This window comes from Priestia sp. SB1 (assembly GCF_038898415.1).
Window position 1 is genome coordinate 345,858 of the sequence record NZ_JBBJSS010000002.1, and the last position, 57,671, is coordinate 403,528.

Genomic DNA, 57,671 nt, shown 5'->3' on the forward strand with positions numbered 1-57,671 from the left:
AATTAGTTGTTTTTATAGTCCTATTTTAATAAAAGTTTTTATAAAGTCAATTGTTGAAAATGTGCAATTATTTAAAAAGCATCAAAAACATAAAAGGTATTACAAATAATTCCCATTTTTATTTGTATTTAGAGTGTAAGTGACACAAATGTTTGTTTGCTGTGATAAAAAGCGTCAAATAAGCGTTAAACAAGCCAAAAAAAATTGAAAAAGAGCTAAATATTTAAGTAGATATTTGAAGGGAAAGTGTAGTAAATAAATTTTTTTAATTTATTTTTAAAAATATTGTTTAAAGGGTTGAATCTGAAAATTATAAAAGAACATAATGTAGCACGTTACAAAAGAAATTCTTTAAAAAGATACAGTAATTCTTACTACATACATAAAGAACTAATGGTTCCAGTGTTTATATAAGGGGAGAAACTATCTTATGAAAATGTCTATTCATCGTGCTCTAGCAGAATTAAAAACTCTTAACAAGAGAATCGAACGAGCTACAAGTGGTAAATTTGTTGCTATGCAAATTGGAGAAGAGCCTCCTCGTTCTTACAAAACAGTAGCGGAATTTAATACAGAAGCCGGAGCTTTTTATAGTTCTGCAAAAGATTTAATTTCTAGACGTAATGAAATTAAAGCAAAGGTTATTGCCTCTAATGCCGTAACGAAGGTTAAGGTAGGTAAAGAAGAAATGACAGTAGCAGAAGCTATTGATCGTAAAGATAATGGAGTTAAATACGATAAAGAGCTTTTAAATTCATTGCGCAATCAATTAATTCAAGTAGAACGCCAAATGGAAGTTGAAAGACAACAAATGGAACTAAGACTTGAAAAGCGTATTGAAGCGGATTTAGGTAGTAAAGACCGTAAAGCAAATGCAGCTGAGGTAGAAACTATTACTGAATCGTTCTTAAAACGTTACAAACCAAAAATGGTCGATCCTATTGAAATTAAAAAAAAAATTAAAGAGTTAACAGAGCGTATTGAAGAGTTTGAAATGGAAGTGGATTTCATTTTATCTGAATCAAACACTTCAACATTAATTGAAGTGTTAGGTTAATACATATAGAGAGGGTTTTTGTTAAAGAATAACCCTCTGAAAATTTCTATTGCCGCTTATTCGAAAATCTTTAAATCAAATGCGTTCTTATACTGACGATATAGTATAACTTTACTTACAACTTACATCCTTCAAACAGGAGAAAAAGTATGAGTTGATAACACAACTACTATATTTGGTGTTAAAAGCTTAACTAGTAAAGATCAACGCACATAAGTTTAAGTCTCAAAGTTTTTTAACGTAAAGGCTTAGGTTATAAAGAGGTGAGGGGTCAACATACTATAAATAACGAACATATTATCGTTTATAGTGTGTTGATTTGTCCCAATAAAGTTCGATAAAATCCAAGGTTTAAGGTTTTGTGAGCATTCATTTGCTAGCTCCATTGATTACCTCTTGGCTGAATAGGTGGCAATAATAAATAATATTTGGACCTTTAGCTCAGCTGGTTAGAGCAGACGGCTCATAACCGTCCGGTCACAGGTTCGAATCCTGTAAGGTCCACCAATTACTAAAAAAATTTGAATACAACATAAATGATTTTGTTTAATTACTTGCTGCTTATTCGAAAATCTTTAAACCAAATGCGTCTTATACTAACGACAAAGTATAACCTTACCAATTCATATTTGAATTTTTCAGAAGAAAAATCCGAAAATATGTAGGACATATACCTATATCAAACTGGGTTAAAAGTTGAAATAAAAAAGGTAAGCGATAAAAGAAAAGGGTTTAAAGTTTTTATTAGAAATTAAAGTATAAGTGAAAAAGAAGGAAGATAAACAGTACATATTCGTTTGTATTAACAACAAACCAAACCCCATTTAGATATAGTTGTTTGCTTCCGTAAAGCTTTATCAAATCCAAGGTTTAAGGTCTTGTAAGTGCTCATTTGTGGACTTTATTGATTACCTCTTGGCTGAATAGGCAGCATACCTTTTAAAAGTTTATTAAAAAAATATTTTTAACCTTTTTAAAAAAAAGGGTTGAAAATATAAAAGAGTAAAGTATATAATCCATAAGGTAAAAGTTTTACGATAATGTTTTTTACATACGGACCCTTAGCTCAGCTGGTTAGAGCAGACGGCTCATAACCGTCCGGTCGCAGGTTCGAATCCTGCAGGGTCCACCATATAATACCCAATAGTTCAATAATAAGAACATCTTTTGGATAGTGCGCATACGCCATTAGAAGGGTTGGTTTAATTCCGACAATGGGTGCCAATAATACATTTTAATTTTATGGAGGAATACCCAAGTCTGGCTGAAGGGATCGGTCTTGAAAACCGACAGGGGTGTTAAAGCCCGCGGGGGTTCGAATCCCTCTTCCTCCGTTACAACATATATGTCTGTCAAAGTGAAGTTTAGAAAGCATTGCTTGTCGAAAACCGCTCCTTTGAGGACATTTCTAAACAATATCTTCAATCGTAATTCTTGCAGGATCGTATATTTTTAAAGACTCGAGATTGACACTTTTATATGTATAACGTTCTATATAATGATGTTATCTATATGCATATTAAAAAGAATTCTCTTTCAATAAAATTTTATACCTGTTGTTTGAAGTGTTTAGTGTCCTGGGAAGTGAATAACCTGAACTTTTACGACTCAGGGGGATAAGTGAGACGAGGGTAGTTTAGCCATAGTAGGCATCTACATTCCAAATGAAGTATACAATTCAGGTTTTGTTACTTACTAAGCTCACTTAAATCGGTTGGTGGGAACTGATTTCAACAACAAAGAAATAAACAACATTACTATTCTATACTATGGAGAAGTACTCAAGTGGCTGAAGAGGCGCCCCTGCTAAGGGTGTAGGTCGTGTAAGCGGCGCGAGGGTTCAAATCCCTCCTTCTCCGCCATTATCTATACATATATCTACTCGTACCTTTGAAGGTAGAGATAATTATTTTGCCAATAGTTATATTGCAGGTGCAATTCCTGTCGAGTGGCAAAGTTTGTTAATAACTCTATGAAATCAAGCTATACATTTGACAAAACTAACTGACAACAGGAGAAAAGGAATTCAGCAGCCTTTTCTCCACTCCTAAAAAAGTTGTATTCATCAGGGAATGGTTGTTATATACCATCCAAAAACATTACAAACTCCAACTTGTATGTTCCATCTAGTAATTAGTTTTTCTATACAGAAGACGAGATTTTAGATAAGGTATAGGTCGAGGCATCGCGACCTTTGCCTGATGAATATAAGAAACGTTGTAAGTGATTTGTGGTCAAGCATAGTTGGCTTCTAGTTATTAAAAATTAAATTTATTCCGCAGTAGCTCAGTGGTAGAGCTATCGGCTGTTAACCGATCGGTCGTAGGTTCGAGTCCTACCTGCGGAGCCATTTCTTATTATAGCGAAGCAATAAGTGGTAGTACATTAAGTAATACTATTTAATGGGGTTAAGGTTCAATTCCTTACTTCGCTTAAAACTAAACCGTCTACACCTCCTGCACTGAGGTAGAAAAACGTAGAAGAAAAATAACAACATTTTTAGAAGTAGAGAACGTGCAGATTCTTAGAAAATAAAAATGTTGTATCACTTATATTTAATCCCTCTTTATAGTAATGAGTACATTACACACCGCTATAAAGTGAAATGAGGATGCCGGTTTTTATTAAGTGATTCGTTTCTTATAGAACTCGACACGTAAAAATCTGTGAGAGTTTATAGATTAGTTGTTTATCAATTATAGCTATATGCTCTCTAGGTAGTTACGTATTACAAATAGTAGAAGTTTTAAATTTAATAAAGTTTATTTAAAAAAAGTAATCTTTTAAAGTTTAAAAAGAACGTACATAGATGTAAAAGTTATTACTACCTTAAAAAGAGTTCTTAATTATTAGGAGCTCTTTTTATATGCGTTAAATAATGTATTTAGGTGTTACAAGTGATGTCACGGAGGAAGTAGAAAATGAAAGAAAAAATGTATCAGTCTTTAATTGAATTAACTAACTCATTACCCTTATCAAAATTGTTAATGAAGTTTTCTAGGTCGAAAATTAGTCGTTTTGCAATTCCTTCTTATGTAAAGCACTATGAAATAAACACAGAAGAAATAGAAGGGGATCTTAAGAGTTTTACTTCCTTACATCACTTCTTTACTAGAAGGTTAAAGCCGGAAGCGCGTCATTTTGAATCAGATGAAAAAACTATTATAAGTCCAGTTGATGGAGCTATTGAACAGTTAGGTGACATTAGTCTACAAAACAATATAGTAGTAAAAAACCAAACATATTCAATTAAAGGAATGATCGGGAATGAAAGAACCTTTAATAAATATATTGGTGGGAAATTTATTGTTCTTTATTTGAGCCCAAGTGATTATCATCGCATTCATAGTCCTATAAAAGGTAAGATAGTCAATCAGTATTCTTTAGGGACTGCTTCTTACCCAGTAAATGAGGCTGGACTTTCATTCGGAAAAACACCTTTAACAACAAATCATCGAGTAGTGAGTGAAATGAAGCATACAGAAGGTGGCCACATCGCTATAGTAAAGGTAGGGGCTATGTTTGTTAATTCAATTGAAATTACTCAAGCTTCTAAATTTCTTAGTAAAGGTGAAGAGCTCGCTTACTTTTCATTCGGTTCTACAGTTGTATTATTATTTGAAAAGAATAGCATAGTTTTTCCTGAAGAGTTATACGATAAGCATAAAATAAAAGCAGGGGAAGTACTAGCTTTAAAGAAATAACATAATTTCTGAGAGCCGCTGCTTAATATTTTTTAAGTAGCGGTAGTAATGTTAATTTTAAATTTCAAACAGGGTTTTCAAAACATTTTAAGTAATAACATTATAGAAATGTTTTATAGGTAAATGGAGAGATGAAAATGCCTAAATTAAAGTATTTATTTATACTAGGCTTTATGTTGGCTCTGTTTATGACATTTATATTTAGCGGGATTTATTTAATAGATACTGGCAATGTAATTGGATACTTAATTTTAATTACAGGAACGCTTATTTTTGGGTTCGTAGTTAGAAAAGTAGCCAATTTCAACTAAAAAAAGTTCTAAAAATAATAAAAAACCTCTTAAAAGGGTTGAAGATGAAAAGAGAAACAAAATATAATATTTTTACAAAGGTGAAATGAATTACTTTATAACTTGCGGCTGTAGCTCAGCAGGATAGAGCAACGGCCTTCTAAGCCGTTTGTCGGGGGTTCGAATCCCTCCAGCCGCGTACCCAATTTATATATAAATTTAGAGGAATAATTTCTTTATTTTGTGGTAAGTATAATAATATCGTTCCACAGTAGCTCAGTGGTAGAGCAATCGGCTGTTAACCGATCGGTCGTAGGTTCGAGTCCTACCTGTGGAGCCATTCTATAATAATGATAATTATGTAACGTCGTATAAAAAAGAAGCTTCAAAAAAGAAGCTTCTTTTATTTATGGAAAAAAGCCTGTCCTTAAAAAGGATGGCTCTTTAATTTTTATAGATCGATACCTGATACACTTGTAAGTGGTACTCGTATGTTTGTTACTTTGTCTTGAGTAGAGTTAGAGTTATCAATTGAAGCATAATTTTCGTTGTACTCCTCTTGCTTACTCTCTACATCGCATCCAGGATCTAGATTAAATAGTGAATGCTCATCTTCAATAGCTGTATTCGGTGCTGATTCTGCAGGATTCTCTCCATATACAGTTTCAGAATTTACTTGTGTTACAAACTGTGTATTTGTGACCTGTCCCTCTTCTTTTTGCTTATTAGCCGATTCTTTAAGTGGTTCTTGATTTGGTTTAAGAACTGGCTTTATATTTTCTTTCGCTTCGCCTTGTGGAGAAGGTTGTTCTTGTATTTCCTCTTGCTTTTTCTCTTCATTCTCTATAACAGGAGCAGTTACCTTTTTACGTTGCTGTACCTGAGATTCATCTCTTTTATTAGAAATGTTTTCATCAATAGGTTGCTGCGTATAAGGTCTAGCCTGTTTATTAGGAGTTGAAGCTTCTTTTAAGTGTTCTCCTTGGGATTGCTGAGATTTATTTTGTTGTTGAGGCTGTCTATTCCTGCTTGGATTTAAACTTTTTTTATTATTGTCCTGAACCTTTTTTGCCTCTTTAAATGCGAGTTTAATAGGATCAGTAATTTCCTTAAACTCATCTTCGTCAACGTCTAGCTCAACTTTCAAATTCTTAATTGCATCTATTACTTTTAAGTAATACTCATAGTATTCAACAAGTTTATGTAATTCTTTTTGTCTATTTTTAAGTCGTATTTCCTCTTTTAGTAACTCTCTGTTATAACATATATTACAGTATTTTTTGTTTTCAATAACTCCCCATTTTCCATTTGGTTTGTCGTTAGTACAATCTTGGTTAGAGCAGCTTACGCTCTCCAAAGTTTTCATTAAAAAGTCAATTTGCTCATCTTTGCTTAAATTTTGAAGTTCCTTTACGTTATAAGACATAGTATCTTCATCCTTCCGAATTCGTTTTATTGCCAATATTATAAAAAGAAAAATCGTGTTGGAAGAAAAAAGAGAAAAAAAGTAATCTAAGAAGAGGTAACTTGCTTTAAAAAGAAAGTGTCAACATTTTCTTAGAATTATAAGAGAGAGATCGTAATAATGTCCTTAGTAGTATAAATTGACAGACTAACTTGTGTAGCAATACTGTTTGTGTTTTTATTGTAAAAGCAATGGCTAAATTACTTTTCTAATTATCATCCTAATTAGAAAATGAAAAATTGTTGAAGTCTTAATGTTTTTTAATAAAAGAAGGGAAATTGGTAAATTTATGTTAAAGTGTTAATATAACCAAAATCTTTAAAAGGTGAAAGGGAGTGCAAAAGTGAAGAAAAACAAAATCTTTATCGTGGCATCTTTATCTGTACTTGTATTGGGCGGGGGGCTAACTTACGGTATTTTATCAACCAGTGCTGCTTCAAAAGAAAAACAGTTAGAATCTAATGATATATTAAAGACTAACAATAATTCTTTGAAGTCAAATAAGTTATCTGTTGAACATACAGCTAACTCTAACAACAGCAATAATAGCCCTTTAAATACTAACAACTTGAGTATAAACGATAAGAAGAACAAAGATAATCTAGGTCAGTATACTTCTGAGCAAATTGAATACGCAAGAGTTTGGTCGCAACTTGGACCGAATCAAGCTATAGATGAGTTAAATGTCCAGCATATTAAGGCTGGCACACCGCTAAATTCTAATGATGAAACCAGTGCTTTATATCCAGAAGATGTTATTCAATTATCAGGTTCTCGGTTGGTAGATGGAGTAGTGACTTACAGTGGCAATGGAAATGGAACAATTAATGTATACAACGTTCCTTTGCGTTGGGATGGCAGTTATCCCGCTGGGGAAAAATTTTACACAGATATAATTGAAAATACAAAGTTAGTATCCGTTAACACTGGTGAAGATGAGAAAGTTATAAAATTAATTAAACTACTGAATGTTTATTATTAAGTTAATCAATCATAAAAAAACGCCCAGCTTATCCTGAGCGTTTTTTTGTTAACTCTCTAATTTAACTTTTCGTTTGGACAATAAGTATCCTATGCCAAGTGAAAGAACGGTAATAGCGGTTGGAATTAAGAAATGGAAATCGTTTAACATAACTTTTTCAAGTGCTGGTTCCTCGACAATCATTCCTCCAGCAGTCCAAGCTAAAATTCCTGATCCTATGTAAACAATAATAGGGAACTTTTCCATACCCTTTAGAATTAGTTGACTAGCAAATACAATGATAGGAATACTTACTAATACTCCAATAAATATTGCAAAGAAGCTACCGTGGGCTGCGTCTGCTAATGCTAAAACATTATCTAAAGACATTACAGCGTCGGCAATTATAATAGTCTTAACAGCAGACCAAACCGTTGTCCCGCCTTCTTTATGGCTCTCTTCGCCACCAGATAACAATTTAATAGCAATATAAATAAGAAGAAGACCGCCTGCAAGGGTTAAGTAAGGAATGTTTAATACGTGTACAATAACAGCTGCAAAGATTAAGCGTAAAGCTACTGCACCAAATGTTCCCCAAAAGATAGCTTTCTTTTGATTCACTTTAGGTACATTACGAGCGGCCATAGCAATTACAACCGCATTGTCTCCGCTTAAAACAATGTCAATAAGAATAAGTTTTAATAAAACGATTATAGATAGACCAAATAACTCCAATAAATTCACCTCGAATATGTAAATAGTTCTAACAATATGTCTTTTAAAAGTTTGAAGAGAAGCAAAGCGTTTAATAATAAAATTTTAAAAACACATATTTAAAAAGAGATATAAAATCTCTTTTTAATACTCTTCGTTGTTTCTAATTACAAACAGACAAATTACAGAATAAATAGGAATAATTATAGAGAATACTGTGTGTAGAACAGGCTTGTTGGAGTATTTTTCATATAGCCAATAAAGTACTAAAATAGAGAAAATACCGTAGGCCATTCCAGCGATAGCATTTACAATTGGAATCCAACAAACAAGAATATAGATTAAAGTAATAATGATGTATTTAAAGCCTCCATTACCACGTAATCTATCACTTACAAGTTCACCCACAATCCAAACATTTGCTACAGGGATCCAAGCTAACCAGGGTTTAGATATACCCGCGTTTTTAGCCATAGTAGATAATGCAACAGCGTTAAGAATATAGCCCACCAAACCAATTGCAATGATAATTAACCATATCGGAAGAAATATCATAGGATCAATGTTAGTTTCAACGTTTTCTATAGTAAGCACCTCCTTCTTTTAAAAGTTACTAACTTATTATTTTTATTTTAGTTTTTACCTTTTTTAAAAAAGAAAAGAGCTATATAGACAAAATAGTATTTCTACAAGTATAAAAATATAATTTTTTCCCAAAGATGATAATAGAAGAAGTTAAGGAGGAGATAAAAAATGGAATTAGCAAAATTAAAAGATACAGCAGAGTTATTTAAAAGAGTAAGGGATGAAAATGACCTCTCTAAAGCGGAACTAGCTAAGAGAATTAAATCTTCAGGGCCGTATGTATCTAGTATTGAGTCAAAAAAGAAAGTCCCTGGTGAAAAACTATTAACTAGATTAGCGGAGGAATTCTCCATAGATTTAAATGAGTGCTTAGCTTTAATTAAGCCATCTAAAGAATCAATTGGAATGAAGAACTCTAAAAGAGGTCGCAAAAAAAAGCTTGAGGAAACAGGTAGCAAAAAAGTAATTGAATTGCATAAAGAAAAAGAAGAGGTAGTCTTAAGCAAGATTAAAAACGCAGCTACTTTATTTCGGACTGTCAGAAAAGCAAACAATCTGACTCTTAATAAAATGAGAGATAAGATATCCTCACCAGCTTCATATCTTTCTTCAATAGAAAATGGAAATAAAATTCCTGGCAAGCGCTTAGTGACTAAATTAGCAGAAACGTTTAAATTACCACTTGATCAATGCTTAAAAATAGCTGGTTTTTCAAGCGATGCTGCAAATAAGGGCGAAAAGCAACAGAAGGTTAACGAAGTAAAAGTGGCACTAAATAACGAAACAGATCTTTTAACAGACTCTAAAGTATTAGTTGTTAATGAAACTAAGACAGATGTAAAAGAAATTACGTTAAAAGAAACTTTAGTAGAAGATACACAAAAAGAGAAAAAAATTAACGGAAGTAAACAGCCAAGCAGAAAGAAAGACGATTCTGCTATTGAAGCCGTTAACTTAACGGATTTAAACTATTCTAAAGTAGCAAAAGGTGAATTCGATTTATCGAGTGGTAAATCATTTGTTGCTGATTTAAATTTATTAATGAATAATACAGACGGCGAGCTAAATTCTTATGAATTTACTTTTATTGTTGATGTTGAAACAGAGCAAGCAGTTCAAGTAAAGATATCTCAAGGTATAGTAACAGTCGAAACAGGCAAGAAAAAGCAGTGGATCTTGCAATAAGATAAGGCTATTCTGGTCCACAATTTTTATAATGGAAACTTTCAACAAAAATAATTTCCTGTATTTAATAAAACCAATGATTGAAGCAGACCTAACGTAGCGGTTAACAGGTTTGCTTTATTTTTTTATGTATATTCCCAAATATAAATATAAGCGTTTAATATGTTTAAAACATTAGAAAAGGATGACTAGAAAATGGGAAAGAAAATAAAGATCATTGTTTCAACCGCTATTATATTGTTTTTAGTAGGATTAGCTTCGCACAACGAAATCACTAAAGGCTCTACTAAGAAAGAAAGTGTAGAAAATAAGGCTATTCACCAATTGCATAAGTAACTATTGTAAAGACAAAAACTACTTACATACATAAGGGGAAGAATTTAAGCAGCGCTTTCTAAAGTTAATAATAACGAAAAAGCAATTAGTTATTTTAATAATTAATTGCTTTTTATATTGAATTAAAATCTAAAATGTCCTCAATTGGCAGATACTTATAATGATATTAGATACTTAAGTTACCCTATTTGTAGAAAGCTTAATGATAAATAGGGATTAGTAAGAGACAAAAAGAAATAGCTACTAGTTAAAGTGGCCATTTCTTTTTTGTATTATCGAATTACGCGAACCGCTTTAACCATACGTGGTTCCCAATAAGAATTTCCTTTTAGGTTAGTATAAGAGACACCTTTAGAAGTTGCCGCATTAATCATAGTGTTATTTCCAGCATAGATACCAACGTGGTTAATTGTTCCGTTATGATCAGTATCAAAGAATACAAGGTCACCTTTTTGTAAAGCGTTTAGAGATACAGGTGTTCCCACTTGTGCTTGTGATGCTGAAGTACGAGGTAACGAAATACCTGCTGCTTTAAATGCTCTTAAAGTAAAGGAAGAACAATCGAAAGCATCTGTACGAGACGTGCTTGCACCATAAACATACTTAGCTCCTAAGTACTTAGCACCTTCGGCAAACACTTTATCTGCTACAGCGGCATTAGTAGGGGCTGCTGTTTGAACTTGAGCTGGTTTTGTCTCTACTGGCTTTGCTTGAGTAGTTTGAGCCGGTTTTGTTTCAGCAGGTTTAGCAGGTGTTGTCGTAGCCGGTTTTGTTTCAGCGGGTTTAACTTGTTCTGTTTGAGTTGGCGCTGTCACAACAGGTTTAGCAGGCGTTGTTGGCGCTGGCTTTGTTTCAACAGGCTTAGCCGGTGTTACAGAAACTTCTTTCTGTGTCTCTTTAACAGTAGTTTGGGTTGTTGCGCTTGGTTTTTGGACATTGACAACTGTTCCTGCAACTTTTAATGTTTGGCCAACACGAATCTTATTAGCGTTAGAGATTTCAGGATTTAAAGCAAGCAAGAAATCTACCGTTTTATTATTAGCTTTAGCAATACTAGATAAAGTATCACCTAATTTAACTGTGTGCATTCCGTTTGTAGAAGGAGCAACTGTATATGGAGCTTTTGAGCTTGTGCTGTTGTTTGTGCTTGTAACAGTACTAGTAGCAACTTGTCCATCTACAAGAATGTTTTGACCAACGATAATAAGATTCGGGTTGGAGATTTGTGGGTTTAATTTAATTAATGTGTTTACAGTAGTATGGTATTTTGTAGCAATTTTCTTTAAAGAATCGCCAGCTTTAACTACGTATTTTTCTTCTTTGTTATCAACTTTAAGGATTTGCCCAGGGATAATTAAATTAGAAGTTAATTTGTTAGTGTTTTTTAAATCTTGAACACTAGTAGTATATTTTTTTGAAAGATCCCAAAGTGTATCTCCTTTTTCTACTGTATGAGTGCTTGCGAAAGCCGAAGAAGTTGCTAAAAGTGAGCTTAAAATTGTACCTGTAACGATAAATGTCTTTTTCATATTTTGTTTCCTCCAGTGATGTATATGTTTATTCTGCTTTATGTTTTTCGTTATTTATATTTTTTAGGTGTTTTTCTATGACACCAACCATTATATTGAGAAAAAAAGCGAGAATTCCACTGGTATTTCAATAAGAAACAGTTACAAATATTACAGTATTATTACAACAAATAATATAAGTAGACATATATGTATGATGATGGAAATTTTCAATGGGCTATAATTAAAATTAAGAACTTAACGAAAAAAATAAATTAAGCAATAACAGAAGAATAAAAGTATACCAGATTAAAACAAGTTTATTATAAAACAAAGTGTATAAAGGAAATATTTGTGAGCAAAAAAAGAGAAAAACAGGCGGTTAACCGCCTGTTTTAAGTGTTGTTTGACCTTGAGACTAGTCTACGCACTTCATCAAAGTCTTCTTTTAAACTATTGTATTCCTCTTGTAATGCAGTATGTTCATCTTTTAATTGACTATATTTATCATCAGCTTTTTTCTTATTTTTTAAAAAAGAGATGACATCATCGTAAGTAATCCCGCCATCTTCTTTAAATGGATCATCTATGGTCGTTAACGAAGGGGTAGGGGCATTAGTTGACTTATTTTTCTTAGTAGAATCTTGGATAGAAGAAGGTGCATTTTTTGTTTTTTTATTTTTAGCTTCTTCTTTAGCTTTTTTTAATTCTTCAGAATATCGTTGTCTTAATGTGCTGTTCCATCTAAAACCAACGGATCCTGCAGAGCGGCCAGTTTGCTCAGCAACTTCTTCAAATGCAATTAATTGAGTTTTTCCATTTCTTACATTTTCTAAAATGCAGTCTTTTAATAAAGTATCTTCTGCATTAGACCAGCTTTTATTCTTCTGTTGTTCAGTTTTTGGCATAATTAGACCTCCTTTTTTTCTACTAATACAATATTTATTCCATATAAAAAAATATATGCTTGTTTCTAAAGGTGAAAAGAGTTGTTTTCCTTAGAACTTATTCTTTTCAGTGTTATGTTTTGTGTTTTTTTAATCTCATTCCTTCGCGAACTTTTAAATACTATCGTGTGATTTACTTGTTAAAAGAAAAAGACATCTATATAGCAATATAGATGTCTTTGTAATTTTAAATGGTATATTTATTGTTTTTTTCTTTTAAGTTCCGAAAAATGTAAATTGCTTGGTAACCTGTATCTGTTGTCTTCTGCAATTGGCTTAATTTCTTTTGGTTCATTTTTTGCGACGTTGTAATAATGGACAGTGGAACCGTTCTGAAAGGACTTTTGAACCCTAGGCCCACTTATTTTTCTGTTAACGGAAATTTTTCTTGTCTTCCTTACCCTTTTCGTTGTGTTATAAACCATAAACCCTATTAAAGAAACAAAAAAAACAGCCACAAGAATTAAAGTGATTTTTTCTAAAGGTAAATGCATTTAAATCTACTCCTTTTAATTATTTTTTAAAGAGTACTATGAATTTAAATGTTTTGGGGTAAATACTTATTTTTTTGAAGCGAAGTGCTTTGTTGCCACTGAACATAACTTTCTTCTAATCTGTTAAAACCTTTTAACAATTCGTCGTTGTCGCAATATGAGTAACAAAGGCGGAATTTTGTGTTTGTTTGATCGTCTAAAGCAAAAGCTTTACCAGGGATAAATACAACGCCGCTTTGAGAAGAGTACTTTAACCATTCAGTTACATCTCCAGCGTGGGTATCTACCCAATAAAATATGCCACCGGCCGGTTCGTTGCTAGTCCATCCGTATTTTTTGTTCATTCTGTGTAAGAAGGTTTTAGTCAAATCTTTTTTTATCTCATAGAAAGTTCTTTGCTTTTCTAGTGAATCGTTCCACGCATCAGATTTAATCATTTCATTAACTACCATTTGGTTTAAAGGAGAGGTGCAGGAATCCGTTGTTTGTTTAAATTGTTCTAACTTCTTAATATAGAAAGGGTGTGCCAAAATGAAACCAGTGCGTAGGGTAGGTGCAATGGTTTTTGAAAAACTGTATAAATATATAACTTTTTCTTTAAGAGAATCTAATTCAAATAAAGAGGGTAATCGTTTATCAAAAATTAAATCTCTATAAGGGTCATCCTCAATAATTAAAAAATTATATTCATAAGCAAGCTCTACCAATTTTTTACGCTTATTTAACGATAAAGTAGTGCCTGTAGGGTTGTTTGCATTGGGGATAATATACAAGGCTTTAATTGGAGCTTTTTCGAGTTCTTGTTCCAGGTATTCAATGTTCATTCCATCTGCTTCTACAGGTATTTCTAAGGCGTTTAGATTGTATTGGTGAGTCAGGGAATGAGCAATAGCGTATGTGTATGATTCAAAAGCAATTGTGTCTTCTGGATTAAGTACAAGGCGAGCGCATAACTCAACTCCTTGTGTGTTTCCTGTACTAATCATTATATAGTCTTGAGATATATTTTCTCTTTTTGAAATAGTTGATAAAAGCGGTGATATACCTTTTGAACCGCCGTAGTTAAAATAAGAGTCAGTTCCAGACTCAAATATAGAATTATAAATCTCTTGGAGTTTCTTTTTAGCTAATAGCTCTCTATTTGGTAAACCAATACTAAAGTATACTGGATCTGTTACAGAAGTCTTTGCATTATCCATCAGAGAATCAATAGCAGTTTGTCTTGTGTTTAAGCTTAAGTTAGATAAAAAATGTTTCAATTTAAAAGCCTCACTTTCTTAAATAATTATTTAATAGAAAAAAATAAAATCCCTAATTCACTAAAAAATAAAAAAAGAACCTTATTTTAAGATTCTTTTTTTAAAGATTGCTTCACAATATTAAATTCTTTATACGTATTAATGTGAAAGTCTGCTTCAACTGCAGGGTTTTGAAAAGCACAGGTAGGGATGCCTAACTTTCTTGCTGGGATAAAGTCTAATTCCCGATCACCCACAACAAGGTCTATGTTGTATTTATTATGTAAGTACTTGTATGAGTCTGGCTCTGGTTTTCTTGGAAAGTTGTCATCTTCAAGACAAAGTACTTCAGTAAAGTAATGATCCAGCTTCCAGTATCTCAATAATACTTCAACAGATTTTTTATCCTTATGAGTAACGATAACATTTATGTTACTTTCAGTTAAAACCTTCTCTATGTCCGGAAAAGGCTTTTTTTCTCCAGGGTGTATGTTTCTTTCTATCTCTTTAAAGTAAGGTCTAATGCTGTTATCCAAGCCGAAATATTTAAATGCAACATAAGAGTTGATTTTTAGTAAAGAAAACAGCTTTTGTTCATCTAAATCTTTTCCAGAGGCTTTTTGAAGTCCGAAAACGATAGAGGGTAAAGAGTTTATCAACGTACCATCTAAGTCCCACAATATGTTCAAGAACATCACCTACTTTCTCATAAAAAAGTTGTGTTCTTAATAATTATTTTATATAGAAAATAATTGAGCGGAAAAAATAATTGATTTAGAAATTAGTCTCAACAATTAGCAAAAGCAACATCTTTAAAAGAAGTTGCTTTTTAAAGTGCATATTTATTAAAGGTTAACTCTTCACTCTTCATTCCATTTTTCTTCTGAATTCATCCACTTTTTGTTTACTAAGTCATAACAGTTTTCATAGTCGTGCAATCCAACATAGGAGGGAAGACCAATTGAGCTGCCATTTGCTTTACTCCAACAATTCGCAAACCACTCCGCTAATATGATTTGTTCTCTTTTATTTAGTTCTTCCTCACTAGCTTCGTAGAATTCCCAGAATGTATCTTCCTCGTCTTCTGAGACTGAAAAATATGTAGTTTCGCCAAGAAGCTGGATATTTCCATAAAAAATATCTTTCTCAATATCTGGATCAAACATATACTGCGTAGCATATCTATCCATACCATCAACAACAATGTGTAAAGATAATAGATCTGTAAATACAGTGAAATCCAATAACTCAATTTCTTCTTTGTACTTTAATAAAGTAATCGACTTTATATTTTTTGTTAGTTCTGCTGAGTGCTTCTCTAAATTGCTCTTATAATCACTTAAGTATTTTTCTTTAGTAAACATTTTAATTCCCCGCTGACATTCTTTATTTGCGCTTGATTAGTACATTTATCAATATGTGTAATATGATTATACTTGTTATTAGTTAAAAGGGGGAGACAATTTGTTCAAAGTATGGATACAAGAGGAAAAGGTAAGCTCTGGTTTTTTGAGAGACACGGGGCATCACTTAGCAATAGATGGTTATATAAAAAAAGTATACAATATTAATGCTCAAAAGGGAGAAGATCAAGTAGACGACAACAAAGAGTATTTACAGGAGTTTTTAATTCAACAAAATAAGTATCCGCTGTACTTTACGATTGTAGGTTATGAAGAATACGATGAGTTAGAGGAGATACTAAAAAGAGGTAGTCTTCAATACAAGCTAAATCTTTTGGAGGAATCTCGTCCATACTGGACCAATGGTAAGAATTTAAAATATCATCCTCCTTGTTTTACTGTAGAAGTTATCAATGAAGAAGCGTTAGTTTACATACTTAAAGAAACGTATTGGTTGCCTACTCAAAACGAATTTTATGCAATTTCTACTTCTGAAAATCTGTATTTTAATTTAGAGGAAGTTATGGAGTGGGGAAAAAAGAAAAAACGATCAGCACCACACTTTAAAAGTGAAGAAAATTCTACTTTTATTACAATATTTCACGATGGTTATGGGTTTTATTTGTTTTCCAATGAAGAAAAGTATTCTTCCATAAAAAAATTGTGCACTAACCTTCCTTCTAATACAGATATAAGACAGATTAATGATGATCTGGTAAACGGTGGATGGGACTAAACCAACTCTAACACCAATATAATTATTTGCTAAAGAACTTACTTTGCTAGTAAGTTCTTTTTTGCTGTGTCATTTTTAAAGTAGCGTTTTAATTGTTATGAAAATAATTCTGAAGTTAAATCTCCTTTCTGCTAGCAGTTTATCTTTTGGCGTACTTCAAGCATAGAAAAAAAAAGACTTTTTTCTAAAAAAATATAAATCGAAGCTACAATATTTAAAATGCGAAGGGAGTTTTAAGTGTGATTCATTCAAAAACAATAAAAGTACATAACACACCAGAAGAATTAAAACGAAAAACAAAGGAGATTAAAGATTTGTATAGTGAGTTTGCAGGGGGATTACTTAATAAACTTTCTTACTTAGATAAAAATCATTTTAGAGCATACACATTTTTAGAAGAAAAAATTTATAGCAAACTAGAACTTGGGAACGGGCGTATAACTGTTAGCGGGTTAATTAGTATCTTCAAGTGGTATATAGGTCGTATGAAGGTAAGAACAATATGTGGTTTTAATAACCAGGAGTTTCAATTAGAGTATAGAGACCTAAGGAAAAGTGGTATGCATTTAGACGTTTGCTTTAATATTAAAAGCGAAGTAGGAATACAAGACGAGTTTGGGCTCAGATTTAACGTTTCAAAAGGGTATGTAGAAAATCAAATGTTTAAAAAGTTTAAGGAAATGGAGAAAAATGCGGTTAATCTATTAGGATACAAAAGAAGCCAATGGATGTTGCAAGAAATTTTTGTAGAAGGTGATGATCAGGATCATTTCCTTTTAAGAGGGCAAGCGCTAGAGAAATTCTTAAAAGATGAATACAAGAACTTTTTAGATAGATGGAAAGGTTTAATTTTGGAAAAACGAGAAGAAGTAAAAGAGATATACAAATCAGTCCTTACAGGAGATAGCCAGTGGGCTAAAACGTGAAAATTATGATTGGTTATTGTAAAAATAGAAAGATTGAATTGCTGAAAATTTATTAAACGACAAAAAGCGGCTATAAGTGTATACTTGTGGCTGCTTTTTAACGCCCAAGTTAAAGTAACAAAGAAAAAAGCACTCTTATACAAGTGCTTTTTTCTTTGAACTATTGTATGCGTCCCAAATAAGAAGAAATCCACAAATTATGTGTAAGAGCATACCTAAAATAGGTATCCAACCCAATAAAGAAGTTACAATTCCAAAGATACTACCAAAGTATCTAGAATTTTCTTTTGAAGAAAAAATAAGAGTAACTATGTGGAGCACTAACATAGCAATTAAAGGGGACCACCCTAACGATAAAATAAATAAGCCACCGTACAGGGGGATACCTAAAAAGGCTTCGCTAATACCTGAAACCCATTTTAAAAATGAAGAAATCATAGATAATTCACTCCCATCTGTAACTATTCTAATGAAAGGGAGTAGTAATTCAAATATTTAGGAGAGTTCTTCTGCAAATGTAATATTTAAAAGAGGATAGTTTTGTAAAAAGAGCTCTTTATGTATGCTATAATTTTACAAAAAGGAGATTTATATGAAGAGAATCCTTGGGTATACATCTGTAGTGTTTTTTGTATTATCGGCTACTTTATGGTTACTTTGGTTTAACGATAGCGGTACGGTATTTTCGAATGAAATTGATTTTGTAGTAGCTATTTCTTTTGGTATTCTAGGAATGATTACAGCGTTCTTTGCGAAAAACAATGCTTTGGCTGTAGTTTCTTTTATGGGCAGCTTTGCTATCATTTTTATGGCTGTTATTTTCCCGTATTTGATGTCTATAATATGGAAACCTATACCTTAAAATTAGAAAAAGACCTGAGTATAAAGAATATAGAAGGTTTAAAATTATTTACTACCCATTAAAAACTAGCAATTGAATATTTTTTGGTCTTAAATTTGTTATTAGCAAGTATATATTAGTAGATTACTAAAAAGGCTCTAATCAATTATGATTAAGAAGCCTTTTATTTTGTTTGTAAAAAAGCATACAATGACAAAAATCTACTAAGAGGTGAATAGTTTGGCTGCATTAGGCTGGTTAATAGCAATTTCAATGCTTTTAGGAACTATAACATTAAAAAGCTTAAAAAGTGCTATAGAGGATGAAGAGGGAGATCGAAACTTATCTGATGAAGAGAAGGAAGAGCTATCTACGTTTTTAAATGCTTACCATATGAATAGCTTTCCACAAAAAATTATACTAATTATAGGAGTGGGTGGATCCGCTATTTCTATGATGGTCGATAAATTAATTAACTTGCCATTTTATAAAAGATAAATGAGTTTCTTAACCAATCTATCTGTGCATCAAATAGTTGAGAAATATGTATACAAAATTGTGGCTGTTATAGAAGATTTAAACGGATTCTACCTAGAAGATAAAGATAATATAGTAACATTGCTAATACATAACATAATGTCTTTTCTGCAGGGTTCTTCGTTTAATTGTTATTTAGAAGAAGAGATTAAAGAAACAATAATGCCTTTTACTTATTCTGAAGCGTTTATAAGAAGTTTTTTAAAAGAGGACTTGTTTGTTACAGAGATAAGTGATGATGTAATTAAAAGTTTTCGTAAATGTTGTCGTATATACTTTTTTAATGAAAACAAGTATAAGTTTAATCAAAAAAGTAAAAAGTACCCTTCTATGGTTTATCTACCACCTGGAGAGAAGGGGAGTTCTTTAAATGAAATTCTCAAAAAATCAGCACATAAAGAAATAAAGAAGATATACCTTGTTAGCGTATTTTCAGATGAAACAAGTCAACTAAAAGACTTGGTCCTTTTTATAAAAAAAGAGCTAGATCCAACGGCCAAGCCGCTACTGTTACGGTTGCAAATTGAACTTAACTCTTTGATTTCTAAATTTGAAGAAGAATTGAGAAAAATCATTAAAGAAATAGCAGAGTACAGAACCCTATAGCGGTTCTTTTTTTATAAAGTAAATGTTCTATAATAGTATTATGTAAACTAAAGTCTTGGGAATTATGCAATCCGTTCATTTGACATTCTTATTTATAAATTTATATCTCTTACAAACCATTTTAGGAGTAAGGGAGAGAAAAAATAATGAATTGGATTTCCAAGACAAGAGGAATTGCCATATTAGCGGTGCTAATGATACACGTTAATACTCCGCTGCTGTATGAAAGTCAAAGTTCAGTATGGTGGTTAGGTCATATCTTTGATAGCTTATCTAGATTAGCTGTACCTCTGTTTTTAATGATTTCTGGAGCGCTTCTGCTTCATAAAGAAGAACCCGTTGGCTTTTATATTGAGAAAAGGGCGGCAAAGATTCTTATTCCTTTTATTGTATGGAGCGTCATCTATTTTATTTGTAAATTAAGCGGGGAGTTTAATGTAAAGCTATTCATTCAGCAATTCTTAAGCGGTAAAATATATTATCATTTGTGGTATTTTTATATTTTAATTCCGCTATATATTTTTATCCCTTTTTTACGGCGATTCGTTAGATATATTCCTTCAAGCTACATAATAATTTATGCCCTCATTTCCTCGGGTGTTTCTACAATTAACGATGTTATAGGGATTTACGGTTTAAATATGCAAGTATTTTCAAATCCATTCTCTGTAGGTGTATCGTATCTATTATTAGGTTACATCATTGCCCGTAGAGAATACGAATTAAAGTATTATCAATTATATGGTGCAGTATCCTTCTTAATTATTTTGTTGGGAACTTATTTAATTACTGCTTGGAGAGGTACACTAAGCCAAGTCTTTTACGATGCTCTTGGCTTACCCGTGTTAATGTATGCAGTAATGGTTTTCTATTTGTGTAAAAAGTGTTTAAATGGCAGTACACCTACTTATAAGGGTCAATTTTTAGAATACATAGGTAAGTACAGTTTTGGAATTTATCTAATTCATCCATTGTTGTTAACTTTAATGACGAAGTTTCCTACCTTCTCTATAAGTGCTTCAACAGGAAGCCCTTATATAATGATGCCTGTCACTTTTGTTGTAGTCCTGTCCTGTAGTCTATTGTTTATAATACCATTGTCCAAAATACCTATATTAAAACGAATAACATAATTTGAAACCACCTACTGTTTGTAGATGGTTTTTTGTATACAACTTAATGAAATTTTTCTTATCGTAAAAGCATTATAAGTTAGTACGAAAAGAATTTGCTGTATGTTTTAAGGGAATTTGTAGAAAATGTTCTACTTCTTATACAGAGGTGATGGGATTGAATAGGGGCTTCGGAGAAGAAGAACTAAAGCTATATTTTAAACCTTGTACTCAACTATATAAAAATACAAAGGGAGTAGTAGAAGAAATGAAAGTACTACTTATGGATATAGATTTACCCAATAGCGAAAAGAGCGAGCTTGTTGAATTAGCTTATCTACATAAAATAGGGTTTTCTAAAAAAGTTGTTCGCACAGGTTTTGAGCCGCTCGATGGAGCACTATATTGTAAAAATAAAAACTATTCTTTCGATTTGGTTACAGCTGTAATGTTTTCTTTTGGCGCTTTTGAGATAGTAGAGCGCAACTTTCCAGATTTGCTAAATGTATACATTGAACATAAATATTATAAAACGGCCAAAACTGAATTGTTTATTGATCTACTAACATATTGTGATTTACATCGCTCTGCTAACGGAGAAAAAATTGGTTGCAAGGAAAGACTGATGGATATTTACACTACCTTTGGTGAAACGCATAATTACAGTAATACTATAAAAAGTTTAGAAAATCAGTTTAGAGAAAACATAAATCGCGTAGAAAAGATGCGAACACATTTTACGATTGCTAACAAAACTTAATACATAAAAGGAATTCAAATAAGAAAAAAGAGACTCACTGAGTCTCTTTTTTCTTATTTACAGAACCTATGTACTTTCTAAAGCTATCATTGTTAACTATTTTGACTATATCCTTGTGTTGGGAAGGTTTCTGTAAGGCAGCGATCATCTCATCACCAACAGCTGGATAGTAGTGGAACCAATCAAAGTAATTATTCATATCCGTGGTAATTGGAGTGTGTCCTTGGAAGCTGTAAACTTCACCAAATACTTCAACCATATCTTTAAACCATCTTTCATAGGCTTGTCTTTGTTCCTGATTACTTAGAATTAAATCAAATCTTTTAGAAGGTATTGGATCTGTAAACACAACAAACTTTGTGTTAGGAAATGCTTTTTCTAAAGCTAATAACTTTTGTTTATACTTGTCATCATAAATAAAAGGTCGGGTAGTTGTGTCTTCAAAAGCGGCTTTGAATCGTTCCCATAGGGGCTGCAAGCGGTCATTTGAATAAGTTGTTTCCCCTACGTTATCACGGGTATAACTTCTAGGGCCTATATAGTAATTTGCTTTAGAAATTTTATAGTTATTAACTGCGGAATCAAAAGTACTTTTGGAAAACAGGGAAGTAATTCTATAGAAAGGCTCTTCTGATTTTTGGAAATAAGTAGACGGATCGCGGTTTGTGTTAATAGTTGAGGCGTCATACGAATTTACGTACAGCTCCATAAAAATGGTGTCAAAGTCTTTCCCATTTTTGTTTGTTGCGTATTCAATGTATGGGAGATACTCATCTATATGTAGAGAACTTAGGGAGTAATTAAAAACTTTTTCATTTTTAAATTGATGTTCATTCATATAAGTTACGCGGCTGGTTCCAATCATTAAATCATCGTAACTAAAATTTTTTCTACTGTTAATATAGTTTGTTTTTTGTTGCCTCTCATCAAAACCTATTTGATAATCATTGTATTTGTTTTTATGATCAAAATTCCAAAGGGGGTCAATGTAATAGGTAAATCCTATTACAATGGAAGCCGGTAAAACAACAACAATCAATGATGTGAGAAACAAACGTTTTATCCACTGTTTTGAATTCAACGTCATCCCTCCAGATTAAAAGTTAAAGTATAAAAAGATACTATTTTTTTGCATATAGAAAATAGTGACTAGAACAAGAATTAGCATAACCTGGCAAGCTACAATGTTAAACCATTTATATCTGAATTCTTCTAAGCGCTGAATTGAATTTTTAGTTAAAAATGCAAATAGAAGTAGGATGAAAAGTGTCAGAACAATAAGTTTAGGATTATCTAATGAGAATGTTCCAATTTTGTATGTCATTGCTTGTGGAAAATGCCTTACTGGATGAAATAGAAACTCTTTAAACTCTGCCCAGTGAGGTGTAAACATTTTAGTAATCATAACATTTGCTTGATCTACGGTAGCCGCTCTAAAGTAAACCCAGGCTAGATTTACAAATTGAAAAGTGAGGAACCAAGATAACCAATAAGGTAAATGGATTTTTGTTTTCCCCCATAATCTAACGACTATTGAAGCTAACCCGTGAAGGGTACCCCAAATAATGAATGTCCACCCTGCTCCGTGCCAAAAGCCACTAATGAAAAAGATAATAAAAACATTAAAATAAGTACGAGCAGCACCTTTGCGGTTTCCGCCAAAAGGAATATAAATATACTGCGTTAAAAAACGGCCAAGAGTCATATGCCATCTTTTCCAAAAATCTTGAATGTTTCTTGATTTATAGGGTGACTGAAAGTTAGTTGGCAGCTTAATGTTAAACAATAATGCTAATCCAATTGCCATATCACAGTAACCACTAAAGTCAAAATAAAGTTGAATGGTGTATGAAAATGAAGTAATCCAAGACTCTAGAAACGTCAGGTGGAGATAATTTTGAAAACCGTCATTAGCCCATATAGCTACGGTATCAGCAATTACAACTTTTTTTGTTAACCCAATAAGAAAAATAAATATACCTTTAGATATATTATCAAGAGAGATACGTTTGTTTTTTTCTTCTTCGAATTGAGGTATAACCTCTTTGTGGTGAACAATAGGACCAGCTATTAATTGAGGGAAAAAGGTAGCAAATAAGACAAAAGTGGAGAATTTATATTCTTTTGTTTCGCCACGATATGTATCAACTAAATAAGCGATCTTTTGGAAAGTAATGAAACTTAACCCCAGAGGAAGAATTAAGTGCAAAAGGTTAAAGTTTGTCCCAATTACAGTGTTTACGTTTGAAACAAAAAAGTCTGCGTACTTATAATAGCCTAATAAAGACACGTTGAATAAGACGCCAATTGCTAAAAGTATTCTTTTTTTACCTCGTTCTTCGCTTCTATTCATTAAACTACCGAGTATGTAGTTAGTACAAATAGAAATGGAAATTAGAATTAGATATTTCGGTTCAAAATAACCATAGAAGAAAAGAGAACCTAAAGCTAACCAATAAATAGACAATTGGTATTTCTTAAAGCGGTTTAAAAGAAAGTAACCACTAAAAACAATAGGAAGAAATAAGAAAATAAATATAAACGAGTTAAATAACATCCTATCCCTCTCTTTGTTAAATGATTTCCATTTCATCATATTAAACTTAAAGTTTTTATTTCCATTGTCTAAAGATACTTTTTTAATTTCCGTTAAAGTATCTGGGCTTTTTTGTTTCTGATTGTTTAAATGAAAAGTGTTAATAGGTGAGTAAATAACGTGAATCAACATTTGACTTTATAAGGTAGGTAGGTGGAGGTGTAAAATGAGGAGAAATATTGCTAATGTAAATAAAAAATAAGAGGATTAAAATAACATATAATAGGGAAGATTCTCCTTATTTAACACAAGATATATGCAATAATATGTAATTTAATAATAATATTGTCATAATATAATGAATAAATTGTCGAACGCCAGAAATATACGGATAATCACCCAAAATATTGTTGTAAATGGTAGAAAAAGAGTTTAATATGAAATTGTTAGCAAATCTGACAATCAAATATGGGGGTTAATAAAGATGAAAAAAGTAACATTTGCTTTGGCAGCAGCATTAACATTTGGGGGAATTGGTACTGTAGCAACTACAGCATCAGCAGAATCAAACGGATTAGATAAAGACTGTTCAGATTTCTCATCATATGATGAAGTAGTAAACTACTGGAATTCAAAAGGTTATTCTGCAACAAATGATCCTGAACGTTTAGATGGATGGGGTAACAAAGTAGACGATGGAATTCCTTGTGAAGCGCCAGATGGCTACGACACTTCTAAGATTAATGGTATTGGTAAGAAAGAAGAAGCAACAAAAGAAGAAACTACTACTAATGATTCAACAAAAGAAGAGTCAACTACTGAAGAGCAACCTGCAAAAGAAGAAACTGCTACTGACGATTCAACAAAAGAAGAGTCAACTACAGATGAATCTACAAAAGAAACAACTGTTACTAAAGAAGACAACTCTTCTTCAGAAAAAGCTGAAACTTCTGATAAAAAAGAAGGCGAAGAGCTTCCTGAAACAGCAAGCAACAATCCACTTGGTGTAGCTGCTGGTGTAGCTGTTGCGGCTGCGGGTGCGGTGCTATTTACTCGTCGCAAAAATTCAAAAGCATAATATAATAGATATATTAAATATAAGGGGCGGGATTATTCCTGTCTCTTTTCTATAGAGGTGGTTATGTGAGAGTTTTTGGCATAGTTTTGTTTGTTATAGGAATTTCGTTGGCCGGTTACTCCTTCTTTGAATGGAATATAGGAAGGTCATCGTCAGAAGCTTTAACACAAAAGGAAATTAAGCATTATGAAACTAAAGAAAAAGAAGATGTAAATCAGCAAAACACTGACAAAAATAAAGTAGATCTAAATAAAGATGTAAATTTAGAGCAGATTGATACAAAATCGCCGGAGAAAATGGAAGACTATAATTACAATAAGGGTCAAAAGGTAGCCAACTTAGTTATTCCTAAGCTTGAGTTAAAATACTCAGTGTATTGGGGAACAGATGCTGATACGTTAAAAAGAGGTGTAGGAATGTTCGTTAGTGATTTAACTACTGCACCAAGCGGAAAAGGGCATACGGTTTTAAGTGGCCATCGGGACACTGTATTTACAAGGTTAGGTGAACTTAAAACAGGGGATAAACTTCTTGTTGAGTTCGATAACACGCTTTACAAATACCAAATTAAAAAGATTTGGATTACACATAAAGAAGATCGAAGGGTTATTGTTTCTAAGGATAGACCTACTTTAACACTAACGACTTGCTATCCATTTAGTATGATAGGGAAAGCGCCTGATCGTTACATAATTCAGGCTGAAATGATAGACGAATAAAAGCGACGTATCAACTAACGGTATGTCGCTTTTTATATTGTCTAAATGTTTTTTCCACTATTAAAAATGTGCTTGATATAATTATTTTTTCTCCTAAAAATAATATAATCATCTCGGAATTTAACGAAAGGAGAGATACTATGTCAAATACATTAGTAGTGCTTAAGGGTTTACCAGGAGCGGGTAAAACACATTTCCTTAAAACCAAAGGTCTTGACGTGTACTCCATTTCACCTGATCAAGTAAGAAATTTAATTGCAGCTCCTTTGCAAGTAGAAAATGGAGAGTACAAAATTAACCATTACTTTGAAAAACAAGTAAGAAAACTAGTAATAGAGTTAGTGGAAAACAGATTGCAAAGAGGCGAACTAACAATTATTGATGCGACTCACTCAAAGTTAACTTACTGGAATGAGTATCGGCAATTAGCGGGAAAATATAAAGCAAAACTATATTGCTTAGATTTTTCGCATATTAATATTGAAACTGCAAAGAAACAGAATGTTTTACGTGAAGAATATAAACAAGTTGACGATTTAATTATAGAGAAAATAAACACTCAGTTAGAAAAATGGGATCTTCCAGAGGATATTGAAGTAATTAAACCGGACGAATGGGATAGTAAATTTAAATGGAAATTAATTAATTTATCTCACTATAAGAGAATCCATCACTTTGGCGACATCCACGGATGTTACGAACCTCTACAAGAGTATTTGAAAGATGGTTTAAAAGATGATGAACTGTATATTTTCGTCGGTGATTATGTAGATCGTGGAGTTCAAAATGCAAAAGTGTTGAACTATTTGTTTTCTATTATGAATTTGCAAAATGTAGTTTTTTTGGAGGGGAATCACGAGTCCCACTTAATTAACTGGGCAAATAACTTACAAGCTAGATCTAAGGAGTTTGAGCGCCATACAAAGACCGAATTAGAAAAGGAATCTCTTAGTAGAAAAACCACTCGTCACTTCTGCAGAAAACTAAAAAAGGCGGTTTATTACCAGTACGATAATAAGGAAGTTCTGGTTACTCACGGAGGAATTTCTAGAATACCTGATAACCTATTGACGCTTTCAACTGAACAAATGGTTAGAGGTGTAGGGAATTACAGTACAAATATAGATGAGCTGTTCACTAAAAACAACCCTAGCCATACATATCAAGTACACGGGCATCGCAATACGTTTGAATTTCCCATTAAAGCCGCTGAGAGATCGTTTAACCTTGAAGGTGGAATTGAAAGAGGAGGCCATTTACGTGTGGTGGTACTTGATAAACAGGGTTTCCATCCTATTAAAGTAAGAAATGCTACTGTATCAGCAAGATATGAAAAAGTAGAAGAGAAAATTTTTGAGAACGATACATTGTTAGAAGGGTTAAAAGGAAATAGGTACATAAAAGAGTTACCTCAACAACACTACCAAAACATTTCATCTTTTAATTTTAAAGAGAAAGTCTTTAAAAAGGGATTATGGGATAAGCAAACTACAAAGGCAAGAGGATTGTTTATAAATACAGAGTCTACGGAAATTGTTAGCCGTAGTTATAACAAGTTTTTTAACCTTAACGAAAGAGAAGAAACTACAATTGAAAAACTAAAAGAAGCGCTGGTGTTTCCAGTTAGCTTATATGTAAAGGAGAATGGATTCTTAGGTATAATGGGATATGACAGTTATTACAAAAATATTATATATTCCACTAAAAATTACATTCAAAGTCAACACGCGGATTTATTTAGAGAAAATTTCTTCAAAAGAGTCTCATTGGAAAAAGAAGAGGCAATAATGAGAGCTCTGCGTGATGAAAATTTAAGCTTAGTATTTGAAGTAGTTGATCCTATAAATGACCCTCACATAATTGAGTATAAAAACTCCAAATTAGTTCTTTTAGATGCTATCTTTCGTGAAGAAGAGTTTAGAAAGTTAACATATGAGCAACTAGCTAAATTGGGAAATGAGCTAGGAATGGAAATAAAAGAGAAAGCTTTTACTTTCAACACTTGGGAAGAGCTTGAAGAATGGCACAAAAAAGCGGAAAAAGACTTTCTAAACCAGTTAGAAGGATATGTTATAGAAGACAGAAAAGGCTTTATGACTAAGATTAAGTTGCCTTATTATCGTTTCTGGAAATGGATGAGAAGCGAAGTAGATAAAATAGATAAGGGTCTAGAACCAAGCAAGGAAGCAATGGATAACAGTAGAGGGAAAGCATTCTTAAATTGGTATAAGGGGTTAAAAATCAACAAAATAAATTCGGATATAATCACACTAAGAAATGGATTTTACAATGATAGAATTTAAGATGTTTCCTACCAATAAATAAAAAGAACTTGCTCTTACAAGAGCAAGTTCTTTTTTCGTAATTATATGGTAAAAATAATCTAATAATGTAAAAAAAGTAGTACAATAGATTAATAGATAAAAGGAGAGAGGGTTATGATTGAACTATTATTGTTATACAAGTGGTGGATTATAGGTATTTGTGAAGCTACAGCTTGGATTGCAACATATTTTATGTTTCGTGCAAAAATCGTTTTGAAATCTAACACTAAGTTTAGACTATTTGGTGCTATTGCTGGAATCACAGGATATGGACCTCATTTCGGTTTAGGAATCTATAATTATTTTGAAACGAAAAAAATTGACTTATTCCTAATAGTAATAGCAGTTATTTTAGTAATTGGAGTTATATTTTGGAGTCAAATTGAAGGGTTAATAGAAGCCTTAGTTAACAAAATGCACAATAAGAAGCTCAAAAAAAATCTTTATCTAAAAAAGAAATAAAGAAAAAACATAAATAAAAAATACATAAGAATTAAGGTGTTAAGTATGTTTAGCAAAGTAGATAGTATAGATGAAAATAAGATGTATTTAGAAGTATTTGGGGATGCGTGGGAGTTTAATGACACAGATTATGAGAATGACCGAACAGACAGATATATTATGTTTACAGAAGATGGTGAAGTATTTGGTGCGTTTGCCTATACTCTATACGATCAAGGGATAGGAAGCACTATTGAAAACTTATATAGTTTTAAAGAAAATGTAAAAGAAATAAATAATGAAGATAAAATAACCATTGAAATTACTGCTTTCGCAGTAAAAAAGAAATTTCAGAGCCCTAAATATTTTATGCAAAGCTTCTTTTATATGACGCAGGAGCTTATAAATTTAAAAGCTAATTATTGTATTGGTCTAACAGAACCTAAGTTATCAAGCCTGTTAAAAAGAGTTTATAAGAAAAATTTAAGTGTGCTTAAAAAGCAGATTATAGCAAAAGAGGATGGTACAGAGTGGGTTTCTATGATATTAAATTTAGAGCCGGTCTTTACGAATATAAATGAATATCCAATATTAAGGTATGGAGCTTTTAATGTTGTACCCCTTACATAAAAAAACAAAAACTTACCTGGATTTTAAATAAGGTAATTTTTCTTAATTATACATATTAATTTAATTAGTGATTTAGAATTTTAAACCGAATTTCTATAGCATTGCCTAGAAGGTCTTTAAGTTTAAAAATGATAATTAATAATTGGGAATTCTCAAAGCGTTTAGGCCTTCAATATACTTGCAATGCCCAGATGTATCTGGTAAATTTGAATAGAATTATTTTTGTTCGGCAAGAAGTGATAAGCTAACACCTTTCGTCTTTAAGATTGAGCAAGAATAGTAATATAATGTGTGTAAAGCGCACGAGGAGGCAACAACTATGGAACAAGGTAAAGTAAAATGGTTTAACGCAGAAAAAGGTTTTGGATTTATCGAACGCGAAAATGGCGATGATGTATTCGTACATTTCTCAGCTATTCAAAGCGAAGGATTCAAATCTTTAGACGAAGGTCAAGCTGTTACATTTGAAGTAGAGCAAGGTCAACGTGGCCCTCAAGCTACTAACGTTCAAAAAGCATAATAGCATTAATTACATAAAAAAAGCAGACTCTAACGGAGTCTGCTTTTTTTGCTTGTAAAGAAATTAAAAAACCCCGCTTATAAGTAAGCAGGGGGTATTAAAGCAAAGATAACTACAAGTAAAGAAAATGGTAACCCAAGTATACCATAAGAAGTTACTAGCCGCTAATTCCATATTTGATTACTCTATTTTTTGAGTATAAGGGTTGGTGTATCTCTACTGGCGAGATAAGAGAGAGTTGTATGTGACGCTTTATTGACTTTTCTGTTATCCAGTATATTATTCTGTTTCACTTGGTAAACTTTTTTTATTATTTTTCCTATATGTAAGAATTTGGTATATAAAGTAACAGGAAAATACATTAATGAAAAGAGGAAATTAAAAATGACAAACAGAATGGAATTACACAGAGCAGCAAGAGAAAAGGGATTAATTGGATTATCTAAAAAGGTTGAAAAGGGTGTTGCAACAGGTGCTTTAGCGGTTGTTATTAGTGCAGCAGCTACAACTGGAGCATTTGCAGCTGAAACTCAACCAAATCAGGTTAATTCGACTACTAACGCAGTATATGAGGTAAAAGCAGGAGATACGTTCTACCATATTGCGGTTACACACAATATGAATCAAGCGCAATTGAAAGCTCTAAACCCTCAAGTTACAGATATGGCCAAACTTAAGATAGGACAAAAAATTAATTTAAGTAAGGTTAGCGTACAAGAAAGTTCTTCTCAAACAACTGTGAAACAAAGTGCTAGCAAATCTACAGCCTCTACAACAGAAACTTATACTGTCAAGCAAGGAGATAATATGTATCGAATTGCTATTAATCACGGTATCAGCTTAAAACATTTACAGCTTTTAAATCCCCAAGTAACAGGTAACAACATTATGGTGGGACAAGTTTTAAAAGTAAGTGGAACTCCTTTTGCTGTTAAACCTGTTGAAAAACCTCAACAAAAAGTTGTTCAAACTGAACAATATAGAGAAGTTGAGTGTGAAGTAATTGGTGTTAATGATGAAAATAGTTTATATGTTTATGTAGATGGAGAACGCTGGGTATTCTATGCTGGCGGTGATCCTGAAATTCAAAAAGAAATAGCTTCGTATAAAGAAGGGGATTTCTTAGATATTAGATTCTTTATGACGGAACATAATCAATTCCAGATTAAAGATATTGTATACAAAGGTAACCGACAAGTAGATCGCACAGTAGATTTTGATGGTGCGTTTGTAAGTATCGATTCTAATTCTAAAAGAGTATCTGTTAAAAATAGCAATGGAAATGTAGTTTCTTATAAAATTTCTAATTATTTAGCAAGTGAAAATTTATATTTCAAAGCAGGGTCTAATGTTCGTTTAGTAGGTGAAAAAACTACAAACGGGGATATTGTTATTGAAAATATTTCTTTGTAAATCCAAAAAGAAGTTAAGAATTTATTCTTAACTTCTTTTTTATTTTTATGGCGTTATTAATTAACAAACACTCCTATTTTATTTGTACTTTTTTACCACATTGAAGATTTAGTAAGTATAAAAAGTGTAAAGAAAATTAATGGAGGTCATTATAATGCATATGACAAGAAGTGAATGGAAAAGAAAGCAAGTAGTTTTAAACAGAAAAAATTTTATAAAGAAACACGGTAAGGGAATAGCTTTGGGAACAGCGACTGTACTTGTGGTCGCAAGCGTAGGATATTCTTCAGCTTTACCCAAGGACAAACCTGCTGCTGCTCAAAACGAAATTGAAATTTCTAGTAATTACAATGAAATACCAGAAAGCGTTAAGGACGCTTTTGTTGAGCAAGAAAACACTACGGAAGGACAAGGTTCGGTTTGCACTAATGAACTGGCTAAAGTGATTTCTAAAGGTAGTGGAGTGCTTTCAAAGATAGAACAAGCTAAAAAAGACGTTATAGAAGAAAAGAGTGTAAAGTCAAATTTACCTTCTTCAAATTCTATTGCATTCAGCAAACAAATAATGCCTGAAAAACATTTGTTGGTAAATAGCGAAAAAACGTCATTTACAACAAATACTAGCCGTATGACTACATCTGTGAAAGTAGGAAATACAATTCTATCAAATAATTTAAGTAGTTCTGTAAGTACTAGTAAACAAGCAAAAGTTGCATCAAAAACATCTAAGAAGGAAGAGGAGTTATTAAAAATGAATTCAGATTACAATGCTAATGAAGTGACAAATGAACTTAAAACAATGGAAGGCGCAAAAGATATTGAAGCTTCCAAAGTACAAGATGAAAATCTTAATAAAAAGGAAACAGTAGCTGTAAGTGAAGACACTTTAGAAACTGCAGGAACTTTTACGGGACGTTTTGGTGACAACACAATTATTCTTGATATGGATGGAGAAGAAGGTTCTTTTTATACAAATGAAAGTAGTATGAAAGATAAATTGAAAAATTATAATGTCGGTTCATATTTAGATGTCCGTTATTCTAAGGATACCAATAATTACAACCGAATTAATGATGTTTTTCTAATTCATAATGGTGCTACAAACAATTCAAGAGAATTTGAAGCTTTGTATATGGGGAAACATCAAAATGTTGTTTCTTTAAAAGAAGCCAACTCTCAACCTAAAGAATATGAAATGTCTAATTACTTTGCAAAAGAGAATAAAAACTTTATACCAGGTTCACAGGTTTGGGTTGTAGGAGCTAATGACAACAAAGGTTTCAAGGTTGAAAACATTGTTGCCTTAGAAAATCCAAAACCTAAAACAATGTTACTTACATCTAGACCGGCAACAGCTGAAAAGAGAGAAGTAAAACCTTCTGTTAAGACAACTGAAGTTCAAATCTCTAAACCAGATGTTATTAAAGAAAATAAAAGTGAGGTTCAACCGACGGTTAACCCTAAGCAAGAAGAAGTTGTTCAAAACACTGTAGATGTTAAGACAGATATAACTGCTACGGTAGATCAACAGTCAAATAACAATGCTAATTCTGCGGTGGAAACAACTGAGGTAACACCGGTTTCTACAAATGAGGAAGCACCAGTAGAGCTTTCAGTAACTTCAGAGCAAACAGTTAATGCTGTGGAAAAAGAAGAAAAGGCTGAAACTACTAATTCTTCAGAAGAAAAAACAGCTAATAGTTCAGCTGATCAATTAGAAGAAGAAGTAACTACTGATTCTTCAGAAGAAGTTGCAGCTAATAACTTAGTTGTGCAACCAGAAGAAGAAAAAACAAATTAAACGTAAAAGTCGAGATAATTAATAATCTCGACTTTTTTCTATCTTTAAAACAATTATTTTTGTTAGGAGGTTTTACTTTTTAAGCAGTTAACTAAAACAATAATGATTCAAAGCAATTTAATAGTGGTTATTTTTAAGGGTGGTGTTAATTTTTATAATGAGTGATCAAATTTATAAACTTAGCAAAAGAATACGTAAAATTGAAGAAGAGCTAATTGAATTAAAAAGAGAATTAAGGAAAACAAAAATTAAAGGCGAGACTGTAGATGCTAGTAATAAGGAACAAATATTAGATGATATAGTTAAATATCAACGTTCTCCTAATCAAAAAGATAGAAAAGGTTTAGAACAAATAGCGGGAGAATGGCTTCCAAGAGTTTTTATATTTGTATTCATATTAGGGGTAATTTGGGCATTTATGGCCGCTAGTGAGAGGGGTTGGATAAATCCAGCTATTAGGGTAGCTATAGGATTTGTATTATCCGGTATTTTGTACTGGATCGGGAAGCGACAATATAGTAAAACCAAAAATAATTTAAGTATTGTGCTTATGGGCGGAGGAATAGTGCTTTACATTGTCTCGGTATTTGCGGGTAATGTACTATATGATCTAATACCGTATGTCTTTACAATGTTTCTACTAGCATTAGGGATTGCTGGTGGCGTGTGGGTGTCTAGAAAATACAAATCTCAAAGCTTATTAGCTATTGTAGGGATAGGAGCGTACTTTTATCCGTTCTTATTTGCCGGAAAACATAGCAACGAAAATGTATTTTACATTTATCAAATGCTTGTATTCGTTGGTTTAGCATTTGAGGCCTTAAAAAGAAAGTTTGTCGCCGTTTGGAATATAGCTGTGTACTCGTTATTATTTACAATACTATTATTCCTAACTATAGGTGATGGTGAACTAAGTATATTAACTTTGCTAGTAATTCTAATACAACAAATCTTTATTATTAGTTGTACCTTTAGAGCGGGTAGTTTATTAACAAAAGGAGTTTATATATCTGCTATTACAGCGGGAGCATTCTCTATTTTCTTGGTAGGTAATTGTTTATATGAATCGCATAGTTTAGCTATGTACATATTCTTATTATTAATGACGGTTATTTATCTACTTTTAAGTACTATAAAAAGGAATGTACACATTGAACTTAAAAATATTTTCTTTGTCTTTTCAATGTTTTATCTCTCGCTTTTTGTTATTGAGTTGGTTAGTAAAGGATCTGTAATAGCAATTATATTAACGTTACAAGCATCTGTGATGTATTATGTTTCTCAGAAGAGAAAAAGCTTAATAGGTACTATTGGAAGCTTCTTAATTCTGTTTTCTATTATTTTAAGTTTACTTATTGTCCATTCAGAGCATTTATCTTTAGAATTAATCATTGCTTGGATACTAAGCATTAGTTTTTTCTTAGTAATATACGCAAGGAAAGAAAAATCAGTAATGCTACCTAAACAATTAATTAATGCTGTATTTCCTTATATAGCTTCATTACTGTTATTAGTGTTTTTAAGTAAATGCTCAGGGTATATAACTATTAGTAAAAGCTACGTGATTACTAATACAGGATTATCAGTTTCTTGGATAGTCTTTGTGGCATTAATGTATGGAGCATATACTTACTTTAAAGACGGTGTTTGGAAATCTATAGGGCTTGTACTATTAATTGTGACATTAGCAAAAGCCATTTTAATAGATTTAGCTATCTTTGATATAGCGTGGAGAGCAATGTTATTTATTATTCTCGGTATAGTTGGGCTGCTTATTTCAAAAGTTTTCTACAATAAAAAAGGCAAATAGGTTATTACCTGTTTGTCTTTTTCTATAAATATTGTTAAGTTTAAAATATAGCCTTTGTCCAAAAACATCCATATATGTTATAAATAGTTTAAAAGGGGATGGAGTAATGGAAAACAAAAACAGGTCTGATAAACACTCTGGCAAGAAGAAGATTAAAAATGTTGTTAAGGTAAACTTTAATAGAGAAAAGAACGTAGACGCCACTGGAGCAAGGAGACTAAAGACAATAAAAAATGATACTGATATTGTTCCCGGAAAGGTTAACAAACTATATAGTCTAATTAAACGTGACAAAAACTTGCCAACAATCAAAACAGATAAGCAATTTGCCGCTTTCATAAAAGACATTTGCAAGGGAAAGAAGATAACAGAAAATATAGCTGAAGTAGTTGGAACTATGACAAGCTTTAACAGTTTTGCTCAATCATATCTTAAAACAATAGAAACAGCAGTTAGCACTAGTAGTAAGGTGGACATTGAAACAATACAAAGCTATAAAGAAATAAGCAAAGGACTGCTAAAGCATTTAACTGAAAATGCAGAAGTTATAACTGTTGAAGAGAGAGTGGCCATTACTCAACAATTAGCGGAAATAACAAATAACATAGCAGCAGTAAATGCAAAGAATAAGAAAACTACAGAAATAGCTTTAAAAGTTGTTGAAAAAGCATTGTTAGTTGCAGGCGCAGCATTGCTACTTTTTATCCAAAATCAAATGAGTAATGATAAAGATAATAATACAATTGATATGGACGATCATAACTAAAAAAGAAGCTAAGATATTTACATCTTAGCTTCTTTTTTTACTTTTCTTTGCGTGAGAAATCATTTTGTACATATCAGCGAAAGTTTTTTCGTGACCTGCCTCTTTCGGGAAGTAAAATTGTGTTCCTATTAACTCATTTGGGAGGTACTGCTGCTCAACCCAAGCCCCTATTCTCGATGCTTGAAAGTCGTGAGCGTACTTATATCCTTTTACATTAAGTCTGCTAGCTCCGGCGTAATGGTTATCTTTAAGGTGATTAGGAGGTTCATACGAGTGTCCTTCCTTAATAAGTGCTATAGCGGCGTCTAAAGCTTTATATGAAGCATTAGTCTTAGGAGATAGACATAATTCTATAACGGCTTTGGCGAGCGGTATACGCGCTTCAGGAAGACCCACTCTTTCTGATATTTGCACGGCAGTCAAAACGTGAGTAGAAACATTAACATTACCAAGGCTTATATCCTCATCAGAAATTACGAGTAATCTTCTGTGAATACTAGGTAAATCTCCGCTTTCTAATAACAGAGCTAGATAATACAAGCTTGCATCTACATCACTCCCACGGACGGATTTTTGTAGTGATGAGAGCAAATTATATTTAGTTGACTCGCCGTTGTAGGATAAATGTTTTTTCTCCGTAAACCTTTCAACCATTTCTGTTGTTAGAATTAGCCTATCATCGTTTAAGTTAGAAATAACGACAGCTTCCAATGTGTTTAAAGCGAATCGCATATCTCCTGTAGTTGTTTCGGCTAGAAACATCAGAACATCTTCTGAGTATTCTAAGTCATAGATTCCTAAACCGTTCGTTTTATCTGCCAAGGCTCTTTTTAACCCAATAACAACCTCAGAATTAGATAACGGTTTTAGTTCAAACACGAAGCATCTGCTTAATATGGCGCTAGGAAGAGAGTGGAAAACGCTGTTTGTGGTAGAACCAATTATGACTATATCACCTGCTTCCATAGCTGGAAGGAGTGCTTCAAGAGTAGATTTTGTAAAGCGATGGATCTCGTCAATGAATAGCAAAATAGATGAATCACTACTAACAGCTTCTTTTATTATGGCATCTAAATCTTTTTTAGTTGCTGTGACAGCATTAAGACTTCTAAAAGGTATATCTATATCTCTGGCAATGGATTGGGCTATTGTAGTTTTCCCAATTCCCGGAGGTCCAAATAACAAAAGAGAAGTAAGTTGTTTGTTTTCTACCATTTTGCGTATTGGTTTATTTGGTCCAAGCAAATGAGCCTGTCCAATTACATCATCAATTTTTGAAGGACGCATTCTATAAGCAAGAGGTCTAATTTTAGTCAATGTAATCACTCCAGTGTATTTAAAATTTTAAATATTATAGTTAGAAAAATGAAGTTAATAATGATTTACTTCAAATAAAAACTTAGAAAAAGAAAGAACAGAGAATTAACTATTAAAGGATAAACGTTAAAATCCTAGAGGAAAGATTAAGAGGTGAAAGAAAGAGAAGTTAGAAAGGAGGAGTGAGTGTGAATTACATTATGACTCCGCAAATTATAAACTTTCTTATAGTGACTGTAGTGTGCATTTTTATTTACTTAGGTGTAAACAGACACATTGAATCTATAAGCAGGAAGCTAAATGGAGATAACAAAAACCTTGTCGAAGGAAAATTAAAAGCGCTAAATCAGCTGATTGTATTTATTATTTACTTCTTTTACATATTAGATTTCTTTGTTGACGTAAAAGTGTGTGCGGCTATCTTAGTTGTACTGGTCGTTGCTACTCTAATTACTTTTAAAAATCAAATAAACTCGCAAGCAAAGGGTTATTTCACAATTGTGAATAATGATATAGCGGTAAATGATGAAGTTATAATAAACAATAAATATAAAGGGCGAGTTCAAAGTATTACGCTAAGTTCAGTTGAGGTGTTAGATATTAGTGGTGAAAAATTAATAATCTCGCATTCGGAGATTAATTTGATACAGAGATTCCCAAAGGAATACAGAAACGTTACTGTCAGTGTTGTATTAAGTACTGATGAAAACCCTGAAAAGGTAGAAGACATATTTATTAAATTAATGGAAAAGTTAAATGAGAAATTTAAGGATTATTTGTTTCAGGGGCCAGAAAGATTAGAAACAGCTACTTTTATTTATGAAGGTATAACTAATCTGAATACAAATAACCAAGGAACAGAATACTGTATTTCTGGAAAAGTTAAACCATTTAAAGTTGAAGAGATACAAAAGAAGTTAAATAGAGAAATAGCGGTATGCTGCTACAAAAATCAATTAAAAAAACCGGAAAGATAAAACTTTATAAAAAAGTTTCAAATTAAAAGAATGGGTAATCCCCCATTCTTTTAATTTGAAAAAATTTTATTTACTTCGTATATGCGTTCATATTGTTGAATTAATTGCTCGAAATCTTTAATAAGTGATTTGCATAGTCTTTCGTTTAAGGTATCCGTTTGTATCTCAATAGTAATAATGGCGTTATAAATAGAGTGATCATTAATATAATCGCTAGTTACAGCGTGGAGCAGAATACCGTTGTATTTTTCTAAAGAGATAATAATATTGCTCATAACATATTTTCTATCAATAAAACTTGGGGTAAACCAATGTAATGTAAATGTGGGTACAGAATAAAAATCGGGTTCTAAAAAATAATTTAAATAGTTTTTGTGACTATGGTTATTGTAAAAATATAATTTTAATAGGGAACTGGTTTTAGGCATAGGCGTAATTCCCGCTTTCATTTAGGTTTTACATTATCTTTTAAGAATGAAAAATATAATTCCTTCCACAGAGTTTAGTTTATAAGAGAATTAGGGAAAGCAAAAAGGAAATGTCGTAAATCTCTTTTTCTTTTGTATTAAGTATGTATTGTAAGCCCCTTATAAAAATAAATTTTAATATCTTATCTGCGTTGTTTGTTCCTGTAATGAAAACGCCCTTAGGAGTCATTACGTATATTATTTGACCTTCGCCCAAGTGTATTGGTAAGGGTCGATTTTGAAGCTTTAATGGGTATTAAAAAAATATAGTAATTCCGAGTATTAGGTTGAAGAAACCATTAACTTTTTTATGTTTTTTCTATTTTTTCAATGTTTTGTTGGTATAGTCTTAAAAATAAGTTTTGATGGAGGTCATCTAATGACAAAACAATTAATTGAAAATCTAATGAAAAAACATAACATTAAAATTGGGCACGGTAAGGGTTCTTTTGAAGGTGAATACTGGATAAGCCTTAAAATTAAGGATAAACAAGAAAAAGAAAGAGACTACAAAATTACTTATTATAAAGATAAAGGCAGTATTCAAGCGACTATTTACGATAAAGGTCAAGAAGATATATTTGCATATAGATCATTACTTGTGTTTCCTCTGCTAGCGCTGCAAAAGATTGCCTATAAAGAACAGAGAAAGTTTAAAATTAATTCTTCTTATAAAAACAGATCAATTTTAGACGCTTACGTGGACTATGATCCAAATGATAAAAGAACAATTCGTTCGTTAAATGATCGTAAAATTTTTGAGTGGATGAAAATCCTTGAGATTGTTACTAATCATCCTTCGGTACATAATATAATCAAAATCACTCCAAATATTTTGTTTAAGACAATAACTGGTGAGACTTTAGAAATTAAATGGGATGATTATTCTTATGATGATTCTTATAAAATTAAACAATTAGAAATAAACCATACGCCTGAAAGGATTAGTTATAACAATTTAGAAGAATACCTTAACAAGTATGTGATTCCGGAAACTGTACTTTTGAAAGCGATGGAGAAGTTATCGAGTAATAATGCAGAAAACTTTTCCAAAGTGGAAGTTCAAGCTCTTCTAAATAGGGTGGTTGGGATTTCTTATGAAGAAGGCGAAAATGATCTTCATCATATTAACTCTAATAGTTATTATTTCGAAAATGCTGACAGTGTTTTGTTTGTAGAAGCTAAAGATAAGGATTGTTTAACTTTGAAAAGTTCTTAAATAACAACGGTTTATAAAGAAAAAAAGCTATTCATTAATGAATAGCTTTTTTAATTGATTTTAAAGATAAATTGGGTATAAAGAATTTAGGCATAAATATAGAGAGCCGACTTTCACATTTCACAAGGGAATTACCCTTGTTTTTTTCTATCCAAAAATGCTAGTTAGTTCGTAAGTGTTGAGGAGCTGATGTATGAGGATTGGTAACTCTTTAATAAAAGAATCATTTGATGGTGTTGTAGGGATAAACCAATAGCCGTCCTCTAAAAAAATTACTCTTAGAGATCTTTCGTTCATAAAGTAATCTCTAATAATGATACTTGAGTTTTCTTTATCATACGAAACGCCGATAGTGTATTTAGTTTGTTTGCCTAGCTGAGAACCAAGATAATCCACAAAAATGCGTGCGATGTCTTTTTCTAAATAGGGAATTTTTAATTTACCGGAGTTAGTAAATCCATATGCTTTAAGAATGTCAAAAAAGTCATTTACATCTTCTAATGGCTTAGACTTAATTGAAAAACAGGATTGTTGAGTAGATATAGCTCTATGAGGGTTTATAAACCATTTCTCTTCGAAATAAGAGTCTGAGTTATGGAAAGCAGGTTTAATTACAAAATCATTTGATGCAACATCTATTTTTGTGGAGAAATAATTATCCTTGTGATAAAAGTAGTGTTGTTCATTGGCAAGGGGGGATTGAAGACGATTTATAACCAACTTGTTAAAAGAATGATATCCGGTTTCTGTTACGGAAAGTTTCACGTAATAACACCTACTTGTTTAGTTTATTTTATTTTTTAATTAGATTAAAAACAAGAAAAGAAAAAAGGAACGTTTTTTCCAATACTTAAATTTAGTTATAGAGAAACTAAATTGAGGAGGAATGAATGTTGTTAAAAAAGAGATACCTGCTTGTAGGTGCAGCGGTTCCGTTACTAATACTTAATGGTTGTTCTATTGGAGATAGTACAGAAACAAGAGATATACCAATTGAAAAGGTAGATATGTCTCGTTATGCGAGTAAGACTGCTAATGGAATCTTCGATGGAGTACTAAACACTAAATTTGTTGATATAAAAATTAATGGGGAAGTAAAAATATTCACTGTAAATGACAAAGCAATTAAACAATTGAAAAATTTAAACGAAGGTGATCAAATTCAATTTGTTTATTCATTGAATGGAAAAACAATTCAGAATGAGCTTCAAAGTATTGTTCAAGTTAACGGACAAGAAGTGGAAAATCTTACTGAAGAGCAAAAACCAGTAAAAAACAATTTAGAAGCAAAGAAAAAGGTGAAGGAAGAAAACGGAATAGAGATGGAAGTTAATTACCCAAATACAACAAAAATAGTTGGAGCTGAAAAAAACAGCTTTATAGATGGTACTTTTAACGTAATCGATACATATGATTGGAGCAATCAAACGTTAAAGAAAGATGAAACAGAAATTCGTTTCCACACAGTAGTAGATACTATAGAAGATGATATACAGAAAGAACGTTGGCGTGCTGCTGACATCTTAAAAGAAATAGGTGAACTTCACGAAAAAAAAGAAAGTAATCGTGAAGGAGTAAGATTTATTTTTTACGCCCAAAATGACGATGAATACAAAGAAATAATGGTTTTAAAAAATAAATACGGATATTTACGAGTTGAAACAGATACTCCATATGATGAAAAAGAGGATACAATCGCTGAAGTCACAGCAATGCTAGACACTATAGAATAAGGTGCTTACTTGCACCTTATTTTTCTTTTTGAAAAGAAAAAAGGAACTGACGTATAAAGTATGTACAGATGGGAGGGGGAGTATGGGTAAAAAAATATATTACATAGTATTAGCTATAGTTGTCTTGTTAATTATAGGAGCCATATATAATTATCTTTCTTTCACACATATTGCGCCTGGTTTAAAGGATGATGTGCCGAAATATTTCGTGTGATAACCTTTTACAATTAAGATAGTAGAAATTATAGTTTCTCTCCTTTTTCTTTAAATAGGTACTAAAATATGAGCAGTAACAAATTAAATTTCTGCACACTGTTAAATCTTAAATATTTATTTAGACTAGAACTTTTTGTTGAAAAGTATATAATGAAAGGCATAAAGAGTATTGTCTGATTGAAAATTTTTAACTAATAGTAAAGATATGTCTTATAGGACGTTTAATTTTAAAAAACAAATAGTTTGTTGCTACCCTAGAAATAACGGAGAGGATGTTAATAATGGCAAGACCAAAAAAACAAGAATTGGAACAGGGGAAAATTAAAGAACTAGAGAAACTTGTTGATCGAGAGAACAAATGGTTAACACAAAATCAAAACGGTAGTGTTCATTTTAGACCAGAATCTGATGAAGAACTATTAGTTGTCCTAAGAAATATTGAAGAAAAAATGTCCGATGACGTTAAAAGAAGAATAGAAGTATATTAAGATTAAAAAGCCTTTAGAAAACTAAAGGCTTTTTATTTATGTTAGGCGACTTTTGTAGTAACCATTGGAAACCGAGCTCCAAAGGTACGGATAGCTGTTTTCTCGCCGGTTTGTACATTTTTTATAACTATACAATACTTATATCTTTTTATGAAATTGTAAACGTCATCGTTAAACCATTTACTTTGAATGAAACATAAATATTCTTCGTTAGACATTTCAATTAGCGGTGCAGTTAATTTTCGATTCTCATAAAATGTTTTCTTGTTAATGTCCTTGTTAACCTTTCCGCTCCAAGCTTCTCTTTCCATAATAATTCCTCCTTTTTTATATAATCTTTCTCTACATAAAGTGTAAGTCAAAAAAATCTAAAAAGTAAAAATGAGCTAATTTTATTTTCATCTTTTTTGGTTTTTCTCCAAATTTTATAGCAGGTAAGTAAAATGAAGAAAACATCACAAAAGGAGAGGGAACTTAATGGAGCAGTTACCTATAAAAGAAATAGATTTTAGAGATCTTGAGGAGCAATGGTGTAATTTAATTTGGAAGTTTTCAAGGGAGTTAAAAAAGAATATAGGAATGTCTTTTAAAATTGAGGACATTTACAATATGGGGCTATATGGTCTTTGGAAAGCGCAATTGCGTTATAAAGAAGATAAAGAAGCAAGTTTTAGTACATTCTTATACTCCAATTTACCTTATTATATGAGAAATGAAATTTTATTTGAAATAGCATTTCAGTCCCGCCTTAAAAAGAATCAATACCTTAAGAAAGTACGTGTTAAAAAAATATTGAAAGAGAAGGAGGCAAATGATTGGTCTTGGGAACAAACTAAACAAGAAAGTATGTTATCTGAAAAGGATTGGATAAATGCTTATGCTTGGGATAAGGGAGATATTAGTTTATCTTGGGATGCAGGTGAAGAGGATGAGATGGAAAAGATTTCGAAATTAGACCTAATAGCATCTAGCGAATTTCTAAATATAGAAGAACAAATAGCCGATAAGGATATATTAAATAAAGTAACTTCGAAATTGACCGATGCAGAAAGGGATATATTTAATTACAGAATAAATTTAGAATATACTTTAAGAGAAACTGCTCGAGAATTAAATATCAAAAGAAGTACCCTTCAATATAGAGAGAAAAAATTAATCGAGAAGATTAAAAAAATACTTATAAAAGAACAAATCCCAGCAGCTTAACGTTGCAGGGATCTTTTTTTAATTATTTAGTTACAAGTTGAGAGTAAAGTTTTTTGGTTTTATGATTAGCGACCGCTAAATCAATTAATTGAGTAATTAAGTCTTTATATTCAATGCCAATGTCTCCAAATAACATAGGGTACATACTGTATTTAGTGAAGCCCGGCAAAGTATTAATCTCGTTAACCATAACGCGATTTGCTGCTTCCTCAGAATAAAAGAAATCAATTCGAGATAAGCCTTTTACGTTAATGACTTTCGCTACCTTTTCGGCATATATACGAATTTCCGTTTCAACTTCTGGAGGAAGTGATGTAGGAATAAGCATTTTGTTACCTTCGGTAGAAACGTATTTTGCATCGTAGTCATAAAAGTCTGCTGCTGTTTCAATTTCACCAATTGATGATAATGTGTAAGGGCCGTTTCCTAATACACCAATTTCCACCTCACGGGCTTTAATGAATTCTTCAACTATGACTTTGTTATCGTGTTTGAATGCAACTTCTAAAGCGTGTAGCAGCTCTGTACGGTTAGTTGCCTTATTAATTCCTACGCTAGACCCAAGGTTAGCAGGTTTGATAAAACAAGGGTATCCTAACTCTGTTTCAATGTCTGTTAAAATGCTATCTTTTGATAAAGTATAGTCGTTTTCGTAGAAATACTGATATTGGCCTTGAGGAATATTGTTTGCTACGAAAAGATCCTTGGTAGTTCCTTTATCCATACTAACAGCTGACTCTAACACACCGCATCCCACATAGGGAACGTTAACGTAATCTAAGATTGACTGTAGGCGTCCATCTTCACCAAAAGGACCGTGTGTGATAGGGAACACTACATCTACAAGTGATTCAAGTTCAAAAGGATTGAAAGCAGTAGGGTGTGTCACAACTAATTGCGACTCCGTACTTGGTGCTGCTTGAAGTGTTCCTTGTTCAAACCACTTGTTTTCCTTATTAATGAAAATAGGTTTTGCGTCAAATTGAGTGTAATCTATGTTAGATAAAATATTGAATGCGCTTTTAATTGATACTTCGTGTTCTCCACTAGCACCACCATAAAGTACTGCAACTGTGCGTTTCATTATAACCTCTCCTAATTACTTATCTAATTTAAATGTAATACAGTTTGTGCGAGTTCTATAGGCATCTCTTAATTGAAAGTCTAATTGTTTAGGGTGTAAATATTCGGCATATCCACATTTATTGCAAATAGTAGCGGGTATGTTTTTTACTAGGATTTCAAAGTTAAACATCTTATGAGTACGTTCAATTTTAATTTCTTCTGTGCTTCCGTTTTGGTTACATTTTGGACAAATGTTCATTTTTATCACTCCTTAAAAAATACATTTCATTTAACAAGATTTTTAAATGTATTTTCAAGAGGAGATTGTTATTTTTTTAAAAAAATAAATATTTTTCGTTGTAACCAGTAAATACAAACAGATTCAATAAGATCTTCCATCTTTCTAAGTGTGATAAATTCCTATATAGTCGCCGTGTTTATATACAAAAGATTCAACGTGATTTTTTATAGATATAGTTAAACTAATTTTTAGATTAGTTAAAATTACAATTGCATTCCTCAAAGTAATTCTCCTTTAAGATATAGCATTTTAAAAAGGAGGGATAAACCACTCCTTCGAATCCGCTACTCTCGTGGCGTGCTATTGCTTCCGGCTCAAAACCGGCAAACCCCTTTAGCCCAAAGGTTATAATCACTAGGATTTTACAGTATGAAATATCTTTAAATATAATTGTTTTGCTCTATTTTCTATGTTAAGCGCAGCATTATAGTCTCGATCAATTTCATTTGAACATCGTGTACACTTGTAAGTTCTTATATGTACAGGCATCCATCTTTTATTTCCGCACTTAGAACAGAGTTGACTAGACGGATAAAACCGCTCAACAAGAATTAGATGTTTACCTTTTTCCTCGCACTTGTACCTCAGCATATCAGCAAATTCTCCCCAACTGACATCAGATAAACTATTCCGAAGGTGTTTTTTCTTTTGTAAGTCTTGGATATTAATGTCCTCTATGCCTATAACATCATATGTATCGGTAAGGTAATGAGTGAATTTGTGTAAAAAGTCAATTCTCTGTCTGTGAAGCCTAGAGTATAATTGGTTAATTTTCTCTTTTTGTTTTATCCAACTAGTAGAGCCTTGTTGTTTAGTAGACAACTTATGTTGCTCAATATATATTTTTTCTTTCATTTGTTCGTAAAACCTTGGATTTTTTACAGATTTTCCATTTGAAAGAGAAGCAAAAGCTTTTAAACCAACGTCTATACCTATTGTTTTTAAATCAGAAGTCTTCTTTTGTGCTGGTTTTTTAGAGACCAGGAAATTAATATACCATTTTTTGTTTTTGTTATAAAGTTCAACCTTATGAATTTTAGATGGTAATTTTCTAAGATGTGATAGGCGAATGTTTTTACAAAAGGGAAGTGACACTTCATTTTTAAATGGATTATAAGAAAATTGTTTAAAGGAAAGGGGGAATGAAGCTTCGAGGTAGCCTGCTTCTTTTTGGAGGTTGTTTAATATTTGAGGAAAGATTAATTCCGTAAATAAAGGCGTGAACGATTGTTTTTTAAACATAGGATTTATTAATGAACGAAGCTGGGCTGCGGTTATACGATTGTCAGAAATTAAGTAGGGAGATAGGAGAGTGTAAGCTTTATTAATATGTTTTAACAAGTTGTCAAAGATAATTTCTTGCTTACTATTAAGTTTTAATAAAAATTTATAACTTCTAAAAAGCATTTTCAAAGCGCCTTTCTTAATTAAATATGATTTTTTAAATAAAGGAAAAATTTGATGTTATGATACTAAAAATATTTTAAGGATGGAGTTGTTTTGTAATGCTTAGAAAACAAGGTAGAATTCAGAAAAGTGATTACTATGATAGAGTGGATATTAAGATTCCAGTGGTAATGGATGAAAGAGATAAAAGAATTAAATACTTACATATACCAGAGGAACAGTTAGTTATTGAGTCAATTTTATATCCTTCAAAGAAAGAGATCTTAATTTATTTAAAAAACTATTTTCAAGTGGATAGTTTTCCTTTCAGTGTTCAAGAGAAAGAAAAGTTTAGTGAGTATATAAAGTACTCTGTTCATAGTGAAATGCGTGATTATAATCTGATATTTAAATGAAATTATTAGGATTAAATTCTTTAACTCCTAAAGGAATAAAATTCATTTCCTATATTACGTTTATACATTTTAGCCTATTTAAGATTTCTCTTAATAGGCTTTTATTTTTTATAACTAAATTTTTGAATTGTTAAGTTTGAAATTTCTTTTAAACATTTTTTATTATTTTCTTTGTCTCCTCTATATCATTAAAAGGTTAGAAAAACCCGCCTGAAATATTAAGCGGGTTTTTATTTAATCAAAAGAATTCTTGGATACCTTGTGCAATTGCGTTTGCAAACTTATCTTGGTAAGAAGGACTACCAATTTTGGCTGCGTCTGATTTATTAGTAACAAATCCGGTTTCAATTAGTGTAGCCGGAACTGTGCTTCCTCTTAAAACAGCAAAGTTAGCATAGTCTACAGGGCGTTTTTTCATTCCTGTGTCTTTAATAATCTCATCTAAAATTAGTGTGGCTAGTTTTTTGTCTCCGCGACTAGAGTTATACCAGAATGACTCTGCACCAGAAGCAGAAGCAGAACCAGAGTTAGCGTGAATACTAATAAAAGCATCAGCTTTCATTTTAGTAGCTAAGTGAGGACGACAAGATAAATCGGCGTTATATCCAGCATTTGAGCAAGCTGTATCCGAAGTACGTGTCATTACTACTTGAGCACCCTTAGCCTGAAGATAATTTCTAGTTTTAAGAGCAATTTGTAAGTTAACATCTTCCTCTGCCACAAAACCTTGAGCACCAGCGAATTGACCACCGTGTCCTGGATCAAGAACAATTAGTTTTCCTTTTAATTCCCCATTAGACTGAGTTGGTTTAGCTACAGATGGCTGTGCATCAACTAGATAACTAACGTTAGCATAACCAGAATAGTTACCGTATTGAACTTTAGCCCACCCGTTAACGACATCTGATACTTTTACAGAAGCTGAATATGGGATTTTAACTACAATTTTGTTTTGGACTCCGCGCCCTGTTCGAAGATTTAGACCATCAGCGGCATTTACATATTTAGTAGCTGTGGCTACAGAAGAAGTAGTAGATGTCTTTTCTACAGGTTTTGTTACTGGAGAGCTAACAGTAGAAATAGAAGTAGAAGTGGAAGTAGAAGCAGTGGATTTACTTAGGTAACTTGAGTACACATATCCCTTCTTACCTTCAGAAGTGGTTACGTAAGCCCATTTACCGTTATACGAGTGCACAATAACGTTGGTTCCTTTTTTTAAGAAATCAACTTCTTTGTGATTTGCTCCAGGTCCATTACGTAAAGTTAACCAGTAAGCTGTAACAGTTTGTGTCTCTTCGACACTTGAAGTTTTTAATGGAGTAGAACTGGCTTTTGATAAATAACTAGAATATACATAACCAGTTTTTCCATTTACCGATACTTTAGCCCAATTTCCTGTATATGAAATTACTTTTACCGTAGTACCTTTTTTCAAATAATCAATAGGTTGATATTTATCTCCTGCGCCATTACGTAAAGTTAACCAATATGGAGTAACAGAGCGTAATTCATCGCTAACCGTAACTGTTTTTAAATAATAATCTGAAATATAACCTTTTTTACCATTTCCAAACTCTATGTAGTCCCATTTGTTTCCGTCTTTAAGAACATTAACAACCTCGCCTTTTTGAAGCCAGTCAACAATCTTATAATTTGTTCCTGGGCCTGTTCTTACGTTAAGGGAAGGTGATGTAACTTCTTTTTGTGTTTGAGCCTCAACCTGAGTAGTAGATTGAATTAATGCTGCTGAAGGGATGACAAGGGACATCGCCATTAGACTTTGTGTAATTTTTTTCATTAGGTATTCCTCCTAGGTCCTATTTTTTGAGCATCCTATGTTTTGATTGTTAATTCCTCATAAAATAGTTCCTTGAAAAAAATAAAAAAATTAATTCGCATATTTTTAAGTGTAAAAAAATGAAATAGAATGTAAAAAGCTAAAAGGGGGATCACCTATGAAACTGACCAAAAAAGAAGTATGGCAGAAGATTAAGCAAAGACCATTTAAATTCCCGTTAAAAGAAGAAGTTTTTTCTTTAATTGAAGAGAATTTTGATAGAGTAGATTTTGTATTAGATCACGTAGGAATTAGAGATTTTTTATTCATTGTTGAAGACACTCCTAATTTATCGGCTTTTACTGCTAATCTTTTTACAACAATAAATGTGGCCTGTGAAAAAGACTATTCTTTTAAAAAGAATCTTGAGCTGTCTCTTTATAAGTACAACAGCGATACGAGCACCTCGTTAAAAGCTATAAAAGAGTTATTCAAAGATACAGAACGAACGCTTTATGTGGGTGTAGGGTTTAAGGAATCTCAAAAGATAGATCAAGCGAAGTTTACAGAAGAAATACTGAGTGGTAAGTATACAACTCAAGAAGAAGTGTTAAAAGCTTTGAGGGATTTTCCAGAGTGGTATGCAAACTATGCCAAGGATCCAAATAACATTAGCTTTATAACTGTCAAAGCAGAAAATTTTATTAATGATGTGCTGAAACCATTAGAAAAATTCTATATACAAAATCAAATAAATAGTATTTTGTTAAAGCGCCGTTTAACAGAGAATGATAAGTTACTGCTAAAAGACTTAACGACATACATAACAAATTAAATAAAAGAGCACACAAGGCTACTTGTGCGCTCTTTTATTAGTTAAGAAGGGGTAAAAGATTAATGTTTAATTTATCTTTCAGCTATAGTTAGTTGGTGTCACAATTTTACTTGTTCGCTGATAATTAACGAAAACATCTTCAACTCTTATATAGTAAGAAAACATTGTATCTCTATTTTCTGAAATGCTCATAAATGTCATATCTTCTTCGGGTATTTTAATGTACTTTGATGTTAGCTGAATGACTGAATTAAAAAGAGATTTTAAGTTATTTTCATCATCTTTAAACAATTGCAGTCCCTTATTATGTGGAATTTCATCGTGTATATTCTCGAAAAGCAAGATATAAGGAGAGATTCTTGTCTCATTCTGAAGTTCACACCCGTATTTCTCAGCCGCAAAACCTACAATGCCCCAGCTTTCTGCCAAATTATCAAGACTAAAGAATAATTCTGATTTTATATAGGGGTTCCATATTGCAAAATAGGTAAATTCAGCAACTCCAATTACAGCTTCAATATTATTTTCTATTTTTGAGATGTTAAAGTAGATGGTTTCTCTTCTGTCATTTTTAGTAAAGCTATCGTTATTGTAGCACTCAGTAATGCTGTATGGACCACTTCCAAGAAAGTTGGGTAAGTAGGGAAGTTCTTCTTCTTTTTTATATGGAATTCTTTGAATCTTGTATTCAGAACCCTTTGCCTCAAACTTCACACTATTATTTTTATTGTTTCTAATAGGAAGGAATTTTTTGCTTGGAATATCACCCTCCGATAACGAAATCTTTATATCATAATGAAAGTTTTCATACCTGTGACAAACTATTGATGGAGTTAATGAACCAAAATCCGTTTCGTAATAAGAGCCACCAACCCATTCAGTTATCCGTCTTTCCTCTAACCACTCATTAAGGAAAATATCAGCAAGGTTTTCATTTGAGAAATTACCAATATTCACCTCAAAACTTTCAACAGTATCGTTCTCAAATTGTACGGTGAAAGTAACTTCTTGACCGTCTTCTGTTAAGTTTGATCCAAGAACATAGCCTACGAACTCGTTTTCAATCTCTATTTCTATGTTTAGTATGCGTTCCAATTCAGAACGAGAAATTCCAGCCTTTAATGGAACGTCCTCGACTGTTATAAGGCCACTTTTAATTTGCTTCGTATTAACAATCATAACTTAATCCCCCTTAACTATTCCGTGCGCTAGTATTTATAAGTATAATCCTGATTTATCCAGCGAACAATATTTAATTTTCGGAAAATTATACTCTGTCGGGATAACTAGTAAATATTGCGAAATAACAGTTTTTCTACATCTATAATTTGTTGTAATTCTCTTTTTGTGACCGCTATTTACAAAGCGTAAAAAAGTAGCAGGGATCAATGTCCTTACTACTTTTTAGGTTAGAACTAATTTATCTTTCAAATAGTTCTAAAATGTTTTCAGCTTTTGTCACTGGGAAATCGTAAAGATAGAGTTTCGTCAAGAAATGTACATACATCTCTTGAGAGGGTCTGTCTTCGCCAGTTAAGTGACATTCTTTCATAATTCGATTGTGTATTACCTCAAAGCAAGCTATTAATTCATCATCATAACTAGTACCGCTATACTGTTTTAAATCAAATAGAGCTTCATATGCTGGTCCACCTTCTTTATAGCAGCGTTTAGATAAGTACGCATCTATACTATCCGATATTCTTGTTATACGAGCGGATAAAGGGATTTCTTTACCATATAGACCAGCAGGATAACCACTACCATCTATATTACAGTGATGGTATTTGGCCGCCTCCACAATTTCAATATCAGCGTTAACCTTTTCTAATATTTCGGCTCCACCTTGGGAGTGCTTTTTCATCTCGTTATACATCATTAATGTATAAGAACCTGGATAGTTAATAAAATCGTAGCTCATTCCGAGCTTTCCTACGTCGTGAAACAAACCTGATTCAAACATTGTTCTTAAATCATTAGGGTCCTCGACTCCAAGTTCTTTAGCAATAGCATAATTAAATGCAGCTGTGTGAAAAGAATACTTAAACGAATCCTTATCGTGTCTTCGCAATAATACTAATACATCTTTTTTGGAGGTGGTCTTTGAAAAGTCTATATAACTATAATCATACAGAAATTTTTTATTTTGATTCAAGAGAATCACCACCTTATAAAACGAAAAACTGTATAAAGATTATAACTTAGTTTTTCATTTTTTAAAGTATTTCGTCCAAAAAATAGTAAGTGTATGTGTGAGGTGATTACGTGAATATAAGAGATGTATTAGAACTTTATAAACAACATATGAAAAATAAAAACTTAGCAGATAGTACGTACAATCAATATGTAAAAGAGTTGGGTTATTTTATTAGATTTTTAAGTGATCATCATATAGAGAGTGTTAATCAAATCAAAGCCATACATATTGATATGTTTAATGCGCAGCTTATTAGAGAAGGGAATAAAGCAACTACTCGCTCCAGAAAGAAGTCTATTATCAATAAATACTTTGATTATTGTGTAAAGATGGAGATTATAGAAAAAAACCCTTCAAACATTATTGGTAGTATTAAGGTGACAGATGATGATCGTAAGAAAAAAGATATTCTAACAGATAAAGACAAAGAAAAAATATTAAAGAAAATAGAAAAAAAGAGTAAGTTTAAATTAAAAAATAAGTGTATAGTACAAGTTTTATTATACTGTGCTGTTCGTGTCAGTGAATTATGTGGTTTGAAGTGGGAAGATATTGATTTTCAGAACAAAACAATCTCTATAAAGGGTAAGGGACGTAAAAACAGAAGGGTTCCGCTATTTAAGGAACTTGAAGACGATCTTAAAAAGTTAAGAAGCGAACAAGTGCCCAAATCAGAATTTGTTTTTACTGCAAAGAATACAGGGAACCCAATGAAGCCTCGAAGTGTCCACGATTTAATAAAGAAATATACAAGCTCCATTAATAAAAATATAGGTCCCCATAGGTTAAGAGCAACAGCGGCTACAGACTATCTGCGAGAAGGCGTAAATTTACGTTACATTCAAATGCTTTTAGGGCACGAAAGTCTTGCTACTACAATGTTATATATGAATCCAGATGAGCAAGAAATGAACCAAGCGTTGCAGAGTGCAGCTAAAAATATGCGGAAAAAAGGGAAAAAGAAATAATTTAAAAATTGAACATAGAAGAATATCTATGTAGAGGTGACATAATTGGCTAGATCATTATATGACAGATTAAATTACTTGGAAGAACTTGAACAAGCTATTCGTGATACTGTAGAAGAAATTAAAACAGAAGCTAAAAAGGAAGCAATGACTCAGGTGCAGGATCTATTACAAAAAGGTAATAGTGATGAAGCTAAAAAATTAATTGATGAAATTGAAGAGTTAAAAACTTTAACTCCTTCTGTGAACATTCGCACAATACACGAATTTGTATTAACAATGCTGGATATGAGCTCAGAGCAAAGACGATTCACTGGTAACAACAGAAGCGGTATACAGTTCCACTATGAAAAGCCGGTTCAACAAGAAGATGTTAAAGATGTTATGAAAAGAAAAGGTTTCTCTTTTGTTGAGTATGTAGAAGGGAAATTAAAGTTTGAAAAAGATAATGAGTATTATTTTGCTATTGAAGTAGATGAAAAACTTGATACAAACAAGTTAGAACAATCCCTAAGTAACTCCGCTAAATTCTGTAATCTTGTACTTATAACAGATTCCGAATATGTAAAGAAAGAACTAAAGAACAAAGTAGAGAATTGGCTTAATAAAGCTGAAGATTATGAAGTGTTAAAGAAATATTTAACAATTCAATTGGGTTCTATGGAACACTTAAACAGAAAAGGAACAGTGCTAGAAAGAATGAACCTTGCTTAGTTCATCTGTAAGTTAAGTAACCATATTTACAACGGTGTTAGCAATGTGAATAATACATAAAATAATTTAGATGTATGTGAAAGGTGTTATATATGCTAAGAAAAGGTGTAAAGATTTTTAAATTCATAAACAAAAGATCTGCCTTGGATGTAACTCAGAATTTAGAATACTTTAAAGAGCGCACGGATAGAGATGAAAATGAGTACAAAGGAAATATTGTTATTTCTATTACTTCTAATAAACATTATTTAAAAGCATACATTTCCAAATCAAAGGCAAAGTCATTGTTTCAAAGTATTATAGATGGAAACTTTACAAAGCTTTATCCTAAGGGTTTTGTTGATTATGGCGGTAGTATTAGGGATGGAAAGGTAATTGCACGTACTTTAAAGATTGAAGCGTTAGTCAATCCAGATAATAACGATCCTTCAAAAAAGAAAGTTCAAATTGTATTTACTATTTCAGAAGGTCCAGGGCAAAAAACGCCAACAGGTGCTTACAAACCCGCAGGTAAATCAACAACGTTTGTACAATCTTATTTGGATCCAATTTCAATGAGAGAATGTGCGTTAGAAGTAACAAGTTATATACAAACAGCGGAAATTGTAGCTCAATTAATAGGTAAACCACTTCATACGTTTACTAGTGTGAGTCGTGAAATAGATAATGAAATTGGAATTCAAAATCTTATATCTTCTAGCGGTTCAGGAATAATGTCATCTTTATCAGATATAAAAAAGATTACAAACGAAGACCTAAAAATTTTAATGGCCGAAGTGCAAAAAGAGTACAAACAACGTGTAGAAGCGTATGCGAATAAAAGAGAAAATTAGAAGCCAAGTTTATTACTTGGCTTTTTTGTTGAGTATGTAGGGATTTTGATTATAAAAAGGAAGTAAATATGTAAGGAGAGTGAAAAGTAAAATTATGGTTAATCCATATGGTATTATAGGTTTAATTCTTTTAATTATGGCTACCGCATACTTTGTAGCTGCAGAATTTGCTTTTGTAAGAGTGCGTTCAAGTCGAATAGATCAACTTGCACAAGAAGGTAATAAAAAGGCTGTTAATGTTCAAAAAATACTTAATAACCTTGATGGGTATTTATCGGCCTGTCAGTTAGGTATTACAATTACTTCTTTAGGACTTGGGTGGTTAGGGGAACCTACTATTCAAACTGTTTTTAGCCCTTTATTAACAAAGTTGCCTTTAGGTGATTCATTATTACACGCACTAAGTTTTATTATTGCTTTCGCAGTAGTAACGTTCTTACACGTAGTAATAGGGGAACTATCTCCGAAATCTATAGCTATCCAAAAAGCAGAGTGGGTTTGTTTAACTCTTTCTTCAAGTATTATTGCTTTCTATAAGATAATGTATCCTTTTATTTGGATGTTAAATGGTTCCGCTAATCTTGTTATTAAAGCAATGGGTATGAAATCAGCAAGTGAGCATAGCGAAGAACATTCAGAAGAGGAAATAAAATTAATCGTTTCTACTAGTAACGATATAAATAGTGACGAAAAAACGATGGTTGAAAAAATATTTGAGTTTGACGAGACTATAACAAGAGAAGTTATGGTTCATAGAAAGGATATGAACTGTATCTATTTAAAAAATCCAATTGAAGTAACCCTTGAATATGTAGGAAACAACGCTTACACTCGTTATCCAGTTGTAGGGGAAGATAAAGACGATGTAAAAGGATACATAAACATTAGGGACTTATATACGAATGCAAGCAAAGGAAAAGGTCTAGATGGTATTGTTAGGGATATACCTAAAGTGTATGAATCTACGCCAATAAAAAAAGTGTTAACACGCCTACAAAAAGAGAAATCTCAAATTGCAGTTATTCTTGATGAATACGGTGGCGTTAGCGGCTTAGTTACAATGGAAGACATTATAGAAGAAATTGTTGGAGATATTCAAGACGAATATGATAATGAAATCGCTCCAATTAGAAAAGGGAAAAACAGATGGATTATAGAAGGAGATACTCACATTGATGATGTAGAAAATGCTACGGGGTACGCTTTTGAAGATAAGAAAGATTTAATTACTATTGGTGGATATGTAATGTCTAAGTTTGATTCTGAAGAACCTAAAATTAATACAAAATATGAAATAGATGGAAAACAAATAGAAATTTTAAATCTAGATAACAGTAGAATATTGTTACTATCTATTTACTTATAAAAAAGCCTGGAGATTTTCTCCGGGCTTTTTATTTACAACAAATCTAGTATCTAATTTATTTAATAGTCGCTTTAGCTTCTTGTTTTTTGATTTGACATCTGTAACGAAAAGTATTGCAGTAGCGAAAAATAACATAGCTATACTGCCTCTCTAACTTTAAATGCACTTACTGCTTTAATGATACTTCAAGTACTGATAGAACTCGATCTGTGAACGTGTCTAAAAAACGCAAACACACTTTTAAGTAGTCAGTAACCTCTTTTTCGGCCTTATCAACCTTGAAGTATAAAAAGCTATAATCTAAAACGTCTTTAAAATATATAGGTAATGCTTGAAAAATGCTTTTTTCGTGAACTACTTCGTTTCTGAATAAATATATAAAGCTCCAAGTGGGATTGTTATAGGGAGTAGTGTATCTAGCGAAGATGTCTTTTAATGGTTTTGATAGTTGACCACTATGAAATAAAGAAGAGACTGATACTTGTCTATTGTCTATGTCATAAGCCAAACAGTAGTTTAGCAAGTGCATTAGCATATCAACGGAGGAGCGTGTAGATACAAGAAAACTTTCTAGTTCAAAATAGATAGGCATTAAGTAAAAAAATTCATTTTTTCCGCTTGCTTTTTCAATAGAAAAATTTATATTGTTCAAGTGGTAAAGGTTCTTTTCTAACTTAAAAACTAAATTCTGAAACAACTCAAGAACTTTTTCCTGTTCTTCCTGCTTCGGAAATCTTTTTAGTATTTCCTTTTGATAGCGGTGTATATCGGTTTTGTACATAGGTTTCCTCCTTTTTGGAAATTTATTTAATTTTTATCCGTTTTTGCCGATTATATAAAGATAGATGGATTTGAAGAAGTATAATCATTTTCCGATTGGTTCGTCAATAAAACGGTTCTTTTTTTTCGAGGGGGTGCGAAAATGGCGGAGCTGGCACCTAATGATCGCGCAGGAGTTATCCAAGATTTAATTCTAAAAGGTAAACGTAACGGTTTATTAAGAACGTCTGATATTCGTCACCAGTTAGAGGAGTATAACTGGGATGAAAGTAAAGCTGAGCAAGTATATACAGTATTAAATGAAAAAATGGGAATTAATATTGTAAATGATGAGTCAGAAACTGAAGATTTAAGAGAGCAAGGAAAGATGATAACAATAAAAGATTTAATAATTGAAGAGCCAGAACAAGAAATAGAAATAGATGTAGATGACACGGTTCGAATGTATTTAAAAAAGATAGGTAAATATCGTATTTTAAATGCAGAAGAAGAAAAGATGTTAGCTAAACAAATTTTGGCCGGGGATGAGGATTCAAGAAAGCAATTGGCTCAGTGTAACTTAAGGTTAGTTGTGTCTATAGCTAAGAAATACATAAATAGAGGACTGGATTTTATGGATTTAATAGCAGAAGGTAACACGGGACTAATGAAGGCTATAGATAAGTTTGATTACACTAAAGGGTTCAAATTTAGCACGTATGCTACTTGGTGGATTAGACAATCTATTACAAGAGCCATTCCGGATCAGTCCAGGTTAATAAGAATTCCTGTACATATGTATGACACTATTAACAAGCTACGTAAATTTAATAAAGAGTTAACGCAGGCGTTTGGACGTGAGCCAAGTATTAAAGAATTGTCATTGAAGATGGAAATGACAGAAGAAAAAGTAGCGGAGATATATAAAATAGCATTAGATCCTATATCAATGGAAACTGCTATTGGAGACGATGAAGATAGCACGTTAAATGAATTCATATCAGATGATCGTCCTGATCCAGACGCATTTACTAAGCAACAAATGTTAAAAGAGACAATTGATGATGTATTAGAGTCTTTAACTCCCCAAGAAGCATTAGTTATTCGTCTACGAATGGGATTAGATGATGGAGAAACAAAAACGTTAGATCAAATCGGGAAAATATTCGATTTAACTAGAGAACGAATTAGACAGATAGAGGAGAGGGCTTTAAGAAAATTAAGGCATCCAAGTCGTTCTCAAAAACTAAGAGACTTCCTAAAATAAGGAAGTCTTTTCTATTTAACAATAGTATATATTAGGTCTAAATATAGAATCTATTAATTTTCTTAAAAAAATTAATAGATTCTATTTATATAAGAAGAAACTAGATGTTTATGCATAAAAACTAAAGAAAACTAGACTTGCATAAAAAAAATGCACTTTACATAAAAAATAATATATAGTATTATTAACTCAAATGGAAGAGGAGGAAAATTTTATGGCAAAAGTAGAATTAAGAGTAGCAACTGATTTAGGAAACAGTGAAGTAGCATTAATGGAGAGTGGACAATTAACCTTACAACCTAGTACGGTAGTAAAAACTAATAAAAACCCATTCTATGAAGATTTAGTTTTAGCAACTGCTGTAAAAGATATCTATAAGCAATTGGTAGTAAGTATTACTTCCCCAGCATTACAAGCACCGGCTTTATATTTAATAGGTGACTTTGCAACAGAGGGACCTGGATACTATACAAATACAGTTTTAGGCGCAACTCAAAAACATTCAAGTGATGTGCCAATCGTAATGGCTTTAGGTATGATTGCTGCTAAAGCAGTTCAAAAAGCATATGAAAAAGATCCAACCCTAAGTGAAGATATTACAGCAACGGTTGATATGACAACTGGATTACCAGTTCGAGAATTTAACCAAGACGTAGCAAAATTATTTGCATCACGTTTTATGAAAGGTATTCATATCGTTACTGTTATGCTTGGTAAAGAA

Annotated in this window: 59 protein-coding genes and 7 tRNA genes (1 of these 66 only partly in view); 43 read left to right on the forward strand and 23 right to left on the reverse strand. The window is 32.1% G+C overall.

Annotated features, from left to right (window positions below):
* Positions 1 to 430: 430 nt before the first annotated feature.
* The 10 genes from WKH56_RS07115 to WKH56_RS07160 all read left to right on the forward strand — a co-directional run bounded on the left by WKH56_RS07115 (position 431) and on the right by WKH56_RS07160 (position 5,391).
* Entirely contained in the window at positions 431 to 1,057 is a 627-nt protein-coding gene (locus WKH56_RS07115) for a hypothetical protein (RefSeq protein WP_342835063.1), read from the forward strand.
* Between the two features lie 430 nt (positions 1,058 to 1,487).
* Positions 1,488 to 1,564: transfer RNA gene (locus WKH56_RS07120), tRNA-Ile, on the forward strand.
* 548 nt (positions 1,565 to 2,112) lie between these two features.
* Positions 2,113 to 2,189 (forward strand) — tRNA-Ile (locus WKH56_RS07125).
* Between the two features lie 112 nt (positions 2,190 to 2,301).
* Positions 2,302 to 2,391: transfer RNA gene (locus tag WKH56_RS07130), tRNA-Ser, on the forward strand.
* Between the two features lie 437 nt (positions 2,392 to 2,828).
* Positions 2,829 to 2,919 (forward strand) — tRNA-Ser (locus WKH56_RS07135).
* Positions 2,920 to 3,332: 413 nt separating this feature from the next.
* A tRNA-Asn gene (locus WKH56_RS07140) sits at positions 3,333 to 3,407 on the forward strand.
* Between the two features lie 571 nt (positions 3,408 to 3,978).
* Positions 3,979 to 4,761 carry a phosphatidylserine decarboxylase gene (locus tag WKH56_RS07145; RefSeq protein WP_342835064.1) on the forward strand — a complete coding sequence of 261 codons (783 nt, stop codon included), beginning with the start codon at positions 3,979 to 3,981 and terminating at the stop codon, positions 4,759 to 4,761.
* A 137-nt stretch (positions 4,762 to 4,898) separates the two neighbouring features.
* Positions 4,899 to 5,072, forward strand: a complete 174-nt coding sequence (locus WKH56_RS07150; protein ID WP_342835065.1) for a hypothetical protein — start codon at positions 4,899 to 4,901, stop codon at positions 5,070 to 5,072.
* A 104-nt stretch (positions 5,073 to 5,176) separates the two neighbouring features.
* Positions 5,177 to 5,250 (forward strand) — tRNA-Arg (locus WKH56_RS07155).
* A 66-nt stretch (positions 5,251 to 5,316) separates the two neighbouring features.
* Positions 5,317 to 5,391: transfer RNA gene (locus WKH56_RS07160), tRNA-Asn, on the forward strand.
* A gap of 111 nt (positions 5,392 to 5,502) precedes the next feature.
* Here the strand turns inward: WKH56_RS07160 and WKH56_RS07165 are convergent.
* Positions 5,503 to 6,477: a hypothetical protein gene (locus WKH56_RS07165; RefSeq protein WP_342835066.1), complete on the reverse strand. Its 975-nt coding sequence runs from the start codon at positions 6,475 to 6,477 to the stop codon at positions 5,503 to 5,505.
* 382 nt (positions 6,478 to 6,859) lie between these two features.
* Here WKH56_RS07165 and WKH56_RS07170 point away from each other — a divergent pair, with 382 nt between their 5' ends.
* Positions 6,860 to 7,498, forward strand: a complete 639-nt coding sequence (locus WKH56_RS07170) for a hypothetical protein (protein ID WP_342835067.1) — start codon at positions 6,860 to 6,862, stop codon at positions 7,496 to 7,498.
* Between the two features lie 48 nt (positions 7,499 to 7,546).
* On the opposite strand, the gene WKH56_RS07175 is transcribed toward WKH56_RS07170, so the two are convergent.
* Positions 7,547 to 8,212 (reverse strand): TerC family protein, encoded by a 666-nt coding sequence (locus WKH56_RS07175; protein WP_481861955.1) that lies wholly within the window; start codon positions 8,210 to 8,212, stop codon positions 7,547 to 7,549.
* A 123-nt stretch (positions 8,213 to 8,335) separates the two neighbouring features.
* On the reverse strand, positions 8,336 to 8,785 hold the full coding sequence (locus tag WKH56_RS07180) for a hypothetical protein (protein WP_342835069.1): 450 nt from the start codon (positions 8,783 to 8,785) through the stop codon (positions 8,336 to 8,338).
* Between the two features lie 159 nt (positions 8,786 to 8,944).
* On the opposite strand from WKH56_RS07180, the gene WKH56_RS07185 reads away from it, so the two are divergent.
* Both WKH56_RS07185 and WKH56_RS07190 read left to right on the forward strand, forming a co-directional pair.
* Complete coding sequence (locus WKH56_RS07185; RefSeq protein WP_342835070.1) at positions 8,945 to 9,961, forward strand: helix-turn-helix domain-containing protein; 1,017 nt, start codon at positions 8,945 to 8,947, stop codon at positions 9,959 to 9,961.
* A gap of 195 nt (positions 9,962 to 10,156) precedes the next feature.
* On the forward strand, positions 10,157 to 10,297 hold the full coding sequence (locus tag WKH56_RS07190; RefSeq protein ID WP_342835071.1) for a hypothetical protein: 141 nt from the start codon (positions 10,157 to 10,159) through the stop codon (positions 10,295 to 10,297).
* A 272-nt stretch (positions 10,298 to 10,569) separates the two neighbouring features.
* Here WKH56_RS07190 and WKH56_RS07195 read toward each other — a convergent pair whose 3' ends face one another.
* The 6 genes from WKH56_RS07195 to WKH56_RS07220 form a co-directional block, all read right to left on the reverse strand.
* Positions 10,570 to 11,826, reverse strand: a complete 1,257-nt coding sequence (locus WKH56_RS07195; RefSeq protein WP_342835072.1) for a C40 family peptidase — start codon at positions 11,824 to 11,826, stop codon at positions 10,570 to 10,572.
* Between the two features lie 374 nt (positions 11,827 to 12,200).
* Entirely contained in the window at positions 12,201 to 12,713 is a 513-nt protein-coding gene (locus tag WKH56_RS07200) for a hypothetical protein (RefSeq protein WP_342835073.1), read from the reverse strand.
* A 239-nt stretch (positions 12,714 to 12,952) separates the two neighbouring features.
* Positions 12,953 to 13,246, reverse strand: coding sequence for a hypothetical protein (locus WKH56_RS07205; protein ID WP_342835074.1), 294 nt, complete (start codon positions 13,244 to 13,246; stop codon positions 12,953 to 12,955).
* Between the two features lie 44 nt (positions 13,247 to 13,290).
* A complete protein-coding gene (locus WKH56_RS07210; protein WP_342835075.1) occupies positions 13,291 to 14,505 on the reverse strand; it encodes an aminotransferase-like domain-containing protein in 1,215 nt (404 codons plus the stop codon).
* An 86-nt stretch (positions 14,506 to 14,591) separates the two neighbouring features.
* Entirely contained in the window at positions 14,592 to 15,173 is a 582-nt protein-coding gene (locus tag WKH56_RS07215; RefSeq protein ID WP_342835076.1) for an HAD-IA family hydrolase, read from the reverse strand.
* 171 nt (positions 15,174 to 15,344) lie between these two features.
* A complete protein-coding gene (locus WKH56_RS07220) occupies positions 15,345 to 15,848 on the reverse strand; it encodes a hypothetical protein (RefSeq protein WP_342835077.1) in 504 nt (167 codons plus the stop codon).
* A gap of 100 nt (positions 15,849 to 15,948) precedes the next feature.
* Here WKH56_RS07220 and WKH56_RS07225 point away from each other — a divergent pair, with 100 nt between their 5' ends.
* A complete protein-coding gene (locus WKH56_RS07225; RefSeq protein ID WP_342835078.1) occupies positions 15,949 to 16,623 on the forward strand; it encodes a hypothetical protein in 675 nt (224 codons plus the stop codon).
* Between the two features lie 239 nt (positions 16,624 to 16,862).
* Entirely contained in the window at positions 16,863 to 17,549 is a 687-nt protein-coding gene (locus tag WKH56_RS07230) for a hypothetical protein (RefSeq protein ID WP_342835079.1), read from the forward strand.
* 135 nt (positions 17,550 to 17,684) lie between these two features.
* Here WKH56_RS07230 and WKH56_RS07235 read toward each other — a convergent pair whose 3' ends face one another.
* Positions 17,685 to 17,987 (reverse strand): hypothetical protein, encoded by a 303-nt coding sequence (locus WKH56_RS07235; protein ID WP_342835080.1) that lies wholly within the window; start codon positions 17,985 to 17,987, stop codon positions 17,685 to 17,687.
* Positions 17,988 to 18,141: 154 nt separating this feature from the next.
* Here WKH56_RS07235 and WKH56_RS07240 point away from each other — a divergent pair, with 154 nt between their 5' ends.
* From WKH56_RS07240 to WKH56_RS07260, 5 genes are all read left to right on the forward strand, one after another.
* Complete coding sequence (locus WKH56_RS07240) at positions 18,142 to 18,411, forward strand: hypothetical protein (protein WP_342835081.1); 270 nt, start codon at positions 18,142 to 18,144, stop codon at positions 18,409 to 18,411.
* 219 nt (positions 18,412 to 18,630) lie between these two features.
* Positions 18,631 to 18,888: a hypothetical protein gene (locus tag WKH56_RS07245; protein ID WP_342835082.1), complete on the forward strand. Its 258-nt coding sequence runs from the start codon at positions 18,631 to 18,633 to the stop codon at positions 18,886 to 18,888.
* Between the two features lie 24 nt (positions 18,889 to 18,912).
* The gene (locus WKH56_RS07250; RefSeq protein WP_342835083.1) at positions 18,913 to 19,533 is read left to right on the forward strand and encodes a hypothetical protein; all 621 of its coding nucleotides are present in this window, start codon (positions 18,913 to 18,915) and stop codon (positions 19,531 to 19,533) included.
* Between the two features lie 146 nt (positions 19,534 to 19,679).
* The gene (locus WKH56_RS07255) at positions 19,680 to 20,666 is read left to right on the forward strand and encodes an acyltransferase (RefSeq protein WP_342835084.1); all 987 of its coding nucleotides are present in this window, start codon (positions 19,680 to 19,682) and stop codon (positions 20,664 to 20,666) included.
* A 148-nt stretch (positions 20,667 to 20,814) separates the two neighbouring features.
* Positions 20,815 to 21,405 (forward strand): hypothetical protein, encoded by a 591-nt coding sequence (locus tag WKH56_RS07260; RefSeq protein WP_342835085.1) that lies wholly within the window; start codon positions 20,815 to 20,817, stop codon positions 21,403 to 21,405.
* A 34-nt stretch (positions 21,406 to 21,439) separates the two neighbouring features.
* Here WKH56_RS07260 and WKH56_RS07265 read toward each other — a convergent pair whose 3' ends face one another.
* Together WKH56_RS07265 and WKH56_RS07270 are read right to left on the reverse strand one after the other, a co-directional pair.
* Entirely contained in the window at positions 21,440 to 22,486 is a 1,047-nt protein-coding gene (locus WKH56_RS07265) for a hypothetical protein (protein ID WP_342835086.1), read from the reverse strand.
* Between the two features lie 15 nt (positions 22,487 to 22,501).
* Positions 22,502 to 23,962, reverse strand: coding sequence for an MBOAT family O-acyltransferase (locus WKH56_RS07270; protein ID WP_342835595.1), 1,461 nt, complete (start codon positions 23,960 to 23,962; stop codon positions 22,502 to 22,504).
* A 463-nt stretch (positions 23,963 to 24,425) separates the two neighbouring features.
* On the opposite strand from WKH56_RS07270, the gene WKH56_RS07275 reads away from it, so the two are divergent.
* From WKH56_RS07275 to WKH56_RS07320, 10 genes are all read left to right on the forward strand, one after another.
* A complete protein-coding gene (locus WKH56_RS07275; RefSeq protein ID WP_316910458.1) occupies positions 24,426 to 25,019 on the forward strand; it encodes an LPXTG cell wall anchor domain-containing protein in 594 nt (197 codons plus the stop codon).
* 65 nt (positions 25,020 to 25,084) lie between these two features.
* Positions 25,085 to 25,738 (forward strand): class D sortase, encoded by a 654-nt coding sequence (locus WKH56_RS07280; protein ID WP_342835087.1) that lies wholly within the window; start codon positions 25,085 to 25,087, stop codon positions 25,736 to 25,738.
* 140 nt (positions 25,739 to 25,878) lie between these two features.
* Positions 25,879 to 28,041 (forward strand): RNA ligase, encoded by a 2,163-nt coding sequence (locus WKH56_RS07285; protein ID WP_342835088.1) that lies wholly within the window; start codon positions 25,879 to 25,881, stop codon positions 28,039 to 28,041.
* A 135-nt stretch (positions 28,042 to 28,176) separates the two neighbouring features.
* Entirely contained in the window at positions 28,177 to 28,524 is a 348-nt protein-coding gene (locus tag WKH56_RS07290) for a hypothetical protein (RefSeq protein ID WP_342835089.1), read from the forward strand.
* 45 nt (positions 28,525 to 28,569) lie between these two features.
* The gene (locus WKH56_RS07295) at positions 28,570 to 29,133 is read left to right on the forward strand and encodes an N-acyl amino acid synthase FeeM domain-containing protein (protein WP_342835090.1); all 564 of its coding nucleotides are present in this window, start codon (positions 28,570 to 28,572) and stop codon (positions 29,131 to 29,133) included.
* Between the two features lie 319 nt (positions 29,134 to 29,452).
* Complete coding sequence (locus tag WKH56_RS07300) at positions 29,453 to 29,653, forward strand: cold-shock protein (protein WP_025908891.1); 201 nt, start codon at positions 29,453 to 29,455, stop codon at positions 29,651 to 29,653.
* A gap of 384 nt (positions 29,654 to 30,037) precedes the next feature.
* The gene (locus tag WKH56_RS07305) at positions 30,038 to 31,066 is read left to right on the forward strand and encodes a LysM peptidoglycan-binding domain-containing protein (RefSeq protein ID WP_342835091.1); all 1,029 of its coding nucleotides are present in this window, start codon (positions 30,038 to 30,040) and stop codon (positions 31,064 to 31,066) included.
* Between the two features lie 154 nt (positions 31,067 to 31,220).
* Positions 31,221 to 32,867, forward strand: a complete 1,647-nt coding sequence (locus WKH56_RS07310; RefSeq protein ID WP_342835092.1) for a hypothetical protein — start codon at positions 31,221 to 31,223, stop codon at positions 32,865 to 32,867.
* A gap of 157 nt (positions 32,868 to 33,024) precedes the next feature.
* Positions 33,025 to 34,677, forward strand: coding sequence for a DUF2339 domain-containing protein (locus WKH56_RS07315; protein WP_342835093.1), 1,653 nt, complete (start codon positions 33,025 to 33,027; stop codon positions 34,675 to 34,677).
* A gap of 106 nt (positions 34,678 to 34,783) precedes the next feature.
* The gene (locus WKH56_RS07320; protein WP_342835094.1) at positions 34,784 to 35,443 is read left to right on the forward strand and encodes a hypothetical protein; all 660 of its coding nucleotides are present in this window, start codon (positions 34,784 to 34,786) and stop codon (positions 35,441 to 35,443) included.
* A gap of 24 nt (positions 35,444 to 35,467) precedes the next feature.
* Here WKH56_RS07320 and WKH56_RS07325 read toward each other — a convergent pair whose 3' ends face one another.
* Positions 35,468 to 36,760, reverse strand: coding sequence for a replication-associated recombination protein A (locus WKH56_RS07325; protein WP_342835095.1), 1,293 nt, complete (start codon positions 36,758 to 36,760; stop codon positions 35,468 to 35,470).
* A gap of 188 nt (positions 36,761 to 36,948) precedes the next feature.
* On the opposite strand from WKH56_RS07325, the gene WKH56_RS07330 reads away from it, so the two are divergent.
* Positions 36,949 to 37,737, forward strand: a complete 789-nt coding sequence (locus WKH56_RS07330; RefSeq protein WP_342835096.1) for a hypothetical protein — start codon at positions 36,949 to 36,951, stop codon at positions 37,735 to 37,737.
* 50 nt (positions 37,738 to 37,787) lie between these two features.
* On the opposite strand, the gene WKH56_RS07335 is transcribed toward WKH56_RS07330, so the two are convergent.
* Entirely contained in the window at positions 37,788 to 38,186 is a 399-nt protein-coding gene (locus WKH56_RS07335; RefSeq protein ID WP_342835097.1) for a hypothetical protein, read from the reverse strand.
* A gap of 397 nt (positions 38,187 to 38,583) precedes the next feature.
* Here WKH56_RS07335 and WKH56_RS07340 point away from each other — a divergent pair, with 397 nt between their 5' ends.
* Positions 38,584 to 39,423 carry a hypothetical protein gene (locus WKH56_RS07340; protein WP_342835098.1) on the forward strand — a complete coding sequence of 280 codons (840 nt, stop codon included), beginning with the start codon at positions 38,584 to 38,586 and terminating at the stop codon, positions 39,421 to 39,423.
* 147 nt (positions 39,424 to 39,570) lie between these two features.
* On the opposite strand, the gene WKH56_RS07345 is transcribed toward WKH56_RS07340, so the two are convergent.
* On the reverse strand, positions 39,571 to 40,188 hold the full coding sequence (locus WKH56_RS07345; RefSeq protein WP_316910445.1) for a hypothetical protein: 618 nt from the start codon (positions 40,186 to 40,188) through the stop codon (positions 39,571 to 39,573).
* 128 nt (positions 40,189 to 40,316) lie between these two features.
* Here WKH56_RS07345 and WKH56_RS07350 point away from each other — a divergent pair, with 128 nt between their 5' ends.
* Together WKH56_RS07350 and WKH56_RS07355 are read left to right on the forward strand one after the other, a co-directional pair.
* Positions 40,317 to 41,156: a hypothetical protein gene (locus tag WKH56_RS07350; RefSeq protein WP_342835099.1), complete on the forward strand. Its 840-nt coding sequence runs from the start codon at positions 40,317 to 40,319 to the stop codon at positions 41,154 to 41,156.
* A gap of 497 nt (positions 41,157 to 41,653) precedes the next feature.
* Complete coding sequence (locus WKH56_RS07355) at positions 41,654 to 41,860, forward strand: hypothetical protein (RefSeq protein ID WP_316910442.1); 207 nt, start codon at positions 41,654 to 41,656, stop codon at positions 41,858 to 41,860.
* 41 nt (positions 41,861 to 41,901) lie between these two features.
* Here the strand turns inward: WKH56_RS07355 and WKH56_RS07360 are convergent, their stop codons facing one another.
* Positions 41,902 to 42,171: a hypothetical protein gene (locus tag WKH56_RS07360; protein ID WP_342835100.1), complete on the reverse strand. Its 270-nt coding sequence runs from the start codon at positions 42,169 to 42,171 to the stop codon at positions 41,902 to 41,904.
* 166 nt (positions 42,172 to 42,337) lie between these two features.
* On the opposite strand from WKH56_RS07360, the gene WKH56_RS07365 reads away from it, so the two are divergent.
* Complete coding sequence (locus WKH56_RS07365; RefSeq protein WP_342835101.1) at positions 42,338 to 43,066, forward strand: sigma-70 family RNA polymerase sigma factor; 729 nt, start codon at positions 42,338 to 42,340, stop codon at positions 43,064 to 43,066.
* Positions 43,067 to 43,088: 22 nt separating this feature from the next.
* On the opposite strand, the gene WKH56_RS07370 is transcribed toward WKH56_RS07365, so the two are convergent.
* The 3 genes from WKH56_RS07370 to WKH56_RS07380 all read right to left on the reverse strand — a co-directional run bounded on the left by WKH56_RS07370 (position 43,089) and on the right by WKH56_RS07380 (position 45,839).
* Complete coding sequence (locus WKH56_RS07370; RefSeq protein ID WP_342835102.1) at positions 43,089 to 44,150, reverse strand: D-alanine--D-alanine ligase family protein; 1,062 nt, start codon at positions 44,148 to 44,150, stop codon at positions 43,089 to 43,091.
* A gap of 15 nt (positions 44,151 to 44,165) precedes the next feature.
* Positions 44,166 to 44,390, reverse strand: coding sequence for a YgiT-type zinc finger protein (locus WKH56_RS07375; RefSeq protein ID WP_316910438.1), 225 nt, complete (start codon positions 44,388 to 44,390; stop codon positions 44,166 to 44,168).
* 396 nt (positions 44,391 to 44,786) lie between these two features.
* Entirely contained in the window at positions 44,787 to 45,839 is a 1,053-nt protein-coding gene (locus WKH56_RS07380; RefSeq protein WP_342835103.1) for an RNA-guided endonuclease InsQ/TnpB family protein, read from the reverse strand.
* Between the two features lie 98 nt (positions 45,840 to 45,937).
* On the opposite strand from WKH56_RS07380, the gene WKH56_RS07385 reads away from it, so the two are divergent.
* A complete protein-coding gene (locus tag WKH56_RS07385) occupies positions 45,938 to 46,234 on the forward strand; it encodes a hypothetical protein (RefSeq protein ID WP_316910436.1) in 297 nt (98 codons plus the stop codon).
* Positions 46,235 to 46,472: 238 nt separating this feature from the next.
* Here the strand turns inward: WKH56_RS07385 and WKH56_RS07390 are convergent, their stop codons facing one another.
* Positions 46,473 to 48,032: an N-acetylmuramoyl-L-alanine amidase family protein gene (locus WKH56_RS07390; RefSeq protein WP_342835104.1), complete on the reverse strand. Its 1,560-nt coding sequence runs from the start codon at positions 48,030 to 48,032 to the stop codon at positions 46,473 to 46,475.
* 157 nt (positions 48,033 to 48,189) lie between these two features.
* Between WKH56_RS07390 and WKH56_RS07395 the strand changes: the two genes are divergently transcribed.
* Positions 48,190 to 48,846, forward strand: coding sequence for a hypothetical protein (locus WKH56_RS07395; RefSeq protein WP_316910434.1), 657 nt, complete (start codon positions 48,190 to 48,192; stop codon positions 48,844 to 48,846).
* A 78-nt stretch (positions 48,847 to 48,924) separates the two neighbouring features.
* Here WKH56_RS07395 and WKH56_RS07400 read toward each other — a convergent pair whose 3' ends face one another.
* The gene (locus WKH56_RS07400; protein WP_342835105.1) at positions 48,925 to 50,025 is read right to left on the reverse strand and encodes a hypothetical protein; all 1,101 of its coding nucleotides are present in this window, start codon (positions 50,023 to 50,025) and stop codon (positions 48,925 to 48,927) included.
* Positions 50,026 to 50,266: 241 nt separating this feature from the next.
* Entirely contained in the window at positions 50,267 to 50,917 is a 651-nt protein-coding gene (locus WKH56_RS07405; protein WP_342835106.1) for an HD-GYP domain-containing protein, read from the reverse strand.
* 194 nt (positions 50,918 to 51,111) lie between these two features.
* On the opposite strand from WKH56_RS07405, the gene WKH56_RS07410 reads away from it, so the two are divergent.
* The 4 genes from WKH56_RS07410 (at position 51,112) to WKH56_RS07425 (ending at position 54,924) form a co-directional block, all read left to right on the forward strand.
* Entirely contained in the window at positions 51,112 to 52,011 is a 900-nt protein-coding gene (locus tag WKH56_RS07410) for a tyrosine-type recombinase/integrase (protein WP_342835107.1), read from the forward strand.
* A 45-nt stretch (positions 52,012 to 52,056) separates the two neighbouring features.
* Positions 52,057 to 52,725, forward strand: coding sequence for a hypothetical protein (locus WKH56_RS07415; protein ID WP_342835108.1), 669 nt, complete (start codon positions 52,057 to 52,059; stop codon positions 52,723 to 52,725).
* Positions 52,726 to 52,817: 92 nt separating this feature from the next.
* The gene (locus WKH56_RS07420; protein WP_342835109.1) at positions 52,818 to 53,558 is read left to right on the forward strand and encodes a hypothetical protein; all 741 of its coding nucleotides are present in this window, start codon (positions 52,818 to 52,820) and stop codon (positions 53,556 to 53,558) included.
* Positions 53,559 to 53,637: 79 nt separating this feature from the next.
* The gene (locus WKH56_RS07425; RefSeq protein ID WP_342835110.1) at positions 53,638 to 54,924 is read left to right on the forward strand and encodes a hemolysin family protein; all 1,287 of its coding nucleotides are present in this window, start codon (positions 53,638 to 53,640) and stop codon (positions 54,922 to 54,924) included.
* 166 nt (positions 54,925 to 55,090) lie between these two features.
* On the opposite strand, the gene WKH56_RS07430 is transcribed toward WKH56_RS07425, so the two are convergent.
* Positions 55,091 to 55,705 carry a hypothetical protein gene (locus tag WKH56_RS07430; RefSeq protein WP_342835111.1) on the reverse strand — a complete coding sequence of 205 codons (615 nt, stop codon included), beginning with the start codon at positions 55,703 to 55,705 and terminating at the stop codon, positions 55,091 to 55,093.
* A gap of 141 nt (positions 55,706 to 55,846) precedes the next feature.
* On the opposite strand from WKH56_RS07430, the gene rpoD reads away from it, so the two are divergent.
* Both rpoD and WKH56_RS07440 read left to right on the forward strand, forming a co-directional pair.
* Positions 55,847 to 56,950 (forward strand): RNA polymerase sigma factor RpoD, encoded by a 1,104-nt coding sequence (gene rpoD / locus WKH56_RS07435; RefSeq protein ID WP_342835112.1) that lies wholly within the window; start codon positions 55,847 to 55,849, stop codon positions 56,948 to 56,950.
* A gap of 214 nt (positions 56,951 to 57,164) precedes the next feature.
* On the forward strand, positions 57,165 to 57,671 hold the start of the coding sequence (locus WKH56_RS07440) for a ParM/StbA family protein (protein ID WP_342835113.1). It continues 711 nt past the right edge of the window; the window shows 507 of its 1,218 coding nt (coding positions 1-507); it begins with the start codon at positions 57,165 to 57,167; its stop codon lies off the right edge, out of view.

What these genes read in the sequence shown, in the direction of transcription:
- WKH56_RS07115 (WP_342835063.1), top strand. Translation starts at nt 431, where the DNA reads ATGAAAATGTCTATTCATCGTGCTCTAGCAGAATTAAAAACTCTTAAC.
- WKH56_RS07145 (WP_342835064.1), top strand. Translation starts at nt 3,979, where the DNA reads ATGAAAGAAAAAATGTATCAGTCTTTAATTGAATTAACTAACTCATTA.
- WKH56_RS07150 (WP_342835065.1), top strand. Translation starts at nt 4,899, where the DNA reads ATGCCTAAATTAAAGTATTTATTTATACTAGGCTTTATGTTGGCTCTG.
- WKH56_RS07165 (WP_342835066.1), bottom strand. Translation starts at nt 6,477, where the DNA reads ATGTCTTATAACGTAAAGGAACTTCAAAATTTAAGCAAAGATGAGCAA.
- WKH56_RS07185 (WP_342835070.1), top strand. Translation starts at nt 8,945, where the DNA reads ATGGAATTAGCAAAATTAAAAGATACAGCAGAGTTATTTAAAAGAGTA.
- WKH56_RS07190 (WP_342835071.1), top strand. Translation starts at nt 10,157, where the DNA reads ATGGGAAAGAAAATAAAGATCATTGTTTCAACCGCTATTATATTGTTT.
- WKH56_RS07195 (WP_342835072.1), bottom strand. Translation starts at nt 11,826, where the DNA reads ATGAAAAAGACATTTATCGTTACAGGTACAATTTTAAGCTCACTTTTA.
- WKH56_RS07200 (WP_342835073.1), bottom strand. Translation starts at nt 12,713, where the DNA reads ATGCCAAAAACTGAACAACAGAAGAATAAAAGCTGGTCTAATGCAGAA.
- WKH56_RS07205 (WP_342835074.1), bottom strand. Translation starts at nt 13,246, where the DNA reads ATGCATTTACCTTTAGAAAAAATCACTTTAATTCTTGTGGCTGTTTTT.
- WKH56_RS07220 (WP_342835077.1), bottom strand. Translation starts at nt 15,848, where the DNA reads ATGTTTACTAAAGAAAAATACTTAAGTGATTATAAGAGCAATTTAGAG.
- WKH56_RS07235 (WP_342835080.1), bottom strand. Translation starts at nt 17,987, where the DNA reads ATGATTTCTTCATTTTTAAAATGGGTTTCAGGTATTAGCGAAGCCTTT.
- WKH56_RS07240 (WP_342835081.1), top strand. Translation starts at nt 18,142, where the DNA reads ATGAAGAGAATCCTTGGGTATACATCTGTAGTGTTTTTTGTATTATCG.
- WKH56_RS07255 (WP_342835084.1), top strand. Translation starts at nt 19,680, where the DNA reads ATGAATTGGATTTCCAAGACAAGAGGAATTGCCATATTAGCGGTGCTA.
- WKH56_RS07270 (WP_342835595.1), bottom strand. Translation starts at nt 23,962, where the DNA reads ATGTTATTTAACTCGTTTATATTTATTTTCTTATTTCTTCCTATTGTT.
- WKH56_RS07275 (WP_316910458.1), top strand. Translation starts at nt 24,426, where the DNA reads ATGAAAAAAGTAACATTTGCTTTGGCAGCAGCATTAACATTTGGGGGA.
- WKH56_RS07285 (WP_342835088.1), top strand. Translation starts at nt 25,879, where the DNA reads ATGTCAAATACATTAGTAGTGCTTAAGGGTTTACCAGGAGCGGGTAAA.
- WKH56_RS07290 (WP_342835089.1), top strand. Translation starts at nt 28,177, where the DNA reads ATGATTGAACTATTATTGTTATACAAGTGGTGGATTATAGGTATTTGT.
- WKH56_RS07295 (WP_342835090.1), top strand. Translation starts at nt 28,570, where the DNA reads ATGTTTAGCAAAGTAGATAGTATAGATGAAAATAAGATGTATTTAGAA.
- WKH56_RS07300 (WP_025908891.1), top strand. Translation starts at nt 29,453, where the DNA reads ATGGAACAAGGTAAAGTAAAATGGTTTAACGCAGAAAAAGGTTTTGGA.
- WKH56_RS07305 (WP_342835091.1), top strand. Translation starts at nt 30,038, where the DNA reads ATGACAAACAGAATGGAATTACACAGAGCAGCAAGAGAAAAGGGATTA.
- WKH56_RS07310 (WP_342835092.1), top strand. Translation starts at nt 31,221, where the DNA reads ATGCATATGACAAGAAGTGAATGGAAAAGAAAGCAAGTAGTTTTAAAC.
- WKH56_RS07315 (WP_342835093.1), top strand. Translation starts at nt 33,025, where the DNA reads ATGAGTGATCAAATTTATAAACTTAGCAAAAGAATACGTAAAATTGAA.
- WKH56_RS07320 (WP_342835094.1), top strand. Translation starts at nt 34,784, where the DNA reads ATGGAAAACAAAAACAGGTCTGATAAACACTCTGGCAAGAAGAAGATT.
- WKH56_RS07335 (WP_342835097.1), bottom strand. Translation starts at nt 38,186, where the DNA reads ATGAAAGCGGGAATTACGCCTATGCCTAAAACCAGTTCCCTATTAAAA.
- WKH56_RS07340 (WP_342835098.1), top strand. Translation starts at nt 38,584, where the DNA reads ATGACAAAACAATTAATTGAAAATCTAATGAAAAAACATAACATTAAA.
- WKH56_RS07355 (WP_316910442.1), top strand. Translation starts at nt 41,654, where the DNA reads ATGGCAAGACCAAAAAAACAAGAATTGGAACAGGGGAAAATTAAAGAA.
- WKH56_RS07360 (WP_342835100.1), bottom strand. Translation starts at nt 42,171, where the DNA reads ATGGAAAGAGAAGCTTGGAGCGGAAAGGTTAACAAGGACATTAACAAG.
- WKH56_RS07365 (WP_342835101.1), top strand. Translation starts at nt 42,338, where the DNA reads ATGGAGCAGTTACCTATAAAAGAAATAGATTTTAGAGATCTTGAGGAG.
- WKH56_RS07370 (WP_342835102.1), bottom strand. Translation starts at nt 44,150, where the DNA reads ATGAAACGCACAGTTGCAGTACTTTATGGTGGTGCTAGTGGAGAACAC.
- WKH56_RS07375 (WP_316910438.1), bottom strand. Translation starts at nt 44,390, where the DNA reads ATGAACATTTGTCCAAAATGTAACCAAAACGGAAGCACAGAAGAAATT.
- WKH56_RS07380 (WP_342835103.1), bottom strand. Translation starts at nt 45,839, where the DNA reads ATGCTTTTTAGAAGTTATAAATTTTTATTAAAACTTAATAGTAAGCAA.
- WKH56_RS07385 (WP_316910436.1), top strand. Translation starts at nt 45,938, where the DNA reads ATGCTTAGAAAACAAGGTAGAATTCAGAAAAGTGATTACTATGATAGA.
- WKH56_RS07390 (WP_342835104.1), bottom strand. Translation starts at nt 48,032, where the DNA reads ATGAAAAAAATTACACAAAGTCTAATGGCGATGTCCCTTGTCATCCCT.
- WKH56_RS07395 (WP_316910434.1), top strand. Translation starts at nt 48,190, where the DNA reads ATGAAACTGACCAAAAAAGAAGTATGGCAGAAGATTAAGCAAAGACCA.
- WKH56_RS07400 (WP_342835105.1), bottom strand. Translation starts at nt 50,025, where the DNA reads ATGATTGTTAATACGAAGCAAATTAAAAGTGGCCTTATAACAGTCGAG.
- WKH56_RS07420 (WP_342835109.1), top strand. Translation starts at nt 52,818, where the DNA reads ATGCTAAGAAAAGGTGTAAAGATTTTTAAATTCATAAACAAAAGATCT.
- WKH56_RS07430 (WP_342835111.1), bottom strand. Translation starts at nt 55,705, where the DNA reads ATGTACAAAACCGATATACACCGCTATCAAAAGGAAATACTAAAAAGA.
- rpoD (WP_342835112.1), top strand. Translation starts at nt 55,847, where the DNA reads ATGGCGGAGCTGGCACCTAATGATCGCGCAGGAGTTATCCAAGATTTA.